General features: G+C 65.9%; 54 protein-coding genes (1 of these 54 only partly in view). 33 read left to right on the top strand and 21 right to left on the bottom strand.

What is annotated here, in order from left to right:
* Positions 1–175: 175 nt before the first annotated feature.
* From WOC76_RS14180 to glcF, 3 genes are read left to right on the top strand one after another with little or no spacing between them, the layout of a single operon-like run.
* Entirely contained in the window at positions 176–1669 is a 1494-nt protein-coding gene (locus tag WOC76_RS14180; protein WP_341105999.1) for an FAD-linked oxidase C-terminal domain-containing protein, read from the top strand.
* Between the two features lie 4 nt (positions 1670–1673).
* Positions 1674–2894: a glycolate oxidase subunit GlcE gene (glcE, locus tag WOC76_RS14175; protein WP_341106002.1), complete on the top strand. Its 1221-nt coding sequence runs from the start codon at positions 1674–1676 to the stop codon at positions 2892–2894.
* A gap of 1 nt (position 2895) precedes the next feature.
* On the top strand, positions 2896–4185 hold the full coding sequence (gene glcF, locus WOC76_RS14170) for a glycolate oxidase subunit GlcF (RefSeq protein WP_341106004.1): 1290 nt from the start codon (positions 2896–2898) through the stop codon (positions 4183–4185).
* 36 nt (positions 4186–4221) lie between these two features.
* On the opposite strand, the gene trpS is transcribed toward glcF, so the two are convergent.
* The 3 genes from trpS to hslV all read right to left on the bottom strand — a co-directional run bounded on the left by trpS (position 4222) and on the right by hslV (position 7276).
* A complete protein-coding gene (trpS, locus tag WOC76_RS14165) occupies positions 4222–5256 on the bottom strand; it encodes a tryptophan--tRNA ligase (protein ID WP_341106006.1) in 1035 nt (344 codons plus the stop codon).
* 148 nt (positions 5257–5404) lie between these two features.
* Complete coding sequence (gene hslU, locus WOC76_RS14160) at positions 5405–6712, bottom strand: ATP-dependent protease ATPase subunit HslU (protein WP_341106008.1); 1308 nt, start codon at positions 6710–6712, stop codon at positions 5405–5407.
* A complete protein-coding gene (gene hslV / locus WOC76_RS14155) occupies positions 6713–7276 on the bottom strand; it encodes an ATP-dependent protease subunit HslV (protein ID WP_341106010.1) in 564 nt (187 codons plus the stop codon).
* A 265-nt stretch (positions 7277–7541) separates the two neighbouring features.
* On the opposite strand from hslV, the gene hisB reads away from it, so the two are divergent.
* The 7 genes from hisB to coaA all read left to right on the top strand — a co-directional run bounded on the left by hisB (position 7542) and on the right by coaA (position 12217).
* Positions 7542–8138, top strand: coding sequence for an imidazoleglycerol-phosphate dehydratase HisB (hisB, locus tag WOC76_RS14150; RefSeq protein WP_341106012.1), 597 nt, complete (start codon positions 7542–7544; stop codon positions 8136–8138).
* 42 nt (positions 8139–8180) lie between these two features.
* Complete coding sequence (locus tag WOC76_RS14145; RefSeq protein WP_341106013.1) at positions 8181–8600, top strand: DUF2628 domain-containing protein; 420 nt, start codon at positions 8181–8183, stop codon at positions 8598–8600.
* The gene (hisH, locus tag WOC76_RS14140) at positions 8597–9247 is read left to right on the top strand and encodes an imidazole glycerol phosphate synthase subunit HisH (protein WP_341106014.1); all 651 of its coding nucleotides are present in this window, start codon (positions 8597–8599) and stop codon (positions 9245–9247) included. The genes WOC76_RS14145 and hisH overlap by 4 nt, the downstream gene beginning before the upstream one ends.
* The gene (gene hisA, locus WOC76_RS14135) at positions 9244–9981 is read left to right on the top strand and encodes a 1-(5-phosphoribosyl)-5-[(5-phosphoribosylamino)methylideneamino]imidazole-4-carboxamide isomerase (protein WP_341106017.1); all 738 of its coding nucleotides are present in this window, start codon (positions 9244–9246) and stop codon (positions 9979–9981) included. The genes hisH and hisA overlap by 4 nt, the downstream gene beginning before the upstream one ends.
* 103 nt (positions 9982–10084) lie before the next feature.
* On the top strand, positions 10085–10858 hold the full coding sequence (hisF, locus tag WOC76_RS14130; protein WP_341106018.1) for an imidazole glycerol phosphate synthase subunit HisF: 774 nt from the start codon (positions 10085–10087) through the stop codon (positions 10856–10858).
* 76 nt (positions 10859–10934) lie between these two features.
* Positions 10935–11258 (top strand): phosphoribosyl-ATP diphosphatase, encoded by a 324-nt coding sequence (locus tag WOC76_RS14125; RefSeq protein WP_341106020.1) that lies wholly within the window; start codon positions 10935–10937, stop codon positions 11256–11258.
* Positions 11255–12217 (top strand): type I pantothenate kinase, encoded by a 963-nt coding sequence (gene coaA, locus WOC76_RS14120; RefSeq protein WP_341388739.1) that lies wholly within the window; start codon positions 11255–11257, stop codon positions 12215–12217. Before WOC76_RS14125 ends, coaA begins: the two co-directional genes overlap by 4 nt.
* 78 nt (positions 12218–12295) lie before the next feature.
* Here the strand turns inward: coaA and clpB are convergent, their stop codons facing one another.
* Positions 12296–14923, bottom strand: a complete 2628-nt coding sequence (clpB, locus tag WOC76_RS14115; RefSeq protein ID WP_341106024.1) for an ATP-dependent chaperone ClpB — start codon at positions 14921–14923, stop codon at positions 12296–12298.
* A gap of 246 nt (positions 14924–15169) precedes the next feature.
* Between clpB and WOC76_RS14110 the strand changes: the two genes are divergently transcribed.
* Positions 15170–15925 (top strand): MOSC domain-containing protein, encoded by a 756-nt coding sequence (locus tag WOC76_RS14110; RefSeq protein ID WP_341106026.1) that lies wholly within the window; start codon positions 15170–15172, stop codon positions 15923–15925.
* Between the two features lie 47 nt (positions 15926–15972).
* On the opposite strand, the gene WOC76_RS14105 is transcribed toward WOC76_RS14110, so the two are convergent.
* The 3 genes from WOC76_RS14105 to htpG form a co-directional block, all read right to left on the bottom strand.
* A complete protein-coding gene (locus WOC76_RS14105; protein WP_341106028.1) occupies positions 15973–16890 on the bottom strand; it encodes a DUF4167 domain-containing protein in 918 nt (305 codons plus the stop codon).
* Positions 16891–17391: 501 nt separating this feature from the next.
* The gene (prmC, locus tag WOC76_RS14100; RefSeq protein WP_341106029.1) at positions 17392–18297 is read right to left on the bottom strand and encodes a peptide chain release factor N(5)-glutamine methyltransferase; all 906 of its coding nucleotides are present in this window, start codon (positions 18295–18297) and stop codon (positions 17392–17394) included.
* Positions 18298–18303: 6 nt separating this feature from the next.
* A complete protein-coding gene (gene htpG, locus WOC76_RS14095; protein WP_341106031.1) occupies positions 18304–20202 on the bottom strand; it encodes a molecular chaperone HtpG in 1899 nt (632 codons plus the stop codon).
* Positions 20203–20651: 449 nt separating this feature from the next.
* Between htpG and WOC76_RS14090 the strand changes: the two genes are divergently transcribed.
* Positions 20652–21068, top strand: a complete 417-nt coding sequence (locus WOC76_RS14090) for a DUF2794 domain-containing protein (protein WP_341106032.1) — start codon at positions 20652–20654, stop codon at positions 21066–21068.
* Between the two features lie 57 nt (positions 21069–21125).
* On the opposite strand, the gene WOC76_RS14085 is transcribed toward WOC76_RS14090, so the two are convergent.
* The gene (locus WOC76_RS14085) at positions 21126–21896 is read right to left on the bottom strand and encodes a Bax inhibitor-1/YccA family protein (protein ID WP_341108768.1); all 771 of its coding nucleotides are present in this window, start codon (positions 21894–21896) and stop codon (positions 21126–21128) included.
* A gap of 512 nt (positions 21897–22408) precedes the next feature.
* On the opposite strand from WOC76_RS14085, the gene WOC76_RS14080 reads away from it, so the two are divergent.
* The gene (locus tag WOC76_RS14080; RefSeq protein WP_341388736.1) at positions 22409–23206 is read left to right on the top strand and encodes a hypothetical protein; all 798 of its coding nucleotides are present in this window, start codon (positions 22409–22411) and stop codon (positions 23204–23206) included.
* A gap of 63 nt (positions 23207–23269) precedes the next feature.
* Here the strand turns inward: WOC76_RS14080 and WOC76_RS14075 are convergent, their stop codons facing one another.
* Positions 23270–24067 carry a lytic murein transglycosylase gene (locus WOC76_RS14075; protein WP_341106039.1) on the bottom strand — a complete coding sequence of 266 codons (798 nt, stop codon included), beginning with the start codon at positions 24065–24067 and terminating at the stop codon, positions 23270–23272.
* A gap of 176 nt (positions 24068–24243) precedes the next feature.
* Between WOC76_RS14075 and WOC76_RS14070 the strand changes: the two genes are divergently transcribed.
* Positions 24244–25782 (top strand): YifB family Mg chelatase-like AAA ATPase, encoded by a 1539-nt coding sequence (locus WOC76_RS14070; protein ID WP_341106041.1) that lies wholly within the window; start codon positions 24244–24246, stop codon positions 25780–25782.
* A gap of 5 nt (positions 25783–25787) precedes the next feature.
* On the top strand, positions 25788–27518 hold the full coding sequence (locus WOC76_RS14065; protein ID WP_341431556.1) for an ATP-binding protein: 1731 nt from the start codon (positions 25788–25790) through the stop codon (positions 27516–27518).
* Here WOC76_RS14065 and WOC76_RS14060 read toward each other — a convergent pair.
* A complete protein-coding gene (locus tag WOC76_RS14060) occupies positions 27473–28351 on the bottom strand; it encodes a pirin family protein (protein ID WP_341106042.1) in 879 nt (292 codons plus the stop codon). The genes WOC76_RS14065 and WOC76_RS14060 overlap by 46 nt on opposite strands.
* Positions 28352–28494: 143 nt before the next feature.
* On the opposite strand from WOC76_RS14060, the gene WOC76_RS14055 reads away from it, so the two are divergent.
* Positions 28495–28815 carry a DMT family transporter gene (locus WOC76_RS14055; RefSeq protein WP_341106044.1) on the top strand — a complete coding sequence of 107 codons (321 nt, stop codon included), beginning with the start codon at positions 28495–28497 and terminating at the stop codon, positions 28813–28815.
* Here WOC76_RS14055 and WOC76_RS14050 read toward each other — a convergent pair.
* Positions 28812–29924, bottom strand: coding sequence for an amidinotransferase (locus WOC76_RS14050; RefSeq protein WP_341106046.1), 1113 nt, complete (start codon positions 29922–29924; stop codon positions 28812–28814). The two genes, WOC76_RS14055 and WOC76_RS14050, sit on opposite strands and share 4 nt — an antisense overlap.
* Before the next feature lie 256 nt (positions 29925–30180).
* Here WOC76_RS14050 and rpmI point away from each other — a divergent pair, with 256 nt between their 5' ends.
* The 6 genes from rpmI (at position 30181) to WOC76_RS14020 (ending at position 34965) form a co-directional block, all read left to right on the top strand.
* Entirely contained in the window at positions 30181–30381 is a 201-nt protein-coding gene (gene rpmI, locus WOC76_RS14045; RefSeq protein ID WP_341106048.1) for a 50S ribosomal protein L35, read from the top strand.
* A gap of 39 nt (positions 30382–30420) precedes the next feature.
* Entirely contained in the window at positions 30421–30786 is a 366-nt protein-coding gene (gene rplT / locus WOC76_RS14040; RefSeq protein ID WP_341106050.1) for a 50S ribosomal protein L20, read from the top strand.
* Between the two features lie 139 nt (positions 30787–30925).
* Positions 30926–31069: a hypothetical protein gene (locus tag WOC76_RS14035; RefSeq protein WP_341106052.1), complete on the top strand. Its 144-nt coding sequence runs from the start codon at positions 30926–30928 to the stop codon at positions 31067–31069.
* Positions 31070–31262: 193 nt separating this feature from the next.
* The gene (lpdA, locus tag WOC76_RS14030; RefSeq protein WP_341431459.1) at positions 31263–32699 is read left to right on the top strand and encodes a dihydrolipoyl dehydrogenase; all 1437 of its coding nucleotides are present in this window, start codon (positions 31263–31265) and stop codon (positions 32697–32699) included.
* Positions 32700–32992: 293 nt separating this feature from the next.
* On the top strand, positions 32993–34291 hold the full coding sequence (locus tag WOC76_RS14025; RefSeq protein ID WP_341388732.1) for a cation:proton antiporter: 1299 nt from the start codon (positions 32993–32995) through the stop codon (positions 34289–34291).
* A gap of 128 nt (positions 34292–34419) precedes the next feature.
* Positions 34420–34965: a peroxiredoxin gene (locus tag WOC76_RS14020; protein WP_341106057.1), complete on the top strand. Its 546-nt coding sequence runs from the start codon at positions 34420–34422 to the stop codon at positions 34963–34965.
* Positions 34966–35031: 66 nt separating this feature from the next.
* On the opposite strand, the gene aspS is transcribed toward WOC76_RS14020, so the two are convergent.
* Entirely contained in the window at positions 35032–36813 is a 1782-nt protein-coding gene (gene aspS / locus WOC76_RS14015) for an aspartate--tRNA ligase (RefSeq protein WP_341388730.1), read from the bottom strand.
* A gap of 126 nt (positions 36814–36939) precedes the next feature.
* Entirely contained in the window at positions 36940–37125 is a 186-nt protein-coding gene (locus tag WOC76_RS14010) for a DUF1192 family protein (protein ID WP_445730620.1), read from the bottom strand.
* 209 nt (positions 37126–37334) lie between these two features.
* Here WOC76_RS14010 and ppdK point away from each other — a divergent pair, with 209 nt between their 5' ends.
* Positions 37335–40013 (top strand): pyruvate, phosphate dikinase, encoded by a 2679-nt coding sequence (gene ppdK / locus WOC76_RS14005; RefSeq protein ID WP_341106059.1) that lies wholly within the window; start codon positions 37335–37337, stop codon positions 40011–40013.
* 9 nt (positions 40014–40022) lie between these two features.
* Here ppdK and WOC76_RS14000 read toward each other — a convergent pair whose 3' ends face one another.
* A complete protein-coding gene (locus WOC76_RS14000; protein WP_341106061.1) occupies positions 40023–40697 on the bottom strand; it encodes a Crp/Fnr family transcriptional regulator in 675 nt (224 codons plus the stop codon).
* Between the two features lie 111 nt (positions 40698–40808).
* Here WOC76_RS14000 and WOC76_RS13995 point away from each other — a divergent pair, with 111 nt between their 5' ends.
* From WOC76_RS13995 to WOC76_RS13985, 3 genes are all read left to right on the top strand, one after another.
* Entirely contained in the window at positions 40809–41225 is a 417-nt protein-coding gene (locus tag WOC76_RS13995) for a secondary thiamine-phosphate synthase enzyme YjbQ (protein ID WP_341106062.1), read from the top strand.
* Positions 41226–41392: 167 nt separating this feature from the next.
* Positions 41393–42745, top strand: coding sequence for a cell wall hydrolase (locus tag WOC76_RS13990; RefSeq protein ID WP_445730621.1), 1353 nt, complete (start codon positions 41393–41395; stop codon positions 42743–42745).
* A 37-nt stretch (positions 42746–42782) separates the two neighbouring features.
* Positions 42783–43292 (top strand): phospholipase D-like domain-containing protein, encoded by a 510-nt coding sequence (locus WOC76_RS13985; RefSeq protein ID WP_341106064.1) that lies wholly within the window; start codon positions 42783–42785, stop codon positions 43290–43292.
* A 10-nt stretch (positions 43293–43302) separates the two neighbouring features.
* Here WOC76_RS13985 and WOC76_RS13980 read toward each other — a convergent pair whose 3' ends face one another.
* Both WOC76_RS13980 and WOC76_RS13975 read right to left on the bottom strand, forming a co-directional pair.
* Positions 43303–44007: an aminotransferase class IV gene (locus WOC76_RS13980; RefSeq protein ID WP_341106065.1), complete on the bottom strand. Its 705-nt coding sequence runs from the start codon at positions 44005–44007 to the stop codon at positions 43303–43305.
* Positions 43956–45140, bottom strand: a complete 1185-nt coding sequence (locus WOC76_RS13975; RefSeq protein ID WP_341106066.1) for an aminodeoxychorismate synthase component I — start codon at positions 45138–45140, stop codon at positions 43956–43958. Before WOC76_RS13975 ends, WOC76_RS13980 begins: the two co-directional genes overlap by 52 nt.
* Positions 45141–45308: 168 nt before the next feature.
* Here WOC76_RS13975 and WOC76_RS13970 point away from each other — a divergent pair, with 168 nt between their 5' ends.
* Both WOC76_RS13970 and ypfJ read left to right on the top strand, forming a co-directional pair.
* A complete protein-coding gene (locus WOC76_RS13970; protein ID WP_341108770.1) occupies positions 45309–46133 on the top strand; it encodes a TIGR00282 family metallophosphoesterase in 825 nt (274 codons plus the stop codon).
* Positions 46134–46206: 73 nt separating this feature from the next.
* Positions 46207–47097, top strand: a complete 891-nt coding sequence (ypfJ, locus tag WOC76_RS13965; protein ID WP_341106067.1) for a KPN_02809 family neutral zinc metallopeptidase — start codon at positions 46207–46209, stop codon at positions 47095–47097.
* A gap of 3 nt (positions 47098–47100) precedes the next feature.
* Here the strand turns inward: ypfJ and WOC76_RS13960 are convergent, their stop codons facing one another.
* Positions 47101–47616, bottom strand: coding sequence for a transposase (locus tag WOC76_RS13960; RefSeq protein ID WP_341106068.1), 516 nt, complete (start codon positions 47614–47616; stop codon positions 47101–47103).
* Between the two features lie 123 nt (positions 47617–47739).
* Between WOC76_RS13960 and WOC76_RS13955 the strand changes: the two genes are divergently transcribed.
* The 3 genes from WOC76_RS13955 (at position 47740) to WOC76_RS13945 (ending at position 51706) form a co-directional block, all read left to right on the top strand.
* Positions 47740–49278: an NAD(P)H-hydrate dehydratase gene (locus WOC76_RS13955; protein WP_341106069.1), complete on the top strand. Its 1539-nt coding sequence runs from the start codon at positions 47740–47742 to the stop codon at positions 49276–49278.
* A gap of 198 nt (positions 49279–49476) precedes the next feature.
* Positions 49477–50112, top strand: a complete 636-nt coding sequence (locus WOC76_RS13950) for a carbonic anhydrase (RefSeq protein ID WP_341106070.1) — start codon at positions 49477–49479, stop codon at positions 50110–50112.
* 34 nt (positions 50113–50146) lie between these two features.
* Entirely contained in the window at positions 50147–51706 is a 1560-nt protein-coding gene (locus WOC76_RS13945) for a SulP family inorganic anion transporter (RefSeq protein WP_341106071.1), read from the top strand.
* 55 nt (positions 51707–51761) lie between these two features.
* Here the strand turns inward: WOC76_RS13945 and WOC76_RS13940 are convergent, their stop codons facing one another.
* A complete protein-coding gene (locus WOC76_RS13940; protein ID WP_341388724.1) occupies positions 51762–52532 on the bottom strand; it encodes a glycerophosphodiester phosphodiesterase family protein in 771 nt (256 codons plus the stop codon).
* Positions 52532–53011, bottom strand: coding sequence for a RidA family protein (locus WOC76_RS13935; protein ID WP_341106072.1), 480 nt, complete (start codon positions 53009–53011; stop codon positions 52532–52534). Before WOC76_RS13935 ends, WOC76_RS13940 begins: the two co-directional genes overlap by 1 nt.
* Before the next feature lie 105 nt (positions 53012–53116).
* Here WOC76_RS13935 and WOC76_RS13930 point away from each other — a divergent pair, with 105 nt between their 5' ends.
* Positions 53117–53932, top strand: coding sequence for a cell envelope integrity EipB family protein (locus WOC76_RS13930; RefSeq protein WP_341106073.1), 816 nt, complete (start codon positions 53117–53119; stop codon positions 53930–53932).
* A 114-nt stretch (positions 53933–54046) separates the two neighbouring features.
* Entirely contained in the window at positions 54047–54847 is an 801-nt protein-coding gene (locus WOC76_RS13925; RefSeq protein ID WP_341106074.1) for a DUF1217 domain-containing protein, read from the top strand.
* Between the two features lie 2 nt (positions 54848–54849).
* Here the strand turns inward: WOC76_RS13925 and WOC76_RS13920 are convergent, their stop codons facing one another.
* Positions 54850–55086 carry a hypothetical protein gene (locus WOC76_RS13920; RefSeq protein ID WP_341106075.1) on the bottom strand — a complete coding sequence of 79 codons (237 nt, stop codon included), beginning with the start codon at positions 55084–55086 and terminating at the stop codon, positions 54850–54852.
* Positions 55087–55160: 74 nt separating this feature from the next.
* Positions 55161–55280 carry the 3' portion of a DUF1614 domain-containing protein gene (locus tag WOC76_RS13915; RefSeq protein WP_341106077.1) on the bottom strand. The gene runs 618 nt beyond the window's last position, so only the last 120 of its 738 coding nucleotides appear in the window; the start codon falls outside the window, past its right edge; its stop codon occupies positions 55161–55163.

The raw sequence follows: 55280 nt of genomic DNA, 5'->3' as shown, positions 1-55280 counted from the left end.
GAGTTCTCCTTCTGGCATCCCTACCTAGCGTCGGTCAGGCTTGCGCTCGGCTGGGCGATTTCCAAAGCCAAACAAAATCCTTTAGGAAATCCCACGGCAGGGCGGCGGGCGCAATGGCCCGGCGGCCAGCGGGCTGCGCCTATGCCGGAAGACGACGCGCAAGGAGGCGCCCGCCATGACGCTCATCATGCCCGCGCCGGAGCCCGAGATTCTCGCGCGCCGCGAGGAACTCGTCGAGCGGCTCTCCGCCATCCTTCCCGAGTCCGGCCTCATCGTCGACGAGACCGCGCGCCGGGCCTATGAATGCGATGGTTTCACCATGTATCGGGCGCTGCCGCTCGTGGTGGCGCTGCCCGAGACGGTGGCGCAGGTGAGCGCGATCATGGCGCTCGCCGCCGAGATGAACGTCAAGATCGTGCCGCGCGGCGCGGGAACCTCGCTCTCCGGCGGCTCCATGCCGCTCGAGGACGGCATTCTTCTCGGCCTGTCGAAGTTCAACCGCGTCCTCGAGATAGATTACGAAAACCGTTGCGCCCGCGTGCAGCCCGGCGTGCAGAACCTCGCGATCACGCGCGCCGTGGAGGGCAGGAGCTTCTATTATGCGCCCGATCCGTCCTCCCAGATCGCCTGCTCCATCGGCGGCAATGTCGCGGAAAACGCCGGCGGCGTTCACTGTCTCAAATACGGGCTGACCACCAACAATATCCTCGGGCTCGAAGTCGTGCTGATGGGCGGCGAGATCGTGCGGCTCGGCGGCAAGCATCTCGACAGCGAGGCCTATGATCTGCTCGGCCTCATGACCGGTTCGGAGGGATTGCTCGGCGTCGTGACGGAAGTCACCGTCCGTATCCTGCCAAAGCCCGCCGTCGCACGTTGTCTTCTCGTCGGCTTCCCGAGCGTGACGGCCGGCGCGCACTTCGTCGGCGCCGTGATCGCGCGCGGGATCATTCCGGGCGGCATGGAAATGATGGACAAGGCGACGATCCACGCGGTCGAGCGTTTCCAGCCCTGCGGCTATCCGCTCGACGCGGAAGCCCTCGTGCTCGTCGAGCTCGACGGCACGCAGGCGGAAGTGGACCTTCTCGTCGGCGTCGTCGAGGCGATCGCGCGCGACGAGGGCGCGACCACGACGAAGATTTCGACGAGCGAGACGGAGCGCCTGCAATTCTGGGCGGGCCGCAAGAACGCCTTTCCCGCCGTTTCCTGCATCAAGCCCGATTATCTGTGCATGGACGGCACGATCCCGCGCGGGCGCCTGCCGGAGGTGCTCGCGGGGATGGACGAGATCGCAAAGGCCCAAGGCCTGCAGGTCGCCAATGTCTTTCACGCCGGCGACGGCAATCTGCATCCGCTGATTCTCTATGACGCGTCCATCGAGGGCGACGTGGCGCGCGCCGAGAAAGTCGGCTTCGACATTTTGCGCCTCTGCGTTTCCGTGGGCGGCGTGCTCAGCGGGGAACATGGCGTCGGCGTCGAGAAGCGCGATCTGATGGGCGAGATGTTCACCGAAACGGATCTCGAACAGCAGATGAGCGTCAAATGCGCATTCGACTCGATGAACCGCCTCAACCCCGGCAAGGTGTTTCCGACCCTGCATCGTTGCGCGGAATTCGGCATGATGCATGTCTCGGGCGGCAAGACGCCTTTCCCTGATCTGCCGAGGTTCTGACCGCATGGACGCCGCCGCGCTCGACACGCTTGAAATTCGCGACGCCGCCGATGCGGTGGAGGCGCTGCGCGCCGCCAATGCGCGCAACCAGCCGCTCGGCGTCATCGGCGCCGGGTCCAAGAGGCGACTTGGGCGCCATGCGCCGGCGCCGCGCGCGCTCTCGACGCGCGCGCTCGCGGGCGTGACGCTTTACGAGCCCGAGGAGCTCGTGATTTCGGCTGGCGCCGGCACGCCCCTCGCCGAGATCGAGTCGCTTCTCGACGCCCATCGCCAGCAGCTCGCCTTCGAGCCGATGGATCACGCGCCGCTTCTCGGCGGCGCGACGCGCAGCGCCACCATCGGCGGCGCGATCGCCGTGAACGCCTCGGGGCCGCGCCGCATCAAGGCGGGCGCCGCGCGCGATCATGTTCTCGGCTTTCACTGTGTGACGGGGCGCGGCGAGAAAGTGAAATCCGGCGGCCGCGTCATGAAGAACGTCACCGGCTACGATCTCTCCAAGCTCGTCTGCGGCTCCTATGGAACGCTCGCGCTTCTCACGGAAGTGACGCTGAAGGTTCTGCCCAAAGCGGAAACGGAGCAGACTTTGCTCGTCGTCGGTCTCGACGAGGCGCAGAGCCTCGCACAATTGCGTCGCGCGGCCGGATCGCCGCATGAGGCGTCGTCATTCGCCATGCTGCCCGCCGGCGCCGGCCCCTTGGGGCGAGACCGCAATGTTGCGGCGCTGCGTCTCGAAGGCCCCGAGATATCCGTGGCGACGCGGCGCGATGCGCTCGTCGCCGATCTTGCCGACAGCGGCGCCGAGTTCGAGACGCTGGCGCAGGACGCCTCCGCCGCGCTTTGGGCGTCGGTGCGCGACGCCGCGCCCATCGCCGGGCATTCCGGCCAGGTTTGGCGCCTGTCGCTCGCGCCGACCGATGGCGCCGAGGCGGTCGCGGCGCTGCGGCGCGGCGGCGCGCCGATCCTCGCGCATTTCTACGACTGGTGCGGCGGGCTCGTCTGGCTCTGTCTCGAAGCCGCGTCGGACGCCCATGCGCGCGCCGTGCGCGCCGCCGTCGACCGTTTCGGGGGCCATGCGACGCTCATTCGCGCTGCGGACGAGACGCGCGCGAAGGTCGATGTCTTTCACCCCCAGCCCGCGCCGCTCGCGGCTCTTACGCGACGCGTAAAAGAAAGTTTCGATCCGGCGCATGTTCTGGAGCGCGGACGGATGCGGGCGGAGTATTGAGATGCAGACGCACTTCTCGCTTGCGGCGCTCGCCGATCCCGACATGGCGCAATCGGAGAAAATCCTGCGCGCCTGCGTGCATTGCGGCTTTTGCACCGCGACCTGTCCGACCTATCTGCTCACCGGGGACGAGCTCGATTCCCCGCGCGGGCGCATCTATCTCATCAAGGAAATGCTGGAGAACGCGCATCCGGCCGATGCGCGCACGGCGCGGCACGTGGATCGGTGCCTGTCCTGTCTGTCCTGCATGACGACCTGTCCCTCGAGCGTGCATTACATGCATCTCGTCGATCATGCGCGCGCCCATATCGAGAAGACTTATCGCCGTGCCGTCGCGGACCGGGCGCTGCGCGCATTGCTCGCTGTTGTGCTGACGCGGCCCGCGCTGTTCAGGGTCGCGCTGCGCGCGGCGGCGCGACTCAAGCCCTTCGCCGGGCGGTTGCCCGCGCCCCTGCGCCCGCTTCTGGCGCTCGCGCCCGACAAGGTCTCGCCGCCCTCGCAGGTCGACCGCCCGCAAATTTTACCCGCCCTTGGCGTCCGCAGATTGCGAGTCGCCTTGCTGAATGGCTGCGCGCAGACCGTCCTCGACACGCGCATCAATGAAGCGACCGTGCGGCTGCTGACGCGCCATGGCGTCGAAGTCGTGGTGGCGCAGGGCGCGGGCTGTTGCGGCGCGCTCCCGCACCATCTGGGCAAGACCGGCCAGTCGCACGCGCTGGCGCGCCGCAATATCGAGGCCTGGACGCGCGAGATCGAAAATGGCGGCCTCGACCATATCGTCGTCAATACGTCGGGCTGCGGGACCAGCGTGAAGGACTATGGCTTCATGTTCCGCAACGATGCGAGGCTCGCCGAGAAAGCCGGACGTATTTCGGCGCTCGCCTGCGACGTGAGCGAACTCGTCGAGCGACTGGAGCTGACCCCGACCGGCGCCGCGCCGCGCCTGCGCGTCGCCTATCATTCCGCCTGCTCGCTTCAGCACGGCCAGAAGATCACGCGCGCGCCCGCGGCGGTTCTGGAGCGCGCGGGATTCGAGGTTCTGGCTGTTCCTGAGGGCCACATCTGCTGCGGCTCGGCGGGAACCTACAATCTTTTGCAGCCCGAGATGGCCGGGAAGCTTCGCGCGCGGAAGGTGGCCAATATCGAAAGCCTCGCGCCGGACGTCATTGCCGCCGGCAATCTTGGCTGCATGACGCAGATCGGCGCCGGAACGACGTTTCCGATCGTGCACACTGTGGAGCTTCTGGATTGGGCGATCGGCGGGCCGAGGCCAGAGAGTTTGGGACAATAGCCCCCTCCCTGAGTGGCGAGGGGGCTTCGTGGCCGTTTATCTCAGAAACCCGACGATATCCTTCACCGCGTTCATATTCTCGCGGGCGATGGCGCGGGCGCGTTCGGAGCCGTCGCGCAGCACCGTGTCGATATAGGTTTCGTCCTCGCGGATGCGGCGCATCTGCGCCGTGATGGGCGAGAGCTTCGCCACCGCGAGGTCGACGAGCGCGCTCTTGAAGGTCGAGAAATTGGCGCCGCCGAATTCCGCGAGCACGTCCGTCTTGGAGCGGCCGGAGAGCGCCGCGTAAATCCCAACCAGATTCTCCGCCTCGGGGCGCCCTTCGAGCCCTTTCTCCTCCGAGGGCAAAGGCTCGGGATCGGTCTTCGCCTTCTTTACCTTTTGCGCAATCTGATCGGCGTCGTCCGAGAGATTGATGCGCGAATATTCCGAGGCGTCGGACTTCGACATTTTCTTCGTGCCGTCGCGCAGGCTCATCACGCGCGTCGCGGGGCCGGAGATCAGCGGCTCGGGCAGGGGGAAGAAGGCGCCTCCGAAGCCATTGCGCTCGATCGACGGCCCGAAGTCATTGTTGAACTTTTGCGCAATGTCGCGCGCAAGCTCCAGATGCTGCTTCTGGTCGTCGCCGACCGGCACATGGGTGGCGCGATAGATCAGAATGTCGGCCGCCATCAGCACGGGATAGTCGAGGAGGCCGACGGAGGCGTTCTCGCGGTCCTTGCCGGCCTTGTCCTTGAACTGGGTCATGCGATTGAGCCAGCCGATGCGGGCGACGCAGTTCAGCACCCAGGCGAGTTCGGCGTGCTCGGGCACCTGGCTTTGATTGAAGACGATGTTCTTCTTGGGGTCGATCCCGCAGGCGAGGAAGGCCGCCGCGATTTCGCGCGTATTGTTGCGCAGTTCGATCGGGTCCTGCGGAACGGTGATCGCGTGCAGGTCGACGACGCAGTAAAGGCATTCGAAGCTTTTCTGCAGCTCCACGAACTTGACGATGGCGCCGAGATAGTTGCCGAGATGGAGGTTGCCGGTGGATTGCACGCCGGAGAAGACGCGCTGGGGGAAGCTGGACATGGGCTGCGCCGAAGGTTGAGGAACTTTGGCGGGTCTTATGGCAATGCCGGGGCGCTGGCGCAAGTGCGCGGCGCCGACCGGGCGGGTCGTGACTCCCGTCCCCGGCCGAGGGACGTCAGGCGCGGGGCTTTCGCCCCGCATCCTCGCATCACAAAATGAACCGGCTCAAATCCCGGTTCTTGGCCAGATCGCCGATGTGCTTCTCGACAAACTCCCCGTCGATCGCAATCTTCTCGCCGGCGCGGTCCGAGGCCGAGAAGCTGATGTCGTCGAGCACCCGCTCCATGACCGTTTGCAGGCGGCGGGCGCCGATGTTCTCGACCGAGGTGTTGACCGCGACGGCGACCTTGGCGATGGCGTCGATGGCGGAGGGCGAAAATTCCAGCGTCACCCCTTCCGTGCCCATGAGCGCCACATATTGCTTGGTCAGGCAGGCTTCCGTCTCGGTGAGGATGCGGCGGAAATCCTCCTCGTTGAGCGAGGCGAGCTCCACGCGGATCGGCAGGCGGCCCTGAAGTTCGGGAAGCAGGTCCGACGGCTTGGCGACATGGAAGGCGCCCGAGGCGATGAAGAGCACATGGTCGGTCTTGACCGGGCCGTGTTTCGTCGCGACGGTCGTGCCCTCGATCAGCGGCAGCAGGTCGCGCTGCACGCCCTCGCGCGAGACATCGGCGCCGCCGCGGCCCTCGCGGGCGCAGATCTTGTCCATTTCGTCGATGAACACGATGCCATTGTTCTCGACCTCGTGGATCGCTTCGCGGACGCTCGCCTCCTGGTCGATGAGCTTGTCGCTCTCTTCGGCGAGCAGCGGCCCGCGCGCCTCCTGCACCGTGAGCTTGCGCGGCTTGCCGCGCTGCATCGCCTTGCCGAAGAGATCGCCGAGCGAAAAGGCCGAGACGCTACCGCCGCCCGGCGTGTTCGGCAATTCGAACATCGGCATGCCGCCGCCGCTCTGCTGCAACTCGACTTCGATTTCCTTGTCGTCGATCTCGCCGTCGCGCAGCCTCTTGCGGAAAGTCTCGCGCGTCGCGGGCGAGGAGGCGGGGCCGACGAGCGCGTCGAGGATGCGTTCTTCGGTCGCCTTTTCGGCGCGCGCCTGCACTTCCTTGCGGCGGCGCTCCTTCACCATGACGATCGCGACCTCCATCAGGTCGCGCACGATCTGCTCCACGTCGCGGCCGACATAGCCGACTTCCGTGAATTTCGTCGCTTCGACCTTGAGAAAGGGCGCATTGGCGAGGCGGGCGAGGCGGCGCGCGATCTCTGTCTTGCCGCAACCCGTCGGGCCGATCATGAGAATGTTCTTGGGCATCACCTCTTCGCGCATCTGCCCTTGCAGTTGCAGGCGGCGCCAGCGATTGCGCAGGGCGATGGCGACGGCGCGCTTGGCGTCGCTCTGGCCCACGATATAGCGATCGAGCTCGGAGACGATCTCGCGCGGCGAGAAATCGGCCATTTAGATTTTCTCCACCACGATATTGTGATTTGTGTAGACGCAAATGTCGGCGGCGATGTTCATCGCGCGCCGCGCTATGGCCTCTGCGTCGGCCTCCGTGTCGATCAGCGCGCGGCCGGCGGCCAGCGCATAATTGCCGCCCGAGCCGATCGCCGCGACGGCGCCGCCCTCCGACGTCTCGGGCTCCAGCACATCGCCCGAGCCCGTGAGAACGAGCCCCACATTCCTGTCGGCGACCAGCATCATGGCCTCGAGCCGGCGCAGATAGCGGTCCATGCGCCAGTCCTTGGCGAGCTCCACGCAGGCGCGCATCAATTGGCCGGGATATTGTTCGAGCTTGGTCTCGAGCCGTTCGAAGAGGGTGAAGGCGTCGGCGGTCGCGCCGGCGAAGCCCGCGATCACGTCGCCCTTGCCGAGCCGGCGAACCTTGCGGGCGTTGCCTTTCATGATGGTCTGGCCGAGGCTCACCTGGCCATCGCCGGCGATGACCGTCTCGCCCTTTTTCTTCACCAATATGATCGTCGTCGCATGCATCGATCGCGACTTCTCTTGTTCGCTTTCCATTCCCGAGCCATCCCGCGCAACATGTTAGGCGCATGTAGGGGCTTCTCACGGCCCGAGCAAGGGCGCGGCCGCTCCCCATCGGCAAGAGGGTTAAGGCGCGGAGAGGTTTTTTTTAAAGGTAACGGACAAGCTTGTCGCGCCCGCCCGCGGGCCAGATGGATTCGGGCGTTCACGGGTGGCGGAAAGGCGATGAAATTGCTACAAGCTGGCCGCTCGCGGCCGGCGGCTCTTTCGGCGGCGGCTTTCCGGAAGGGCCTATTCTCAGATGCGCAGCGCCACCATCGAGCGCAAAACCAAGGAAACGACGATTACCGTCGCCGTCGATCTCGACGGCGCGGGCAAATCCGACATTTCGACGGGAATCGGCTTTTTCGACCATATGCTCGACCAGATCGCCCGCCATGCGCCGCTCGATCTGACGGTGCTCGCCAAGGGCGACCTGCATATCGACGGCCATCATACCGTCGAGGACGTGGGCCTGGCGCTGGGGCAGGCGGTGGACCGCGCTCTCGGCGACCGCAAGGGAATCGCCCGCTATGGGGACGCCCATGTTCCACTCGACGAGGCGCTGACCCGCGTGGTGGTGGATGTCTCCGGGCGGCCCTTTCTCGTCTATGACGTTGCCTTTCCGGCCGAGCGCATCGGCGCTTTCGACACGGAGCTGATGCGGGAGTTCTTCCAGGCTTTCGCCGTGCAGGCCCGCATCGGGCTCCACATCGACAGCCTGAAGGGCGTCAACAGCCACCATATTGCCGAAAGCGCCTTCAAGGGTTTCGCCCGCGCCTTCGGCAAGGCGGTGGCGATGGATCCGCGGCGGACGCAGGGCGAGGCGCCTTCCACCAAGGGCACGCTGACCGCCTGAGCGGCGGCCGGCGACAGGTCCCTTGAGGAGGAGGGAGGGCCAATGACTTCTTTTACCGTTCATGTCCCGCCGGAGCGGCCGGGCGAGGGGCTGGCCCCGGAGAAGATCGTTTTCCTGCGCGACGGCTTCTCGACATCGGCCTTCGTCTTCGGGCCCTTCTGGTTTCTGTGGAAGCGCGCCTGGCTGCCGGCCTTCCTGTGGGCGGGGCTGCTCGCGCTCGTCGCCGGGGCGGGGGCGCTCGCGCGCATTCCCGCCGACGCCATGAGCCTCGCGGGCCTCGCCGTCTCGCTGTTTCTCGGATTCGAAGCCGGCCGCATCCTCGCATGGTCCCTGGCGCGGCGCGGCTATGTCGAAAGCGACGTCGTGATCGGGGAGAATGAGGAGGAGGCCGAGGCGGTCTATTTCGAGCGGCTGCGGGCGCGCGGCGCGCAACCCGCCCCCGCCGTGGAGACAGGCGCGTGACGACGGCGATCATCGATTATGGCTCGGGCAATCTGCATTCCGCGCAGAAAGCCTTCGAACGCGCGGCGCGCGAGTCGGGCGCTTCCTGCGCCATCAGCGTGACGAACGACCCCGAGACGGTTCGGAGGGCGGCGCGCGTAGTGCTGCCGGGCGTCGGCGCCTTCGCCGATTGCCGCCAGGGGCTTCTCGCGCTCCCCGGCCTCTATGACGCCGTTCACGAAGCGGTGATCGCGCGCGGCGCGCCTTTCCTGGGCATTTGCGTCGGCATGCAGCTCATGGCGGCGCGCGGCCTCGAACATGGCGAGACGCCCGGCCTCGACTGGGTCGGCGGCGACGTCGTCGCCATCGAGCCCGGCGATCCGTCGCTCAAGATTCCGCACATGGGCTGGAACACGCTCGCGCTGACCCGCGCGCATCCGGTCTTTTCCGGCATACCGACGGGCGAGACGGGGCTGCACGCCTATTTTGTCCATTCCTATCATCTGACGCCGGCCGACCCGCGGCATGTGCTCGCGACGACGGATTACGGCGTCCCGCTCACCGCCGCCGTCGCGCGCGACAATCTCGTCGGCGTCCAGTTCCATCCCGAAAAGAGCCAGAGGCTCGGCCTCGCGCTCATCGCCAATTTCCTGAGGTGGCGCCCGTGATTCTGTTTCCGGCAATCGATCTGAAGGAGGGCCAGTGCGTCCGCCTCGCGCAGGGCGACATGGATCGCGCCACCGTCTTCAACGACGATCCGGCCGAGCAGGCGCGGGCCTTCGAGGCGCAGGGCTTCGAATATCTGCATGTCGTCGATCTCGACGGCGCCTTCGCGGGCGCGCCGCGCAACGCCGCAGCCGTCGAGGCGATCCTCTCCGCGCTGACGATTCCGGTCCAGCTCGGCGGCGGCATTCGCGACATGCGCACGCTCGCGGGCTGGCTCGACAAGGGCGTGACGCGCATCATTATCGGCACGGCGGCGGTGAAGGACCCCTCCTTCGTGCGCGAGGCGGCGCGGGTCTATCCGGGCCGCGTGGCGGTCGGCATCGACGCCAAGGACGGCATGGTCGCGGTCGAAGGCTGGGCGCGCACGACGCGCATGTCGGCGCTCGACCTTGCAAGAAGCTTCGAGGACGCGGGCGTCTCCGCCATCATCTACACCGACATTGCGCGCGACGGCATTCTAACGGGCCTCAACATCGAGCAGACGCTGGCGCTCGCCAATGCGCTGACGATTCCGGTGATCGCCTCGGGCGGCCTCGCCTCGCTCGCCGATATCGAGCGCCTCTTGCAGCCCGATTGCGCCCGGCTCGCCGGCGCCATCACCGGCCGCGCGCTCTATGACGGGCGTCTCGATCCGGCAGAGGCGCTGGCGCTGATCAGGCAGGCGAGGGCGTCATGACGCTCGACGCCCGTCGATGCTGCTCGCGAGTCCATATCTCCCCGCAAGGGGGAGGTATGGCGGCCCGTGACGCAGGGTCGAACTCTCTCGCTGGGGGCCTGACATGCTGAAAGCCCGCGTCATTCCCTGCCTCGACGTGAAGGAAGGCCGCGTCGTCAAAGGCGTCAATTTCGTCGATCTGCGCGACGCCGGCGATCCGGTCGAATGCGCCATCGCCTATGACGCCGCCGGCGCGGACGAGCTCTGCTTTCTCGACATCACCGCGAGCCACGAAAACCGCGGCATTCTTCTCGATGTCGTGCAGCGCACGGCGGAAGCCTGTTTCATGCCCCTGACGGTCGGCGGCGGCGTGCGCACGCTCGACGACATTCGCAAGCTGCTGCTCGCGGGCGCGGACAAGGCGTCGATCAACACCGCCGCCGTCGCGAACCGCCAGTTCGTGCGCGAGGCGGCGGAAAAGTTCGGGTCGCAATGCATCGTCGTCGCCATCGACGCCAAGCAGGTCGGCCCGGAAAGATGGGAAATCTTCACCCACGGCGGGCGCCGCCCCACGGGCATAGACGCCGTCGATTTTGCGCGCGAGGTGACGGCGCTCGGCGCGGGCGAAATTCTCCTGACCTCCATGGATCGCGACGGCGCCAAGATCGGCTTCGACATCGCCCTGACCCGCGCCGTGGCCGACGCGGTTTCCGTTCCCGTCATCGCCTCGGGAGGCGTCGGCAATCTGGATCATCTGGTCGCCGGGATTCGTGAAGGCCATGCGACGGCGGTGCTCGCCGCCTCGATCTTCCACTTCGGCGAGTATACGATCCCTCAGGCCAAGCGGCACATGGCCGCGGCGGGCCTGCCGATGCGGCTCGACGGTTTGGAGGCGTGACAATGAGCGAGGCTTTCGCGGCAGCCTTCCTTCTATCGGGAACAGCGGCGGCAATGACGGGGCGGGAGAACCGGCGATGAGCTTCACCCTCGACGATCTCGCAGCGCTCATCAGATCGCGCCGCGCCGACGACGCCTCGACCTCCTACACCAAGAGCCTTTTCGACGCCGGTCCGCCGCGCATCGCCAAGAAGTTCGGGGAAGAAGCGGTGGAGGCGGTCATCGCCGCCATGGAGGGCGACCGCAAGGCGCTGACGAGCGAAGCCGCCGACGTGCTTTATCATCTTCTCGTGCTGCTCGAGGCGCGCGACATTCCGCTCGGCGACGTGCTCGCGGAGCTGGGGCGGCGGACGGCGCAGTCGGGCCTTGCCGAAAAAGCGTCGCGCGGAGCCGGAAAGTGACTCCGCCCAGCGCGCTCGAAAATGACGGGGCGATCTCGCCCTATCGCCATTTTTTGCGCGCCGAATGGGCGTCGCTTCGCGCCGATACGCCGCTGACGCTGACCCTCGACGACCTCACCCGGCTGAAATCGGTCGGCGATCCGATCTCTCTCGAGGAGGTCATCGAGATTTACCTGCCGCTGTCGCGTCTGCTTGCGCTCTATGTCGCGGCGACCCAGGGGCTCTTCAAGGCGACGCAGCGGTTTCTCGGCGCCGAGGACGGCAAGGTTCCCTATATCATCGGCGTCGCCGGCTCGGTCGCCGTGGGAAAATCAACGACCGCGCGAATCCTGCGGGCGCTGCTCTCCCGCTGGCCGAATACGCCGAAGGTCGAACTGATCACGACAGACGGTTTTCTCCTGCCCAACGCCCTGCTCGAGCGCGAAGGGCTGATGGAGAAAAAGGGCTTTCCGGAAAGCTACGACAACAAGACGCTGCTGCGCTTCCTCTCCGCTGTGAAGGCCGGCCAGCGCCATGTCTGCGCGCCGGTCTATTCGCATCTCGTCTATGACGTGGTGCCGGGCGAGACGACCTGCGTCGATGGTCCCGACATTCTCATCGTCGAAGGCGTCAATGTGCTGGCGGCGCGCACCTCCCGGCAGGCGAAGGAAATTCCCTTCGTCTCGGACTTCTTCGATTTCTCTGTCTATCTGGACGCGGGCGAGGATCTGCTGGAGCGCTGGTATGTGGATCGCTTCCTGAGCCTGCGTGAAACCGCGTTCCGTGATCCGCGCTCCTACTTTCGCAAATACGCCGATCTTTCCGACGAGGAGACGGTGCGCGTCGCAAAAGACATCTGGACGCGCATCAATCTCGAAAACCTGCGCCAGAACATCGCCCCCACGCGCCCGCGCGCGAGCCTCATCCTGACGAAAGGCGCCGATCACAAGATCGAGGAAGTCGCGCTGCGGAAGTTGTGACGCGCTGGTTGGGCGCGCATCCCTCCCCGAAAGGGGGAGGGATGCGAGCGGATAGGTTCGGCGGTCACGAGAAAACGCTTACGCGCTTCCCACCGTCCGCAATACCGGCCGCGCCGGGCCATGCGTCGGCGTGCCGTCGATGGTCAGCGACGGACCGTCGGCGGAGATCTCCACCGTCGCGCCGTCGACGATCTCGCCGGCGAGCAGCCGCTCGGCCAAAGCGTCCTGCAACTCCTTCTGGATGACGCGCTTCAGGGGACGCGCGCCATAGGCCGGGTCGTAGCCCTTGTTCGCGAGCCACTCGCGCGCCTTGGCGTCGAGATGCAGCGTGATCTTGCGATCCTCCAGCAATTTCTGAAGCCGCTTGACCTGGATGTCGACGATCGCGCCCATGTCCTCGCGCCGCAGGCGATGGAACAGGATGATTTCATCCACGCGGTTCAGGAACTCCGGCCGGAAGTGCGCGCGCACCACCTGCATCACTTCGTCGTGCACGGCGGACGAGTCCTCGCCCTCGTTCTGCATCACCAGGAATTCCGAGCCGAGATTCGACGTCATGATAATGAGCGTGTTCTTGAAGTCGACCGTGCGGCCCTGGCCGTCCGTCAGACGCCCGTCGTCGAGCACCTGCAACAGCACGTTGAACACGTCCGGATGCGCCTTCTCGATCTCGTCGAAGAGCACGACCTGATAGGGCCGGCGACGAACGGCTTCGGTCAGCGCGCCGCCTTCCTCATAGCCGACATAGCCGGGCGGCGCGCCGATCAGACGGGCGACCGAGTGCTTCTCCATATATTCCGACATGTCGAGCCGGACCATCGCCGTCTCGTCGTCGAAGAGGAAGCTTGCGAGCGCCTTGGTCAGCTCCGTCTTGCCGACGCCCGTGGGGCCGAGGAAGATGAAGCTGCCGATCGGCCGGTTCGGGTCCTGCAGGCCGGCGCGGGCGCGGCGCACGGCGGTCGAGACCGCCTCCACCGCCTCGCGCTGCCCGACGACGCGCTTGGCGAGCTCCTCCTCCATGTGGAGAAGTTTCTCACGCTCGCCTTCGAGCATCTTGTCGACCGGGACGCCGGTCCAGCGCGACACCACCTGCGCAATGTCGTTCGCCGTCACGGCCTCCTCGATCAGCGCGCCCTTCGCCTCGGCGCCCTCCGTGTCGGCGAGCTTCTTTTCGAGGTCGGGGATCAGGCCATAGGCGAGCTCGCCCGCGCGCTGATATTCGCCGCGACGCTGGGCCTGGGCGAGTTCGTTGCGCGCCGCCTCGAGCTGTTCCTTCAGCTTCTGGGCGCTGCCGAGCTTGTCCTTCTCGGCCTTCCAGCGCGCGGTCAGCGCGGCCGACTTCTCTTCGAGATCGGCGAGCTCGCCTTCGAGCTTGGCGAGCCGGTCCTTTGACGCCGCGTCGGTCTCCTTCTTCAGCGCCTCCTGCTCGATCTTGAGCTGGATGATGCGGCGGTCGAGTTCGTCGAGCTCCTCGGGCTTGGAGTCGATCTGCATGCGCAGACGCGACGAAGCTTCGTCGACGAGGTCGATCGCCTTGTCGGGCAGGAAGCGGTCGGCGATGTAGCGGTTCGACAGGGTCGCCGCGGCGACGATCGCCGAGTCGGTGATGCGCACGCCGTGGTGCAGCTCGTATTTTTCCTTGAGACCGCGCAGAATTGAGATCGTGTCCTCGACCGTCGGCTCGTCGACGAAGACCGGCTGGAAACGACGCGCGAGCGCCGCGTCCTTCTCGACGTGCTTGCGATATTCGTCGAGCGTGGTCGCGCCGACGCAATGCAGCTCGCCGCGCGCCAGCGCGGGCTTCAGCAGATTGGACGCGTCCATCGCGCCATCCGCCTTGCCGGCCCCGACCAGCGTGTGCATCTCGTCGATGAAAAGGATGATCTTGCCTTCCGCCGCGGTGATTTCGTTGAGCACCGCCTTGAGGCGCTCCTCGAATTCGCCGCGATATTTCGCGCCGGCGATCAGCGCGCCCATGTCGAGCGCGAGGAGCTTCTTGTCTTCGAGCGATTCGGGAACGTCGCCATTGACGATGCGCAGCGCCAGCCCCTCGACGATCGCCGTCTTGCCGACGCCGGGCTCGCCGATCAGCACGGGATTATTCTTCGTGCGGCGCGACAGCACCTGCACCGTGCGGCGAATTTCTTCGTCACGGCCGATCACCGGATCGAGCTTGCCCTCGCGGGCCGCCTCGGTGAGATCGCGGGCGTATTTCTTGAGGGCGTCATACTGGTTTTCGGCCGACGCCGTGTCGGCGGTGCGGCCCTTGCGCAAATCCTCGATCGCCGCGTTGAGTGTCTGCGGCGTCACGCCGGCGTCGCGCAGGATCTTCGCGGCCTCGCTGTCCTTCTCCAAGGCCAGCGCCAGCAGCAGGCGCTCGACGGTGACGTAGGAATCGCCAGCCTTTTGCGCAATCTGCTCGGCGTTGGCGAAGAGCCGCGCCGTCGCGGGCGCGAGATAAAGCTGCCCCGCGCCGGAGCCGGCGACCTTGGGAAGCTTGGCGAGCGCGGCTTCGGTCTTGGCCAGCGCCTCACGCGAATTGCCGCCCGCGCGGTCGATGAGACCGGCGGAAAGTCCCTGCTCGTCATCGAGCAGAACCTTCAGAACATGCTCGGGCGTGAACTGCTGATGCCCCTCGCGGGTGGCGAGAGACTGCGCGCTCTGCACGAATCCGCGCGCGCGTTCGGTGTATTTTTCGAAATTCATCTTGTTCCCTCTCGACCTCGAGGCGAGCCCTCACAGCAGCGCGCCTCTGTCTTGGATCGTTGGCCCCTTTCGGCGGCCATCGGGTCCGATATGGGGAGGGTTTACGGGGGTTAAAGAGGGGCAGACGCGAAAGCTCAGCTGGAGCGGCCCGCCGCGACAAAGGGGCGCGGCTTCGGGGAAGGCGTGCTTGACAAAGGCGGCCTTCTACCGGTCATCAGGCCCATCCGCCGCCAGCCCGGAGCCGCCATGCGCCTCGCCCGTCTCTATCGCTATCCGGTCAAGGGCCTCTCGCCCGAGCCGCTTTCCTTCGCCGATCTTTCCGCCGGCGGCTATTTCCCGTGCGATCGGCTTTTCGCCCTGGAGCACGGCCCCTCGGGCTTCGATCCCGCAGCCCCGACGCACCAGCCCAAGATCAAATTTCTCATGCTCATGAAACAGGGTGCGCTGGCGGGGCTCGCGACCCGCTATGACGAAGCCTCGGGAGTCCTGACCATTACGCGGGACGGACGTGAGGCCGTGCGGGGCGATGTCCGGCGCCCGGAGGGCCGTGCGGCCATCGAAGCGTTTCTGGTCGACTATCTGGGGGAAGAAATTCGGGGTCCCGTCAGGCTCCTCGAGGCGCCCGCCGGCTTTCGCTTCACCGATTCGGCGTCTGGATTCGTTTCCTTGATCAATCTCGCGAGCGTCGCCGCCGTCGAGGCGGCGCAGGAGGCGCCCGTCGATCCGCTGCGCTTTCGCGGCAATCTGTATATCGAGGGGGTGGAGCCCTGGGCGGAGGCGCAGTGGCCCGGCCGCAGTCTGAAGATCGGCGGCGTCACGCTCGCCGTGCTGAAGATGACCGATCGCTGCGCGGCGACCGGCGTCGAGCCGGGGACGGGTCGGCGCGACATGGATCTCGTCCAGACGATGCGCAAGAGCTTCGGCCACATCGATTGCGGCGTTTACGCCCGGATCGAGAGCAGCGGCCGCATCGCCCAAGGCGACGCGCTCACGCTGCTGTGAATTCGAAAGAGCCGCCTCGAGGGGCGGCTCTTATCATCGGATTTCTATCAGAAGCGGTCCGGCTCGAAAGGAACCTCGGTTGCTTGCGGCGCTTCCTCGCGGACCTCGCCGGCGGCTTCTTCTACCGCCGCGCGCGGGCGGCGGCGGCGGCGGGAGCTCAGGTGGAAATTCACGCCGCCTTCGTGCTCACGGGGCTGCCCGCGCTCGGCGGGCGCGAAGCCGACTTCGACCGTCTCCGTCTCGCCGGGCCCTGCCGGGTTGCGCGCCGGAGGCGCGGTGATGAAGGAGGGCAGCGTCGGCGCCGGTTCGTCGGAAGGCTCCGGCCGTTGAAAACGCCGCTCGCGAAAGCCGCGGCGCGGTTGCTGGTCGCCCTCGGATCCGCGCTCGCGGAAAGGCGGACGGTCCGGCCGCGGCGGGCGTTCGCCACGCTCCATCCGCTCGGGGCGCTCCATACGTTCAGGTCGCTCCATGCGCTCAGGGCGCTCGGCGCGCATCTCGCCCATTGGCCGCTCCTCGAAGGGCTGCGGCTGCGGCTGGGGCTGGGGCTGCGCGAAATGCGGCTGGGGCTGCGGCTGATTATACGGCTGCGCCTGATAGACCGGCTGCGGGAGGCGCTCTGAGAGCGGCGCGAAGCGGTCGGGCAGGGCGGCGAAATCATCGTCCTCGTCGACGTCGATCTCCGCTTCCATGGGCGGGCGGCCATAGCCATTGGCTTGTTGCTGGACCTGCTGGGCCGCAGCGATCAGCCGGAAATAGTGCTCGGCGTGCTGAAGCAGGCTTTCCGCCATGATCGTGTCGCCCGAGGACTGGGCGTCGCGCGCTAGCTGGAGATATTTCTCGGCGATATGTTGCGCCGTGCCGCGAATCTTAACGTCGGGACCATTCGACTCATAAGAACGGGTCAGCGGGTTCGGGCCCTTGCGGCCGCTGCGCCCCCGCATGCGCTTGTTCTGTCCTGGTCTCATCCACTCCCCCGAAAGCTTCGCGCGCTGCGGCGCAAATAACGCTATGACCGCGTCCGCGACGCGCCGTTCCTTCCCGCCGAAGGATAATCATCCGGCCTGCGGCTCAAGCGGCGCGCGCGGACGGATCGCCTACAAGGGCGCCTGGCCGCGCCCGTTTGATCTGCCGTCTTTCGCTGCGCGCATTGGGGCGACGTCGTGGCCGCATCGCCATCGTTCGATCGTTCCAATGCGAGCCGGCGGATTTCATCTGCCGCGCATCTTCAAGGAATGCGCGTGGCGACTCTGGCCGTCGCCCCAATCCACCGGGATCATGCAGCTTACACGCCAGCCCTTGCCGGCCTTGCCGGGGTGTCCGCTTGCGAGGCGGCCCCGCGAATAATCGAGATCCTCATCTCGAATGTCGGTCAGCTGTATTTGCAAAGACTATAGTGGCTTGACCCCCCTGCGCCAAGTGCGGCGGCGCGTCGACGCGGAGAAAAACCGACCGGTGTAGCGAATATGTCACGACCTTGGCCGCACCGGTCGAGCGGCCACGACGCGATCGCGCCCGGCGGCGTCGCGCGCGATACGCTCAACGATGAACCCATGGGCGCCAAGCAGCGCCGCGACGCTCGCCGCCTGGTCGAAGCCGACCTCGAAGGCTGCAAGGCCGCCCGGCGCCAGCAGGCGGCCCAAATCGGCGATGATGTCGCGATAGCAGACGAGCCCATCGGCGCCGCCATCGAGCGCGAGCGCCGGGTCGTGGAGACTCACCTCCGGATCGAGCGCGACGAGGTCGCCTGCCCGCACATAAGGCGGATTTGAAACGACGACGTCGAAAGGCCCTTTCAGCGACGCGCCCCACCGCCCGCGCACGACTTGAGCGCGCCCACTGAGGCCGCAGCGGCGGAGGTTTTCGCGTGTGGCGGCGCAGGCGTCCGGCGAGAGATCGACGGCGAGACCGCGCGCCAGCGGCAATTCGCTCAGCAGGGCGCAGAGGATTGCGCCCGAGCCTGAGCCGAGATCGACAATCGAGAGCGGCGCGTTTCGATCTCCGACCAGCGCAAGCGTCGTCTCGACAAGAGTCTCCGTGTCCGCCCGCGGATCGAGCACATTGGGCATGACGGCGAGATCGAGCGTCCAGAATCCGCGCGCGCCGAGGATGCGCGACACCGGCTCTCGCGCCGCGCGCCGCGCCGCGAAAGCTGATAGCCGGAGCGCCTGTTCCTCCGTCAGGAGCGCATCGGGCGCCATGGCGAGCTCGAGCCGCGTCAGCCCGGCCGCGGCGCGCAGGAGCAGGCGCGCGTCGTCCCGCGCCTGCTCCGGCTCGACGCCGCTGTCGACGAGACAGGCGACGACGCGCGCCACGGCTTCGCCGCGCGAGGGCGCCTGTGACGCCGCCGGAGAGGACGCAAGGTCGCCGCGCACTGTCCCTTACGCGTTTCTGGCGATGAGGGCGCTCAGCCGACGCGCGAAGGCCGCGGGGTCGACGGGCGAGTCGCCATCGGCGATACGCGCCTGATCGAGCAGAAGATGCATAGCATCCGCAGCGCCGTCGCGACCGCTGCCGCGCAAGACGGCGGCAATCGAGACGATGGCCGGATGCTTGGCGTTGATCTCGAGAATGGGCTTGCCGAGCAACCCCTTCTGTCCGCTCTCGGCGAGAAGGCGCGCCAGCTGCCGGTCGAGGCCCTTTTCGGAGGCGACGAGACAGGCGGCGCTCTCGGTGAGGCGCGTCGAGACGCGCACATCCTCCACCTCTTCGCCGAGCGTGTCCTTGAGGGCCGCGACCAGCTCGCCGACGTTCTCAGCTTCGGGCGGGGCTTCTTTGGCCGCGTCTTCGACGAGCGGAACGAGGTCGATGTCGGCCTGTCCCTGGGTCACCGACTTGAAGGGCTTGCCCTCGAAGCCGAGCGCGCTCGTGACCCAGAAGGCGTCCACCGCATCGTCGAGCAGCAGCACTTCCACGCCTCTCGCCCGGAACCCCTCGAGCTGCGGACTCGTCGCGAGCCGTTTCGCATCGTCGCCGGTGATGTAATAGATCGCCGTCTGATTCTCGCGCAGATCGGCGACATAGTCCTTGAGCGTGCGGGTCTTGCCTTCGGACGTCGTCGAGGCGAATCGGGCGATCGCGAAGATGCCGTCGCGGCGGCTCGGATCTTCGTGCAGGCCCTCCTTGATGACGGCGCCGAAATTCTCCCAGACCGTGGCGAATTTCTCAGGCTCGTTCTCGGCGAGCTTGCCGAGCTCCTGCAAAAGCCGGGTCGCAACCGCCTTGCCGATCGCGGCGAGGACAGGGCTCTTTTGCGCCATCTCGCGCGAGACGTTGAGCGGAAGGTCGGCGCTGTCCACCACGAGCCGCACGAAACGCAGCCACGCCGGCAGCAGTTCGACGTCACGCGAGATCAGCACGCGGCGCACATAGAGCTTGGACTTGCTCTTGCGGCTCGGCTCGAAGAGATCGAAGGGGCGCGCGCCCGGGACGAAAGCAAGGACCGTATATTCGGTGCGTCCCTCCGCGCGCCAATGCGCGACCAGCGCCGGCTCGTCGAAGGCCCCCGACAGTTGCCGGTAGAAGTCCGTATATTGCTCGGGCGTAATCTCGGATTTGGGCTTGGTCCACAGCGCCACGCCGTCGGCGATGCGTCGGGGCTCCTTGCCCGGCTCCTCGATGAGGTCGATCGGCGTCGAGACCGCGCCGGAATGCTCGCGCACGATGTTCTCGATTCGCCAGGGCTCGAGGAACTCGTCGCTCTCGGCGTTGAGATGCAGCGTGACGCGGGCGCCGACCTGCGGCGCGTCCGCGAGCGCGAGCGGCGCGATCGAATAGGTTCCCTTGCCCTGGGACGACCAGAGCCAGGCCTCGCTCTCGCCGGCCCGGCGGGTGGCCACCTCGACGAGGTCCGCCACCATGAAGACGGAATAGAAGCCGACGCCGAATCGCCCGATCAGCGACGAGCCCTCGGCGGCAGTTTCCTTGCCGAGTTTTTCGAGAAAGGCGCGGGTGCCGGAGTTGGCGATGGCGCCCAGCGCGCTGATGAGCTCCTCGCGCGACATGCCGACGCCATTGTCCGCGACAATGATCTGGCGCTTCGCCTTGTCCAGCGTGACGGTGATCAGCGGCGCGCCCGCTTCAGCCGCGAGCTTCTCGTCGGAAAGCGACTCGTAGCGCAGCTTTTCGCAGGCGTCGGCCGCGTTCGAGATCAGCTCGCGCAAAAATACCTCGCGCTCCGAATAGACGGAGTGCGTCATCAATTCGAGGAGCTGCGCGACATCCGCTTCAAAGCCATACTGGGCGGCTTGCGGCGCTTCGGTAGCAGCGTCGTTCGTCATGGGGTCTCCAAAATCGCGAATCGGCTCCGTGCGAGAGCCCTCTGGCAAGAACACGAACGCGGCCGCCTCGGGCCGCGCAATTTCAAATTCGTCATTCGGGGCGGAAATACAAGGCGTCGGCCCGAAAAGACAGGGTCGGCGCGGGATTGCTCCCGGCCGACCCGTCCATCGCCACGACGTTTGATGACTTGCGGCCGCACGATCCCGGGGGGCTGGGGGGCTGACGAAAACCGGAAAAGCGCGTCCAAGCCTGTCGCGGCAATGAGAGGAGATATTGTCCAAGTGGTTTGACATGCAAGGGGCTCAATGCAGGCGGAATTGTGAAATTTCTTTTTTACGGATAAGCTTAAGATGATGGTTTGTCGCCCTTGCGACAGTGTTGCGACAAGAGGGCTTGCCCTGAGGTCGTCATCGCGCAAACATGACAGAAGACAGCGGGAGAAGTTCGCATGGCGGAGTCGGAGACGACGGAGCCGAGCCGTTCTCGCCCAGCCTTGGTTGTCGTGGCTGGGTCCGGCCACGCGGGGCGGGGCGATCAATCGGGACCATCGGCTCGGGCGCCCGCCCAGGTGTGTTTCGACCGACGCGAGTTGAACCTGCTCTTCAATCTTTACGGCGCGAAGGTCGCGGCCGGCGAGTGGCGGGACTACGCGCTGGACTTCACCCCCGCCAAAGCCGTCTTTTCCATTTTCCGCCGTTCGAGCGAGGCGCCGCTCTACCGGATCGAGAAAAATCCAGAGCTTGCCCGCAAGCAGGGAGCCTATGCCGTCATCGCGGCCTCCGGCCTGGTGATGCGCCGGGGACACGATCTATCCCGCGTGTTGCGCGCGCTCGACCGCGGCCTGCGACTGGTCGGCGCGGAATAGCCAATAAAAAAGCCCCGCGCTTGGGCGGGGCTTTCGGTTTCGTCTGACGTCACTCCGTCAGTCGTTGCGCTGGCCGAAGAGGAACAGCAGCGACTGGAACATGTTGATGAAGTCGAGGTAGAGCGACAACGCGCCGAAGACGCTCTTCTTCTGGGCCACCTCGTAGCCGTCGCCCTCGTAATACATGTCCTTGATGTTCTGCGTATCCCAGGCGGTGAGGCCCGAGAAGATCAGAACGGACAGGATCGAAAGGGCAAACTGAAGGCCGCTCGACTGGAGGAACAGATTGACCAGTCCCGCGATGACGAGACCCCAGACGCCCATCACCAGGAAGGAGCCGAAGGCCGACAGATCGCGCTTCGTCATGTAGCCGTAGATGCTCAAACCGCCGAAGGCCGCCGCCGTGATGAAGAACACGCGGGCGACGGATGCGCCGGTGAAGACCAGCAGCAGCGAGGACATGGACAGGCCCATGACCGCGGAAAAGGCCAGAAACAGGTTCCTCGCCGTGGCGGCCGACATGACGTTGGCGCGCGCGCCCATGATGAAGACGAAGGCGAGCGGCGACAGAATCACGACCCAGCGCAGCGGCGTCGTGAAGAGCATCTGGCCGAAGGGCGACAGCGCCACCAGCTTGCCGCCGACGAACTGCGGGTTCGCCAGCATGAACGTGCCGAGGGCGACGAGGCCCGTCACGGCGAGGCCAAGCGTCATGTAATTATAGACGCCGAGCATATAAGCCCGCAGGCCCTCGTCGATCTCGGCCGTGGTCGACCGGGCGACCCCGCGGCCGTAGCCGAAGCTCGAGTTGCGGTCGTAGTGAGACATAGCGATCCTCTCGATCTCCGAGGCCCAACGGGCGTGCGGATTTTCGCCCTCGCCCGTGGCCTCAACCATTATGGCTTCCAGCAATATGGCTTGGCCCGAATTGGGTGGCAAGGCGGGTGCGGATGAACTCTTGTTAAGGTGGCGCCTTGCTTAACGGCTGGAGTGGCCGGCCCTCGGGCGAATTTGCGCCGCGTTTCGAAAGGCCGCGTCATATCGCTGAGTTCGCACGTGCGAAGGGCCGCTCGCTTGCTCCCGAGACGCTCTGCGGCCCGGCCGGGTCATATGGCGCGCGCCGTCCCATGGGCCGAGGTCAGGGCCCGAGATCCCGACTGCGCGGCATGTTGCAAAGCCGCATAGACGACCGATTGTCGCACCCTTGCTGTACGGGTGGAATACGCTAACATCGAGGAAATGGCGTCGCCCGGTCTCGCCAGGGCGGGGAATTGCGCGGCGCGTGAACCTTTAATCCTGAGAGTCGCGTGTCTTTGTCACACGAAGGCCAGGAGGAGAACATGAGTGGCGACGCTTCCAGTTCGTTTCACATCTACATGAGGCCGTTTGCGCGCCTGGCAATCGCCGCGGCGCTCGCCGCCGCGGCAGGCTTCTCGGCCGCTCCCGCGCAGGCGCATGGGAGGCTCGGGGCCGCCGAGGGGCGTTGCCGTCTGTTCATCGGCCCGGATATCATGCACTTCACCGGCTATCTGCCGGAAGCGTCGAAGAACGAGTTCTGCGAGGACATCCCCTCGACCGGCCCCATGATCATGGTGCTCGACGCGGAGCAGGACGAGCTTCGCGACATGAAGATCGAGCTGCGAATCATCAAGGATGTCGGCGGCGAGGATAGGGAGAACGATAATCTCGACGCGGTGACGGTGGCCTACCAGCCGCCCAAGGTCTATCCGACCGGCACCGTGAATTTCGAGCACACCTTCAACGAGGGCGGCTATTTCGTCGGAATCGTGACTGTCACCGGCGATCATGGCGAGCGCTGGGTGTCGCGCTTCCCCTTCTCTGTCGACCGCACCTTCATGCGTGACCTGCCGGTCTATCTGACGCTCGGCCTCGGCGTCGTCGCGGCCTTCGCAATCTATCTCATCCATCGTCGCCGCAATCCGCCCCCGCAGATTTCTACCGCTGCCGCAGCCTTTAGGCCGCCGGAACGGACTTTCGACCTGCCGGAGGAAACGGATGCGGCGGGTGGCGCGCCGGAGGGGCAAGGATCGTCGGGCGAGGCGAAAAATGAACCGGCCGCGGACAAGCGCGACGACGATCACGACGACTCGGACAATTACAAAACTGCGGCGGAGTAGGCGGGCGCTCTCTCCGCGTCCCCATGAATTTGGAGGCGGCCGGCGCGGCCGCCTCTTTATCTTTTACTCATCGCCGCCGTCGATCTGGCGCCCGATAATGGCGATGGCGCGCTGATAGACAGAAGCCGCGTTCCAAGCCTGAATCGCGCCAAAATTGGGTTCGCCCGGTTGATACCCGGCGCCAGCGCGCCAGCCATGGGCGTGCAGGAAATTCGCCGTCGCCATCAGCGCGGCCGCCGCATTGTCGAGATTGCCGCCCCCGCCATAATTCAGAATGTTTTTCGGCAGGAACTGCGTCTGGCCGATTTCACCGTGCATGGAGCCTCTCGCGCTGGGCGAGAGCGTTCCGTTGTCGATCAACTTGAGCGCGGCGTAGAGCTGGTCTGTAAAATAGTCGGAACGGCGGCAATCATAGGCGAGAGTGGCGACTGCCGAGAGCGCGTGCTGATTCCCGTGCACCGCGCCGAAGCCGGTCTCCATGCCCCAAATGGCGATGAGCGGTCCAGGCGGCACGCCGTAACGCTGCTGAATGGAGGCGAAGAGCGCCGCCTGCGAGCGTTTGAGCTGCCGGCCCCGCGCGACAATGATTGACGCGCCGCGCTTCGCCATGAACTGGTCGAGCGATAGGCGGAAACTTTTCTGACCCCGATCGGCGGAAATGGTGGCCGCATTGTAATGCGTGTTCATCAGCGCGGCGATGCCGGCCTGACCCACGCGCTCCTGCGCCTCTTCCGCGAAATTCTGCTTCCAGTTCTCGAAGCCGCCCGGCCCGTTGCCGCATTGGGCGGCCCCTGCAGGAACCGCGCCCGTCAGGCCCGCTGCAAAAGTGAGCGCCGCCGCGCTCAGGCAAATCTTCCTCATCGGGCCTCCTCCTCGGGCTCGGCGGGCCGAGCCGCGCCAATCTCGCGAGCCTATCTAATTTTGTCTTCGCGGCAACCGTTTGGCGTCGGGTCTTTCATGTTCGCATATTGTTCTTGCGAGAGCGGGCGAGGCCCGTTATTGTCAAGTTACAGGTTTGATTTTGGGAGCGTCGCGGGATGGCGGTCAGGGTGGCGACGGTCGCTTTCGAGGGCGTCGAGGCGCGGCCCGTCGACGTGCAGGTTCAGATTTCTCCAGGCACGGTCGTTTTCAATGTCGTGGGACTCGGCGACAAGGCGGTCGCCGAGTCGCGCGAGCGCGTGAGGGCCGCGCTCATCGCGTCGGGCCTGGCGCTGCCCGCCAAGCGCATCACCGTCAATCTGGCGCCTGCGGACATGCCTAAGGAGGGCAGTCACTACGATCTGCCCATTGCGCTCGGCGTCATGGCTGCGATCGGCGCGATTCCCTCTGATTCGCTGGAAGGCTTCGTCGTTCTCGGCGAGCTTGCGCTCGACGGCGCGCTCACCCCCGTCGCGGGCGTGTTGCCTGCCGCCGTGGCGGCGAATGCGCGGGGGCAGGGACTTATCTGTCCGAAAGAATGTGGTCCGGAGGCGGCCTGGGCCTCGCGAGACATGGACGTCCTCGCCCCGCGCTCGCTCATCCAACTCGTCAACCACATCAAGGGCGCCCAAGCCCTGGCGCGCCCGGAGCCCGCCATTCGAGCCCGAGCCGTCGAAATGCCCGACCTCGTCGACATCAAGGGCCAGGAGAGCGCCAAGCGCGCTTTGGAGATTGCGGCTGCTGGCGGACATAATCTCTTGATGAGCGGCCCGCCGGGGGCGGGCAAATCCATGCTGGCGGCGCGGCTTCCCTCGATCCTGCCGCCACTCACGCCCCGCGAGCTGCTGGAAGTCTCCATGATCCATTCGGTTGCGGGGCAGATCGCGGGCGGCGAACTGACGGACCGTCGGCCGTTCCGCGCGCCGCACCATTCGGCGTCCATGGCGGCGCTCGTCGGCGGCGGGACCCACGCCCGGCCCGGCGAAATTTCGCTCGCGCATCACGGCGTTCTGTTCCTCGACGAATTGCCCGAGTTCCAGCCGCAAGTTCTCGACAGCTTGCGCCAGCCGCTCGAGACAGGGGAAGTGGCCATCTCGCGCGTCAATCATCGGGCCGTCTATCCCGCCCGCTTCCAGCTCGTCGCGGCGATGAATCCCTGCCGATGCGGTCATGCGCGCGATCCCGGCCACGCCTGCCGCCGACAGCCGAACGAACGCTGCGTCGCGCAGTATCAGGCGCGCCTCTCCGGTCCGCTCCTCGACCGCTTCGATCTTCAGATCGAAGTGCCGGCCGTTACCGCCGCCGACCTTGTTCTTCCTCCTCCCGCCGAGGGATCGCGCGAGGTGGCCGGCCGTGTCGCCGACGCGCGCGCAATCCAGCGCGACCGCTATGAGGCGCTGGGCCTTTCGGGCGTCACGGCCAACGCGGCCGCGCCGGCGGCGGTCATTGAGCGCGCCGCCATGCTCGACGCGCCAGGCACGGCGCTCATTCGAGAAGCCTCCGAGCGTTTCGCGCTCAGTGCGCGCGGCTTCCATCGAGTTCTGAAACTGGCGCGCACAATCGCCGATCTCGACGGCGCCAAGGAGGTGTCGCGCCCCCACCTCGCCGAGGCGCTCGCCTATCGCGCCGGCCTCTCGGCGGGACGCATCGCAGCGTGACCACGATGGACGCCGTCCCCCTCCTGTCCCTGGGAGCCGCGCTGGCGGTCGCATTGCTCATCCTCTCTCGCGCGCAGAAGCAGGTCGCGGCTCTCCGGCGGGATGTCGCTGAAATGCGCGCCACGGCCGCGGCCCGCGAAAAGACGGAAGCGGCGACTCGGGCCAGGTCACGCTTTCTCGCTGTCGTGAGCCATGAAATTCGCACGCCGCTCAACGGCGTCATGGGGCTTGCGCAGCTCTTGGGGACGACCCGGCTGGACCCGGAGCAATCGAGCTATATTGCGGCGATCTGCGACTCATGCCGCGCCCTGGGCCAGCTCATCGACGACATCCTCGATTTTTCGAAAATCGAGGCCGACAAGCTGGAATTGCGCTGCGAGAGCTTTGCTCCCGCGGCTTTGGTCGAGAGCGTCATCGAATTGCTCGCGCCGCGCGCGCAGGCGAAGGGGCTCGAAATCGCATGTTTCGTGGCGCCCGATTGCCCGCGCGAGATCCTGGGCGACGCGGCGAGGCTGAGGCAAGTTCTGATCAATCTGGTGGGCAACGCAGTGAATTTCACCGAGCGCGGCGGCGTCGGCCTGCGGCTCTGGCGCGAGGGAGAAACCCTTCGCATCGACGTGCGCGATACGGGCGCCGGTGTGCCGGAGCAAGCGCGGGAAGCCATCTTCGAGGATTTCACGCAGGTTGACGCCTCGGCGACGCGCCGGCAGGGGGGAACGGGCCTCGGGCTCGCCATCTCGCGGCGGCTGGTGCGGCTCATGGGCGGCGCGCTTGTCCTTGCGCAGACTTCCGCCGAGGGATCGACCTTCTCTCTCGCCTTGCCGGCGACGCTCTCCCATGTTCAGAGGCCGGCGTCGCGCCCCCTCGATGGGCGGCGCGTGATGATCGTGGGGGAGAGTGTGATGGAGGCGCCCTATCTCGCTCAGACCCTCGAGGCGGCGGGGGCCTCGGTCGTCGTTGCGCCGGCCAGGGATGCGCCGGCGCGCCTATCAGATGAAGAAGCTTTCGACACCGTCATCCTCGACTGCGCGCTCGGCGCGGAACCGGTCGCAAATCTGGCAAGCCGGGCAAGGTCCGCGCAAGCAGGACGGCTGTTTCTCCTTTTCTCGCCGCTGGAGCGGCGTGCTTTCGGCGAAACGGCCCTGCGCGATTTTGACGGCTGGCTGGTGAAGCCCGTCCGCAGCGCCTCGCTCGTGGCGTTGCTGGCGCGCGCGCCTCTCGACGCCCATGCGTCCTCATTCGCCGCCAGGCCTGTTCCTGCTCTGGAGGATATCGACGTCCTGGTCGCGGAGGATAATGACATCAACGCGCTGATCCTGATGCGTTGGTTCGGCAAGCTCGGCGCGCGAGTCGCGCGCGCCCATAATGGCGCGCAAGCTCTCGACATGGCCGGCCGCGCGAGGGAATGCGGCGCGGCTTACGATTTGATCGTCATGGATCTGTTCATGCCCGAGATGGACGGCCGAGAGGCCGTGCGCCGCATTCGGGACGGCGAGTTCCGAGCCGGCGCGCGCCGGACGCCGGTTATCATGCTCACAGCGAGCGGTGGAGAAGGAGATTTGCGCGAAGCGAGCGACGCGGGAATCGACGCCTTTCTCAGAAAGCCTGTGGAACTCGCCGTCTTGTCGGCGACGATCGAGTCGTTGCCGCTCGTTCGGCGCCTGCACGGCTGCGACGCGCATGCCGTCGGTCATGCACCGGTTGGCTTTATCGTTCCGAACTCGCCCGAACGATAATCCTCGACCGCCTGCCGAAGTTCTTCCTTCGTATTCATCACAAAGGGGCCTTGCTGCTCAACAGCTTCGTCGATCGGCTCGCCGCTGAGCAGGAGCGCCTTGCAATCCGCCTGCGCCGAAAGGATGATATCGCCTCCGTAGCGTTCGAAGACGACCGTCTCGCCCGAGCGCGCGTGGCCTTCGCCGTTGATGACGACCGGACCATCGAAGACGGCGAGGACGAGATTGTGTCCTTCTGGCAGGGAGAAGGCGGCTGTCTTTCCCTCATCGAGTCGTACGTCCCAGATATTGATTGGCGTCGACGTTTGCGCCGGTCCTCTGGCGCCTTCAAACTCTCCGGCGATCACGCGCAGCAGCCCGCTGTCGTTGCGCAAATCGATGCGGGGGATATCTGCGTCGAGAAGAGTCTGGTAGCGGGGCGCGACCATTTTCAACCGGGCCGGCAGATTGACCCACAGCTGCGCGATTTCCAGGCGCCCGCCCTGACGCGAAAAAACCTCCGAGTGATATTCCTCGTGGAGGACGCCAGAGCCCGCCGTCATCCACTGCACATCGCCTGGACCGATGAGGCCGCCAGCGCCGGTGGAATCGCGATGCGCCAGCTCTCCGTCGAAGACGATGGTCACGGTTTCGAAACCGCGGTGCGGGTGCTGGCCGACGCCTCTGCGGTGATCCGAGGGCGGGAAATCCATAGGCCCGGCGTAATCCAGGAGAAGGAAAGGGCTGACGCGCTCGCCATGTTCCGCATGCGAGAACAGCTGGCGCACGGGGAAGCCATCCCCAACCCAGCGCATCGTTTCCGGCGGTGGATAAACGCCAATGATTTTTCTCATGTCGGACAATTCCTCCTGGGTTCTATTTCGGTTCCCTCAGGCGCGAAATCAAACGCTGCGTCTGCGTCCGACGCCGGCGAGCCTTGACGGCGGGCGCAGGAACACGAACAAGGCCTTAGAGCGACATCATCGGGATTTTCAAAATGGCCTGGGTCATTCTTCTCATTGGCAGCCTGTGCGAGGTCGGCTGGCTCGTCGGCATGAAATATGCCGAAGGCTTCACGCGGGTATGGCCGACCGTCATCATGCTGTTCTTCATGATCGCCAGCGTGGGCTGTCTGGGCGTCGCGGTGAAATATATTCCCGCCGGCACGGCCTATGCCGTCTGGACCGGCGGCAGCGTCGCCGCCGTGACCGTCGTGGGCGTCTATCTTTTCAACGAGCCGGCCACGCCGATGCGTCTGGCGTCGATCGCCTTGATCATCATCGGTATGGTCGGCCTCCGCTTGAGCGGCGTGAACTAGAAATAGCTTTCGAGAGTTCCCCGGCGGCGAACGTCGAGCGTCGCGCAATGGAAGGCGCCGCCGAAGGCGGCGTAATGCAGGAAGGGCACGGGGATCGGCTCGAAGCCCCACTTCTCGACCTGCCGCATCATGTTGGCGTGATGCGGATCGACGATCATGCGCTTCTCGTCGATCATCAGAATGTTCATGCTCAGCCATTTGCCGCACATGGACGTGATCTTGAGGATGCGATCCTCGATGGGGTCGGGCTCGGGCGCGACGAGAATGTCCCATTTCTTGAGAATGTCGGGAAGCTCGTCGGGATTGATGTATTCGGGGTTGATCAGGATCTTGCCGGGTCCGAGCGGCAGGATGGTCGTATCGATATGCATTGGGTTGGGGCAACGGCTCTTGATCTCATGGATGCGATAGCCTTCGCCCAGATGGCGCCGAAGCCAGTCGATCCCCATGGCGTTCGTCACGTTGGAGCGCGTGACGAAAATGTCCCGCCCGCAGCGAAAGAAGTCGGCGGCGTCGAAGACCGGCTCGAATTCCGTAAGGATGTAACGGATGGGCTCGCCTTTTTCTGGCAATTTGAAATTGGGGTCGAAAAGCTCGTCCGTGAGCTGCGGCTTGGGAGCCGAGGTCCAGCGCGCGCCGCGGCGGAAATAGTCCTTGAGAACCGGTCGATAGGAATGGGTTTCGAAATAGCGGCAGGGCCAGGCCATGGGCGTTTCGAGAATCTCCTGGCCGATCACGAGCATCGAATCGCGCGGGCAGGAATTGCAAAAGCCCCGCGACGACCAATCGGGCGTGGAAAACTTGGCCTTGTGATTGAAGGGCTCGGGCCGGGTGACCGTCACGCCCAGCGATTCGAGAACCTCGATGAAATTGTCGAGCTCCTCTTGCGCCGGCTCGATCATGAATTTCGGGAAGCGGAATCCGGCCGCCAGCGCCTGCGCGCGCGCCGCCATGCCGGGGATATTGCAGGTCACGACGGGATGATCGGAGGGGATCGTGGAGCCTTCGAGCCGGCCGACGATGATCTCCTCGAGCGGGTCCCATTCATTGTGGGAGTTGACCGGACATTCGTCCGTGACGGAATCATGCAATGGCGCGTGAACATTCATGCAAAAGCCCTCGGTCGTGCCCCTTTTTGCCCAGCTCAAGGCTGCCGGACAGCGTTGAATATGGCTCGTGAACGGCGTATGTCCACCGCCTCTTGCAATTCCTTCGGCTTTCACTCTATATGCGGCACTCCTGAACCGCCCGGCAAGTAGATGGGCTGCCGTGGCGGTTCTTTTCGCTCGCGCGAAACGCGCCAACAAGGTCCAGGACGGGCTCGGCGCGCCAGAAACAACGGGGCCAGTGGCCCAGGAGAGCAAAATGCCCAAGCTGAAGACGAAATCCGGCGCCAAGAAGCGCTTCAAGATCACCGGGACGGGTAAGGTGGTCTATGCCCATCAGGGCAAGCGCCATGGCATGATCAAGCGCACCAACAAGCAGATCAGGAATCTGCGCGGGACGAATGTTCTGTTCAAGACGGATGGCGACAACGTCAAGAAATACTTCCTGCCGAACGGCTGACCGTCCCTTTAACGCAGAATTCTTCCCAGGAGTTTCGTCATGGCTCGCGTGAAACGGGGCGTCACGTCCCACGCCAAGCACAAGAAAACGCTGAAGGCCGCCAAGGGCTTCTATGGCCGCCGCAAGAATACGATTCGCACCGCCAAGGCTGCGGTCGATCGGTCGATGCAATACGCCACGCGCGACCGCAAGGCCAAGAAGCGCACCTTCCGCGCATTGTGGATTCAGCGCCTGAACGCCGCCGTGCGCGAACATGGCCTGACCTATTCGCGCTTCATCGACGGCCTCGCCAAGGCGGGGGTCGGCGTCGACCGCAAGGTTTTGTCCCAGCTCGCCATCGAGCAGCCCGAGGCCTTCGCGGCGATCGTGGCTCAGGCGAAGGCGGCTTTGCCGGCTGCTGCGTAACCGTCTGAAAAGACTGGTTTTTGAAAGGCGTCCACCGGTCTCCGGCGGGCGCTTTTTTGATTTATTCCAATTTTTCGCGGATCAAAAGAAGCGGCTCGATTGTTGCACCTGTCAGAGGAGGTAGACAGGAGTAACGCTCATGAAAGGCAAACAGAAGAGCGGCATTGTCGCCGCTGCGCTCGGCAAGGTGCTCGACGCCGTGCGCGCTCTCCCCGGACCCGCCCCGGTTTTGAGGCCGGTTCCGATTCCGGTGCGGCGGCCGACCGCTCCACGCCGGTATTAGGATATGTGCATTTCTTCGCAGCCCTCGCGCCTGCGCCGGACATAACTGTCTTCACACGCATTGCGGAGACCAACCGACGCAGGCGCCTCCGCGCCTTTTCTCCTCCCCAGCGGGCCTGCCGCGCCGTCTCGACGCGAGGACCGCGCGCGGCTAACACTGTCGAACATGGCGGCGCAGGAGGAGGCGGGCATCGATGAGCCAATATGACGTGATGGTCATCGGCGGCGGACCCGGCGGATATGTGGCCGCGATTCGGGCCGCGCAGCTCGGCCTGAAAACCGCGGTGGCCGAGCGCGAACATCTTGGCGGCATCTGCCTCAACTGGGGCTGCATCCCGACAAAGGCGCTCCTGCGGTCCGCGGAAATTTACAGGCTCGCAAATGAAGCCGCACAGTTCGGCGTGACGGGCGCGAGAGCGGGGTACGATGCGTCGCGCATTGTAGCGCGCTCGCGCGAGGCGGCGGCTCGTCTCAACGCCGGGGTCGGCTTTCTGCTGAAAAAGAACAAGGTCGATGTGATCTGGGGCGAGGCGCGGCTCTCCGGCAAAGGCGAGGTCAAAATCGGCGCGCCGACCAAGCCTCCCGTGACGCCGCAGCTTCCCGCCCCGAAGACCATCCTGGGGGAGGGCGACTATCGGGCCAGTCACATCATTATCGCGACCGGCGCGCGGCCGCGCGTTCTGCCAGGCCTCGAGCCCGACGGGCGGTTGGTCTGGACCTATTTCGAGGCGCTGAAGCCGGAGCGCTTCCCCAAGTCCCTGCTCGTCGTCGGCGCCGGCGCGATCGGCGTCGAATTTGCATCATTTTTCCGCACATTCGGCGTCGAGGTCACCCTCGTCGAGGCGCTGCCGCACATCCTGCCCGCCGAGGACGCCGAGATAGCCGCCTTTGCGCGTAAGAGCTTCGAGAAGCAAGGCATTGTCATCCGCACGGCGACAACGGTCGCGGGGCTGGAAAAAAAGGCGGACAGCGTCGTTGCGAGGCTGAAAGGCGCGGACGGCGCCGCCGATACGCTCGAGGTCGAGCGTGTGCTGTCGGCGGCGGGCGTCGTGGCCAATGTGGAAAATCTGGGCCTCGAGGCGCTCGGCGTCGCGCTGGAGAAGGGCGTCATCAAGACGGACGGGCTCGGCCGGACGAGTGCGCCGGGCATTTACGCCATTGGCGATGTCGCTGGCGGACCGATGCTCGCCCACAAGGCGGAGCATGAGGGCGTCTCCTGCGTCGAGGCGATCGCCGGCCTGCCAGCGCATCCGCTCGACAAGACGCTTGTCCCCGGCTGCACCTATTGCCATCCGCAGGTGGCGTCGGTGGGGCTGACGGAGGAGCGGGCGAAGGCGGAAGGCTTCGAGATCAGGGTGGGGCGTTTTCCCTATCTCGCCAATGGCAAGGCAATTGCCCTCGGCGAGCCGGAGGGGCTGGTCAAGACGATCTTCGACAGGAAGACGGGGCGCCTGCTTGGCGCGCATCTCGTCGGCGCCGAGGCGACGGAGCTCGTTCAGGGTTTCGTGATCGCCATGAATCTGGAGACGACGGAGGAGGAGCTGATGAAAACCATCTTCCCCCACCCGACGCTCTCCGAGACGATGCACGAGAGCGTGCTCGACGCCTATGGCCGGGCGGTTCATGTCTGACTGCTGCGCCTTCTGATCCTGTTGAGCAGACACGGCAGGACATCCACTCAGGCACGCGGCGCGCCGGAGATGAAGCGCATGCTGTCCGCGCGCCGCGCGGCGCCGGCGGGCGAAGTCGCCTGACCGGGCCGCCGCAGGGCGGGCAGGGCGCCGGCGCGTGTCTCTCCGGCGCTTTCGTACAAGTGGCCAAAAACGGTTATGTTTTCTAATCGAACCGCTTTTCGGCGATTCGCGCCGCGCCGACGCTTTTTCGCCGTCGGCGCCCGTGAAAGCCGCATGAATGGGTGAGCGCCGTGACGACCGAATTTCAGGGAATATTCCTCATCCTGGGCATTGCGGTTCTGGCGCCCCTCGCCAGCCGTCTTCCGCTTTTCGCAACCGTTCCGGTCGTCGCGATCGAATTGATGCTCGGCGTTCTCGCCGGCCCGAGCGTCACGGGCCTCGTCGTCAACGACGCCGCGATCGAGTTTCTCGGCAGGTTCGGCCTAGTCTTCCTCTTTTTTCAGGCCGGCTTCGAATTCAAGATGAAGGAGCTGGGGCCGGGGCCGTTGCGGATCGGTCTCCTCGCCTGGCTCGTCTCCATGCTCGTCTCCGCGCTGTTCGTGGCCGCGCTCTATCTTGTGGGGCTCGTGCGCGCGCCGGCGCTCGTCGCCATCATTCTGCCGACGACGGCCTTCGGCATTCTTCTGCCCATTCTGCGGCAGGCGGGCGAGCTGACCACGGATTTCGGCCGCTATGTCATGGGCGCCGCGGCGATCGGCGAGCTCGGCCCGCTTCTCCTCGCCTCCATCGCGCTGGCGCAGGAGAAGCACCACTTCCACCAGACGCTTTTGAGTCTGCTCTTTCTGCTCATCGCCGTCGTGAGCGTCTTTCTGCTGGCGACGCTGCGCTCTGACCGTCTCTCGGCGATCATCCTGCGATGGCTCGGCGACAGCGAGCTTCTCCCCGTGCGCGTCTCGCTGCTCGTCCTTCTGGGCTTCGTGTCGCTTGCCGGCGTCATGGGCATGGAAGCGGTTGTCGGCGCCTATGCGGCCGGAATGGCCGTGGCCACGCTCGTCGACGGCACCAGAGCGCAGGCGCTCGAAGGCCGGCTGAAGACGATCGGGGCGGGTTTTTTCGTTCCGGTTTTTTTCATCGCCAGCGGGATCGAATTCGACCTTTCCGCACTGTTCGCCAGCCCGGCCAGCATCGCCCGCCTGGTCCTGTTCTCCTTCGCCTTTGCTTTCGTTCGCATGGCGCCGCTCGCGCTGTATCGCCGCGTGCTCGGGCCGAGGGACATGCCGGCGCTTGCGCTGCTTTCTGCAACGACCTTGCCCCTCGTCGTCGCAATCAGCTATCTCGGCGCGCGCTCGGGGCAAATATCGGGTGAAAACGCCTCCGCGCTTATCGGCGCAGCCGTCGTCACGGTGACGGTTTTCCCCACTCTCGCCCTGTCGTTTCGCAGTGCGAGCAAGGCGTCGAGGCCCGCAGGCCCAATCGAGGCCGCCGCCACTCGGCTCGCGGGCTGGATGTCCGCCGAGGGCGAGAAGCTCTTCGAGCTCGTGGCGCAGAACTGGGCGCGCTTCAACGAGCGCCGCCCGTGGAGCGGCTGAACAGCTCCACTCCGGGGAGACGAAGAAACGCCCTCGATCCCCTTCGGCGCGCGGGAGAGCGGAACGGTGACTTGAACGCCGCCGTGAATCCTCTACCTCCACTTTGAGAAATGAAAAAGGGTTCTTCCATGCGCCTCGGCATCGCTGCGTCAATCGCTTTCCTGATCTCCGCCACAGCCGCGTTCGCCGCGCTGAAACCGGGCGATCCCGCGCCGGACTTCGCGGTGCTGGCGGCGCAGGGCGGGAAGGAGTTCACTTTCTCGTTGAAGGAGGCGCTGAAGAACGGTCCGGTGGTCGTCTATTTCTATCCGAAGTCCTTCACCAGCGTCTGCACCGAGGAGGCGCATGAGTTCGCCGAAGCGATGGATCAGTTCGCAGCGATGAAGGCGTCCGTCATCGGCATATCGGGCGACGGGATCGAGACGCAGCGCGAGTTCTCGACCAAGGAATGCCGCGACAAGTTTCCTGTGGGCGCGGACCCGCAGTTCAACGTCATCAAGGCCTATGACGCTTCGTTCAGCCTGCCTGTCGCGGGGCCGGTCTTCGCCAATCGCATTTCCTATGTGATTTCGCCCGAGGGGAAAATCCTGTCAGCCGTTTCCGACTCGGGCGCGACGAAGCATATCGAGAATGCGCTGGAGACGGTGAAAAAGTGGACGGGCGCTCAAAAATAGGCCGGGAGTCGCTTTTCGCCCTCGTGGCCGGGACAAGCCGGGCCACGAGGGCTGAGTGAGGGTTTTTTACGCGCTCTTCTCCGGCAGGTTCAGCCGGATATGCAGCTCGCGCAGCTGCTTCATCGTCGCTTCCGAGGGTGCGCCCATCAGCAGGTCCTCGGCACGCTGGTTCATCGGGAAGAGCGTGACCTCGCGAAGATTCTCTTCCTCCGCCAGCAGCATCACGATGCGGTCGACGCCCGGCGCGATGCCCCCATGCGGCGGCGCGCCATATTGGAAGGCGCGATACATGCCGCCGAATTTTTCGATCAGCACCTCTTCGCCATAGCCGGCGATTTCGAAGGCCTTCTTCATGATTTCGGGGCGATGGTTGCGGATCGCGCCCGAAGAGAGCTCCACGCCGTTGCAGACGATGTCATATTGATAGGCGAGGATGTCGAGCGGGTCTTTCGTCTCGAGCGCCTCCATGCCGCCCTGCGGCATCGAGAACGGATTGTGCGAGAAGTCGATCTTCTTGTCCTCCTCGTTCCACTCGTACATCGGGAAATCGACGATCCAGCAGAATTCGAAGACGTTGGTCCTGGAGAGGCCGAGTTCATTGCCGACGCGAATCCGCGCCATGCCCGCGAGCTTGGCGGCGGCCAGCTCCTCCCCGGCCGAGAAGAAGACGGCGTCGCCGGCCTTCACGCCCGCCTTGGCGGCGATGGTCGCCTGCACGTCGGCGGGGATGAATTTGGCGATCGGCCCCTTGCCGACGAGCGCGCCATTCTCCTCCTCGAAGATGATGTAGCCCAATCCCGGCGCGCCTTCGGAGCGCGCCCAGTCGTTGAGCTTGTCGAAGAAGCTTCTCGGCTGGCTCGCGGCGCCCGGCGCCGGAATCGCGCGCACGGTCTTGCCGCGGAACGCCTTGAACGAGACGCTCTCGCTCTCGAACTCCGCCGAGAGATCGACGATGACGAGCGGGTTGCGCAAATCCGGCTTGTCCGAGCCATATTTCAGCATGGCCTCGCGATAGGGGATGCGCGGGAACTTCTGCGTCACCGGCTTGCCGTTCGAGAATTCCTCGAATACGCCGCGCAGCACCGGCTCCATCGCCTCGAATACGTCTTCCTGCGTGACGAAGCTCATCTCCACGTCGAGCTGGTAGAACTCGCCGGGCGAACGGTCGGCGCGGGCGTCCTCGTCGCGGAAGCAGGGCGCGATCTGGAAATAGCGGTCGAAGCCCGCGACCATGAGCAATTGCTTGAACTGCTGGGGCGCCTGCGGCAACGCGTAGAACTTGCCGGGATGCAGACGCGAGGGCACCAGAAAGTCGCGCGCGCCTTCAGGGCTGGAGGCGGTGAGGATCGGCGTCTGAAATTCGAAGAAGCCGCCCTGCTTCATGCGCGTGCGAATCGAGTCGATGATCCGCCCGCGCAGCATGATGTTCTCGTGCAGCTTCTCGCGGCGGAGATCGAGGAAGCGATATTTGAGGCGCGTGTCCTCGGGATAGTTCTGATCGCCGAAGACGGGCAGGGGCAATTCGCCCGCAGGCCCGAGCACCTCGATCTCGGCCACGTAAATCTCGACCTGGCCCGTGGGCATGTCGGGATTCTCCGTGCCGGCCGGGCGGCGGCGTACCTCGCCGTCGAGGCGGACGACCCATTCGGAGCGCAGCTTCTCGGCCTGGGCGAAGGCCGGCGAATCGGGGTCCACGACGCATTGGGTCAGGCCGTAATGGTCGCGCAGGTCGATGAACAGCACGCCGCCATGGTCACGGATGCGGTGGCACCAGCCGGAGAGGCGGATTTTCTGACCCGCGAGCGCCTCATTGGGCTCTCCGCAGTTATGCGAACGGTAGCGATGCATGGGCCGCTTTCGGTTTGGAAAAATCGAGGAATTGCCGGGAGGGCCGGCGGCTGGGCGCCAAGAAGCGCAATGGCCTCGCCGCTGTCAAGCCGAGCGGGCGGGCGGGGGGAGCGCAGGCGGGGCCGCTCACTTCCTGAAAAACGCCTCTGCGGCGGCGGTCGCGGCGCGTTTGGCCTGCGCGGCTTCTTCCAGCCGGGCGACTTCCGCTTTCAGCGCGGCTATCCGCTCGTCGAGCTCGCCGAGCGAGAGAAGGTCGAGCGGCTGGCCCATCTCATGGGCAGGGCGGGGGCGGGGCGCTTCGTCTTCCATCATCATCCGCCTTCAGATGGTCGGTCGGGGCGTCCAGTCTAGCTTGGCTTGGCGGAATTGCGAGCGGATCGGGGCGCGGGCGGGCAGGCAGACGCCTGAAAAAAGAGCCCTCGCCGCCACAATTCATCCGCCTATCTGCTATTGTGCGCCCGCGAACCCGAACCGGGTTCGGCCGGAGAGGGCTCACCCGGCGTGGCGGGAAGACAAAAGCAATGACGAAATGGGTTTATCGTTTCAGCGCCGGCCAGTCCGAAGGGTCGGCCGCCATGCGGGATCTTCTCGGCGGCAAGGGCGCCAATCTTGCTGAGATGGCCGCGCTGGGCCTTCCCGTGCCGCCGGGCTTCACCATCACCACCGAGGTTTGCGCCTATTTCTACGCCAACGGCCACGCCTTTCCGGCGGACCTCGAAGGCCAGGTCGAGGCCGCGATGGCGGAGGTCGGCCAGGTGGCGGGCCACGCTTTCGGCGACTCGAAATGGCCGCTTCTCGTCTCCGTCCGCTCCGGCGCCCGCGCCTCCATGCCCGGCATGATGGACACCGTGCTCAATCTCGGCCTCAACGACGAGACGGTCGAAGCGCTTGCGAGCTATTGCGGGGACGCCCGCTTCGCCTGGGACTGCTACCGCCGCTTCATCGAAATGTATTCGTCGGTGGTGCTCGGCGTGGAGCATCACATCTTCGAGGACGCGCTCGAGGAGATGAAGGACGCCAAGGGCTTCACGCTCGACACGCAGCTTTCCGCCGCCGACTGGCGCGAGGCGGTCGCGCGGTTCAAGGCCATCGTCGAGGCCAATGCCGGCGTGACCTTCCCGCAGGACCCACATGCGCAGCTCTGGGGCGCGATCCGCGCCGTCTTCGCCTCATGGATGAACCACCGCGCCATCGTCTACCGGCATCTGCACAATATCCCCGAGAGCTGGGGCACGGCGGTCAATGTGCAGGCGATGGTCTTCGGCAATATGGACGCCAATTCCGCGACCGGCGTCGCCTTCACCCGCAATCCCTCGACCGGCGTGAAGGAGCTTTACGGCGAATATCTCATCAACGCGCAGGGCGAGGACGTGGTCGCCGGCCTGCGCACGCCGCAGCCTTTGACCGAAGTCGCGAGCCGCGCCTCGCCCGGCGAGAAGATTTCGCTCGAAGCCGCCATGCCGAAGATTTTCGCGGAATTCACGAAGGTCGCCGACAGGCTCGAGCGCCATTACCGCGACATGCAGGACATGGAGTTCACGGTCGAACGCGGCAAATTGTGGATGCTCCAGACCCGCAACGGCAAGCGCACGGCCCGCGCGGCGCTGAAGCTTGCCGTCGACATGGCGAATGAGGGGCTCATCACGCGCGAGGAGGCGATCCTGCGCGTCGAGCCGACCTCGCTCGATCAACTGCTGCACCCGACCATCGACCCGGCGGCGCGGCGCGACATTCTGGCCACGGGCCTGCCGGCGTCGCCCGGCGCGGCCTTCGGCGAGATCGTCTTCAGTCCGGAAGAGGCGGAGACGCTCGCGGCGTCGGGGCGCAAGGTCATTCTCGTGCGCACCGAGACGAGCCCCGAGGACATTCACGGCATGCACGCCGCGGAAGGCATCCTCACGGCGCGCGGCGGCATGACCTCTCATGCGGCAGTCGTCGCGCGCGGCATGGGCAAGCCCTGCGTCACCGGCGCCGGCGCGCTGCGCATCGACTACGAGGACCAGAGCTTCACCGTCGCCGGCAAGCGTTTCGTGAAGGGCGACAAGCTGACGATCGACGGCTCGGCGGGCCATGTGATCGCCGGCGAAGTGAAGATGCAGCGCCCCGAGCTCACGGGCGAGTTCGCCGTGCTGATGGGGTGGGCGGACGAGATCAGGCGGCTCAAGGTGCGCGCCAACGCCGAGACGCCCTCCGACGCGCGCGCCGCGCGCCGCTTCGGCGCCGAGGGCATCGGGCTCGCGCGCACGGAGCATATGTTCTTCGAGGGCGAGCGCATCGTCGCCGTGCGCGAGATGATTCTCGCCGACGACGCCGAAGGGCGCCGGACGGCGCTCGCCAAGCTGCTGCCCATCCAGCGCGAGGATTTCAAGCACCTCTTCGAGATCATGGCGGGCCTGCCGGTGACGATCCGCCTGCTCGATCCGCCGCTGCACGAATTCCTGCCCCATACCGATACGGAGCTCGCCACGGTCGCCCGCGCCATGGGCGCCGATCCGGTGAAGCTTCGCCGCCGCGCGCTGCAACTCTCCGAATTCAACCCCATGCTCGGTTTTCGCGGCGTGCGCCTCGCGGTGGTCTTTCCCGAAATCGTCGACATGCAGGCGCGCGCCATCTTCGAGGCGGCGATCGAGGCCAGCATTGCGACGGGCGAACCCGCCCGCATCGAGATCATGGCCCCGCTCGTCTTCACGCGCGCCGAACTCGATCTCGTGAAGGCGCGCGTCGAGGCGATGGCGTCGCTCGTCGAGAAGGAGACAGGCATTCGGCCGGGCTATGAGATCGGCACGATGATCGAATTGCCGCGCGCCGCGCTCCGCGCCGGCGAGATTGCGCCGTCGGCCGATTTCTTCTCTTTCGGCACCAACGACTTGACCCAGACGACGCTCGGCATCTCGCGCGACGACTCGGCCTCCTTCCTCAACGCCTATGTCGAAAAGGGGCTCTTGCCGCACGATCCTTTCGTCTCGATCGATCAGGAGGGCGTGGGCGAACTCGTCGCGCTCGGCTGCCAGCGCGCCCGCGCCGCGCGCCCGGACATTGCGCTCGGGGTCTGCGGCGAACATGGCGGCGATCCGGCGTCGGTGGCTTTCTTCGAAAAAATCGGAATCGACTACGTCTCCTGTTCGCCTTTCCGCGTTCCGATTGCGCGCCTCGCGGCGGCGCAGGCGGCGCTGGGGCGCAAGGCCGAGGGAACGGCCTGAGCCGCCCCCTTACGCGCTCTCCAGCTCTTCTCCAAGATGATTGGATTCGAAGCGCCGAACCATCAGGCGGACGAGGTAGAGGCCGAATTCCGGGTTCTGGAAATAGAGCTGCTCGAACTGCTCATAGGTGATGGCGAGGAGCGTGGCGTCGGTGAGGCACTTCGCCGAGGCCGTGCGTTTGCCGGTCCTGGTGAACAGCGCCATCTCGCCAAAGATCGCACCCGGCTCGAGGATGACGCCGCGCTCCGAGATTTCGATCTTTCCCTCGACCACGAGAAAGGCCTGCGTGGCAAGCGCCCCTTTCTCGAAGACGTAATCGGTCGCGCGGAAGCTTTCTGGATGCATGAAGGGCTTCAGCCATTCGAGATTGAGGTCGGTGGCGCTCGCCTGGCGCACGCTGGCGATGAGCCGGCGCATTTCCCGCAGGCGCGTGAAATTGAGGGGGAAATTGATCGCGTGCTTGGTGATCGTCGGCAGGTTGCCGGTCGCCAGGCCGAGGGTCACGCCGAGCACATTGGCGATCATCGCCGCGGCGCGCAGCGGGATCATGCGCTTGAAATAGGTGGAGCCGACAATGGCCGCGGCCTCAGACCAGGCCAGCATGGTCAGGGCAGTTACCCCCACATATTTGCCGGTTTCAGACGCGGCCCAGCTCGTTACGGCGTCGATCAGGCTCTCGGTCATTATCCCTCCGCATTCTCGAAAAAGTCCGGCTCTCCCTTAATACGGGAGCCGGCGTTTTTATAAGGCCTATCGGGGCTCGACATTCATGTGCGCCTGCGCACATCTGAACCCATGCGACAGGCGACCCGAATCATCAGGATCGAGACCAGCGGGCGCGGTTTCTACGAGGTCACCGCCACGCTCGCCGACTTCCTGCGCGGCGCCCGCATGGGCGAGGGTCTGCTCACGGCGTTCTGCCGGCATACCTCGGCTTCGCTGCTCATCCAGGAGAACGCCGATCCGAGCGTCCTGCGCGATCTCGAAGCCGTATTTTCGCGCCTTGCCCCGGAAGGCGCCGCCTATTCGCATGACACGGAAGGCCCGGACGACATGCCGGCGCACATCCGCGCCGCGCTGACGCAGACTCAGTTGTCCATTCCCGTCATCGGCGGCGCCCTGGCGCTCGGGACGTGGCAGGGCGTCTATATTGTCGAACATCGCCGCCGCCCGCATCGCCGCGAGATTGCGCTGCATCTCATCGGAGAGTGAGGCGAGGCGGCGAGGGGGCGGCGCCTCATTCTGACACGCAGGCTTGGCCTGAGCCGAAACGCTTCTGCAAGCATAACGGGTTGATAATCACGATCGGGAAAAGTGATTGCGTGTGCGTCGGCGGCCACGCCGCCGTCTTTCAGCGCAGTTGGATGTTGGGCCAGCTTATGCGTCGACAGTCGAAAGGGCGTCGGAGTGCGGACGTCAGGACCCCCTGGGCGCTCGGCGTCATGGCGCCCTGGGCGCTGGGCGTCGGGGTCCTCGTCTCCTTCACCGCAAGCGCCGGGCAGGACGCGGCCGGCGACTGGAATGTCGCGCCGCTCACCGCCCGCGCCCGCGCCGCCGCCAAACCGGCAACCTTTCAGCTCGCTTCCTTCGGCGAGGCGGCGTCGGGCGAATTGGGGCTTTCCGGCCAGAGCCGCGCGCTGGTGCAGAGCGCCCGGCTGATGGTCGGCGCGCCGGACGATCTGCGCGCCATTCCCGACGAGAGCGAACCGCACGTCGATTTGAAGCCGGATGTGAAGAATTTCCCCGAGGTCGACCGCACGCACAAGGGCGACCCCATCATCGCCATGCGGCCCGGCTTCGAGACGCGCGTCATCGATCCTGCCGCGCTGGGCCTCGCCGAGCCGGCGCGTCTGACCTTCCGTATCGAGGGGAAGCGCGCCGCGCGCACGAGCCTCGCGCTTGCGCCGCGCGGGCCCGTGCCCGGCGACGATGCGCTCTACGAGGCGGAAGCCGCGCGCGCCGAGGCGCTGACGACGACGCAGACGCAGAAATCCACCGCCGCCGCCTCGCCGGCGCAGACCGCCTCGACCGCCACCCCGCCGGCCCTCTCGAACGACGGCGCCGCATCGCCACCAGAGGGAGCCAAGCCGGTTGCGAAAGCCGCCGTCGAGGCGCCGCGCGACACAGGCTCCAAGGATATCGCCGAGCGCGTCCTGCATGGCGCGACGCCCGCCGTTGCGCGCGCCGTGGCGCTCGGCTCGTCAACGCCGGCCCAGCCTGACGCACTGCCGATCGAAGTCTCTTCCTTCCCGCGCGCGACGCTGGCGCTCGGGGCTCCCGGCAAGGCGCGTCCCGATTACGCGTCGCTCGTCGACCGCGACAACATGGACCGCGAAAGACGCTGCCTCGCGGAGGCGGTCTATTTCGAGTCGCGCAGCGAGCCGGAGGCGGGGCAGGCCGCGGTGGCGCAGGTCGTTCTGAACCGCGTGCAGAGCGGGCTTTATCCCGCGAGCATCTGCGGCGTCGTGTATCAGAACCGCAATCACTACAAGGCGTGCCAGTTCTCCTTCGCCTGCGAAGGAAAGTCGCTGCGCATCACCGAACAGGAGTCCTGGGCGACGGCGGTTCGCATCGCCAATGAGGTGATGGACGGCCGCACCTACATCACCGACGTCGGCCGCTCGACGCATTACCACGCCACTTACGTCAAACCGCGCTGGGCGCGGGCGCTGACGCGCATGGACATGATCGGGCGTCATATCTTTTACCGGCTCAAGCCCGGCCAGACGTAATGCCGGCGCCAGCTTGTCGTGCGACGAGATCAGCCGCATGAAACGGCTTCTCCTGATCGCCCTCTGTCTCGCGCTCTCGACGCCCGCGCTCGCGGGGCGCTGCCGCCTGGAGCGGCAGGCCTATGCGCCGGCCGAGGATCTCGAGGCGATCGATGTCGAGCTGATCGGCCAGGCGAAAAAGCGCATTGACTTCGCCGCCTATGTGCTGACGGACCTGCGCATCGTGAAGGCGCTGGACGACGCCGCCGCGCGCGGGGTTCGCATCCGCCTCTATCGCGACGGCGCGGACGTGCACATGCCGAAGGCGCTCGCGGAGGTCTATGACAGTCTGGCCGCGCGGCCGAATGTCGAGATCAGATACAAAAGCGAGCCCGCGCCGCTGATGCATCTGAAAGCCTATTCCGTCGACGGCAAATTCGTGCGCGACGGGGCGGGGAATTTTTCGCACTCGGGCCTGACGCGGCAGGACAATTCGCTCATCGTCCTGCGCTGCCGCGCGGCGGTAAAGCGATTCAAGCGCGCGTTCGAAGATATGTGGCGGCGGTAGCGCGCCGGTCTCACTCGATCAGCCGCGCGCGCACGAGCCCGCGCACCGAATTGCCGAGAAAGAAATCGCGCGGCAAGTCGGGGAGATGCAGAACAGCCTCCTTCGCCCGGCCGCTGGCGATGAGATTGGCGCGCAGGGTTCCGGGCAACAATCCACAGGAAAGCGGCGGCGTCAGCAGCAGACCGCTCTGCGGCGCGAAGAGATTGCAGCGCGCGCTCTCGCAAAGTTCGTCCCGCTCGTTGAGGAAGAGAACCTCGTCCGCGCCCCGGTCCTTCATGGCTTGGGCGAGTTCGTCCTCGTAAAGGGCGCGGCGCGTCGTCTTGTGACGGAGCAACGGATCATCGGAGGAAAAGCGGCGCTGCGCGACGACGACGCGCCAGACGGTTTCAGGCGGGATGGGCTCGACGGGCGTCGCGCTGGTTTCGATGGAGCCGCCGCGGGAGAGGACGAGCCGCACCCGCAGCCGTTCGGGCGGAGGCGCGTTCTGCTCCTTCTCCCGTGCAGAGCGGGGCTGGGGAGGCGGCGCGACAGCGGCGTCGAGCGCCGCCCGGACTTTCCCCTCGTCATAGGCGAAGCCGAGCGCGGCGCTCGATGCGGCGAGGCGCGCGAGATGTTCGGGCAGCAGATCGAAACCGCCCGCGCGCGTCCACAGCAGCGTCTCGATCAGCCCGAAGTCGTCGGCGCGCCGGTCAGGAACCGGGCCTTGATCAGACATTCCTCATACTCTTCGCGGGCGCGCGAGTCGGCGACGACCGCCGAGCCGACATTGCAGACGAGTTCATGGTCGGTGAAAATGGTGAGCGTGCGGATCGCGACATTGAAGCGGATGTCGCCGTTGGGCGCGATGACGCCGAGCGAGCCGCAATAGACGCCGCGCGGCGCGCATTCGAGGTCGCGGATGATCTCCATGGCGCGAATCTTGGGCGCGCCGGTGACGGAGCCGCAGGGGAAAAGACCCGTGAAAAGCTCGGCGAGCGAAATGTCGTCGCGCAGCCGCGCCTCGATCCCCGAGGTCATCTGATGCAGCGTCGGATAGGTCTCGATGGTGAAGAGGTCCGTGACCTTGACCGAGCCGACTTCCGAAAGACGCGAAAGATCGTTGCGCAGAAGATCGACGATCATGAGATTTTCGGCGCGCGACTTCTCGTCCTCGACGAGATATTGGGCGCGCGCCATGTCCTCGGTCGGCATGACGCCGCGCTGCGCGGTGCCCTTCATCGGCCGGGCGCGGATGGCGCGGCCCTGCGCCTCGAAGAAGACCTCGGGCGACAGAGAGACGACCGTCTCCTCGCCGAGCGCCACGACGCCCCCATAGGCGACAGGCTGGCGCTTGCGCAGGGCGCCGTAGAGCGCCAGCGGGTCGCCGTCGAAACGGCCATAGAGCGGGAAGGTGAGGTTGATCTGATAGACGTCGCCGGCGAAGATGAAATCCCGGCAGGCGCGGAAACGCTCGGCGTAGTCGCTCTCGCTCCAGGCCGGCGTCAGAGCCACGCGCGGGGCGGGGCCTTCGGCGGGCGGCAGCGTCCAGGGCCGGGGCGCGCGGAAGGCGCCGAAGAGCAGCAGCGGGGTGCGCGAGCGCGGCGTCGTCTGGGTCGAAAACTTCGGCTCGAGCGCATAGCCGAGTTCATAGCTGGCGTAACCCGCGAGATAGAGGCCCCTTTTCGCGGCGGCCTCCATGCGGGCGAAGGCGTCCTGGACCTCGGCGGCCTCGCGGGCGACGATGATCTCCTCGGGCGCGTCGAAGAGCTGCGCCCGGCCGCCGTCGCGTCCGTCCTCGAAGACGATGTAAGGCCGCGCCGGCGCGTCGGTCTGCGTCGGGGCGTCGGTGCGGGCGGCGGCGTCAGGCATCTGGGGCGAAGCTCGTTTCACTCTGAATGTTACAACGATCGCCCTCACCTATGAAAGGCGGGGCGTTTGCGCAATCTCGATTTCCGGCGGGCCCGACACAGGTTTTGATCTTGGGGGCGGCGCGGGCTATGGAGAACCATGTCAACCGCCTCGCAACCCGCGCAGCCGCTGCGCCTCCTTTTCATCGGCGACGTGCTCGGCCGCTCCGGCCGCGCGGCGGTGACCCGCTACGTTCCGCGCCTGCGCGAGAAGTGGGCGCTCGATTTCGTGGTGTGCAACGGCGAGAACGCGGCCGGGGGCTTCGGCATCACCGAGGCCATTTGCGAGGAAATGCTCGCCGCCGGAGTCGATTGCGTCACGCTCGGCAATCACGCCTTCGACCAGCGGGAGACGCTGGTTTTCATCGAGCGCCAGCCGCGCCTTTTGCGGCCCATCAATTATCCGCCCGGCACGCCGGGCCGGGGCGCCAATCTCTTCGCCGCCGCGCGCGGCCAGCAGGTCCTGGTGATTAATCCCATGGGCCGCGTGTTCATGGACGCGATCGACGACCCTTTTGCCGCTATGGAGCGCGAGCTCGGCGCCTGCCCACTTGGGGTGGGCTGCGACGCCATCGTGGTCGACATGCACGCCGAGACCTCGAGCGAAAAGATGGCCATGGGCCATTTCGTCGATGGAAGGGCGTCGCTCGTCGTCGGCACCCATACGCATGTGCCGACCGCGGACGCACAGATCCTGCCCGGCGGCACAGCCTATCTCACCGACGCCGGCATGACCGGCGACTATGATTCCGTCATTGGCATGGACAAGGAGGAGCCGCTGCGCCGCTTCATCCGCAAGACGCCGGGCGCGCGCTACGAGCCGGCCAATGGCGAGGCGACGCTCTGCGGCGTGGCGATCGAGGTGGGGCGGGACGGGCTCGCGGGCATGATTTCGCCCGTGCGGCTCGGCGGCCGGCTGCGAGCCGAATGGCCGCAGGAATGGGGCGCGCCCTGATTTCCGGCCTGTTCAGCCGCGCTTGCGTCCATTAAATTATCGGGCCGGATGACGGCGCGGCGGAGCCAGCAAGATGAAGTGGGAAGATCTCCAGACCTCCGAAAATATCGAGGACCGCCGGGGCGAGGGCGGTGGCATGTTCGGCGGCCCGTCAGGGGGCGGCGGCGGCATCGGGCTCGGCACCATCGTCATTCTCGGCATCCTCGGCTGGGCGCTCGGCATCAATCCTTCGCTCCTGATCGGCGGGGCCGACATGCTGAGCCGCATGGGCGGCGGCCACCGCGTGGAGCGGGAGGACCGCACCCGCGAGGCGTCGCAGCCGGCCGATCAGATGGGGCAATTCGTCTCCAAGGTCGTGGGCTCCAATGAGCAGGTCTGGTCGCAAATCCTGCCGCAGCAGGAGGGCGTTGCGTTCCGCGCGCCCCGGCTCGTGCTCTTCGACGGCGCGACCAGTTCGCGATGCGGGACTGCGCAATCGGCGATGGGTCCGTTCTACTGCCCCCTCGACCAGCGCATCTATCTCGACACCTCCTTCTTCCGCGACATGAAGCAGCGCTTCGGCGGGGGCGGCGATTTCGCCTATGCCTATGTCATTTCTCACGAGATGGGGCACCACATCCAGAATCTGCTCGGCATTCTGCCCAAGGTGCAGCGCGCCCAGGCGCGCGCCGGCAGCCGCGGCGAGGCCAACGCCCTCTCGGTTCGCGTCGAGCTGATGGCGGATTGCCTCGCGGGCGTGTGGGCCAACAATGGCAATGCGCGCCAGCACTTCCTGGAGGAGGGCGACATCGAGAAGGCCGTCGCCTCGGCCCAGGCCATCGGCGACGATCGTCTCCAGCGCGCGCAGCGCGGCTATGTGGTGCCCGACAGCTTCACCCACGGCTCTTCGGCGCAGCGTACCGAATGGCTGCTGCGCGGCCTGAAGAGCGGCCGGATCGACGACTGCAACACCTTCAATCGGTGAGAGCTAATAGGTTCGGCGCGCGCGGCAGGAAAGTTCCGCGCAGCCGAGCTTTCTGGCGAGCCTCCCGAGATCGGCGGAGGCTGCGGCGCGCAGCGCGCTTTTCGGGGCGATGACGCCCACCGGCTCGGACAGGCGCGGCGCGAGACGCGTCAGCAAGGAATGCGGCGCGAGACGCAGCACCAGGACAGTGTCCGGCGCGCCATGGACGAAAACATCGTCGATCTCGTCAATGAAGCCGCGCTCAACGGCATTGCCGGCGCAAAGCAGAAGAATGCGGTCGCGGCGCGCGGCGTCCAGGCCGCGCGCGAGACCTTCTTCGGCCGTGGCGGTTTCGACGAGCGCGCAGCCGGCTTCGTCGGCAATGGCCTCGAGTCCGCGCTCGGGCGCGCCGACCAGCACGGCGTCCGCCACGAGGCCCTGCACGCATGATTCGACGAGAGAGGCGAGGCTGCGCGCAATGGCGTCGCGGCGCAGCGGGGCGGCGGGCTTTCCATGGGCGAGGATAACGGCGGTCAGCATCGCCTTTTCCATAGCTGAAAGCGCGGCACGGCGAAATGTGGCGCCAAATATTGAGGCGCAAGCGTCACGGATTGGGCGCCGCCCATTGCGCGGACCGCCGCCATCGGTCACCATCCGCGCATCATGCCGCTCAGTCCCTTCCCACTCGAACTTCTGACGACCCAGCAAATGGCCCGCGCCGATCGCCTCACGATCGACAGCGGCGTGCCGAGCATGGATCTGATGGAGAACGCCGCCGTCGCGATTGCGCGCGTCGCGAGCCGCATTCTCCAGCGCACCAGCGGGCGCCGCGTGCTGGTGCTGTGCGGGCCGGGAAACAATGGCGGCGACGGCTATGTCGCGGCGCGGCTGCTGCGCGCGCAACGCTACAAGGTGCGCGTCGCGTCGCTCGTGCCGCCCGATCAGCTTCGCGGCGATGCGGCGCGGGCGGCGGCGGGATGGACGGGCACGCTGCTTCCGGCGCAGGAATGCGATTTTCACGGCGTCGATCTCGTCATCGACGCGCTGTTTGGAACCGGCCTGGCGCGCGATCTCGATCCGGCCGCGCAGGCTCTGGTGAATCGCCTCAATCAATGGCGGCGCGAAACGAAGCAGAACGTCATCAGCGTCGATATTCCCAGCGGCGTCGATGGCACAACGGGCGCGATTCGTGGCGCGGCGGTCGAGGCCGACGAGACGGTCACCTTCTTTCGCGTCAAGACCGGCCATCTGCTGCTGCCGGGGCGCTCCCGCTGCGGCCGGCTGACCTGCGCCCATATCGGCATCCGGTCGAGCACGCTCGAATCGATGGAGGTGAAGACCTTCGTCAACGCCCCGGCGCTGTGGCTGTCCGCGCTGCCGAGGCCCAAGGTGGACGGCCACAAATATACGCGCGGCCATGCGCTGGTCGTTTCCGGCGGCGCGTCCTTCACCGGCGCGGCGCGGCTCTCGGCGGCGGCGGCGCTGCGCTCGGGCGCCGGCCTCGTCACGCTTGCAAGTCCGAGCGACGCGCTGCTCGTCAACGCCAGCGCGCTCACTTCGGTGATGGTGCGGCCCGCGGACGGCGCCAGGGGCCTCGCCGCCGTGCTCGCCGACGAGCGCAAGAACGCCGTGGCGCTCGGTCCGGGCCTCGGGGTGAGCGAGGCGAGCTGCGAGCAGGTCGAGGCGGCGCTGACGCCGCAGGCCTACCGCCGGGCCGCCGTGCTCGACGCCGATGCGCTGACGAGTTTCGAGAGCGACCCCTTCCGGCTGTGGCGGGCGACCCGCGCCGCGCCGGGGCCAGTCGTGATGACGCCGCACGCGGGCGAATTCGTACGGCTCTTCGCCGAATGCGACAATGATCGCGCCAACCGCTCAAAGCTGGACAAGGCGCGCGACGCGGCGCGGGTGAGCGGCGCCGTCGTGCTTTACAAAGGCCCGGACACGGTCGTCGCGGCGCCGGACGGCCGCGCCTCGATCCAGAGCTGGGCGAGCCCCTGGCTCGCGACTGCGGGCTCGGGAGACGTGTTGACCGGCGTCGTCGCGGGACTTCTCGCGCAACGCATGGACGGATTTCTCGCAGCCTCCTGCGCAGTTTGGATGCATGCGCGCGCCGCGGAAATTTTCGGGCCCGGCCTTATCGCCGACGACATTATCGCGACCTTGCCGCAGGTATGGCGCGACCTCTGCGGTGAGATTGTCTGATCCGATGATCGCCCGTCACGAAATAGTAATGCTGCTGGCGTCAGAAAAGAAAATTGCTGTGGCACTATTACTTGCATCTTGTGCGCCTTGTGCTGGCAGTCACGCGTGACTAGACTGAGCTTCTGGTCTGCGAGGGTCGCAGGCAAAAAGGCGAATTCGTCCTCGCGCCAGATACGGGACGACAATGACGGGCGTCGAATGCGGTCACACGAAAAACTGCTGCTCGAAAACAAGGCCTGGGCCGAAGAGAAGAAACAACGGGAGCCCGATTACTTCGAGCGTCTCGCCCATGGCCAGCAGCCGGAGTTCCTGTGGATCGGCTGCGCCGACAGCCGCGTGCCCGCGGACATCATCGTCAATGCGGAGCCGGGGCTGATCTTCGCGCATCGCAATATCGCCAATCAGGTCATCGCGACGGATTTCAACTGTCTCAGCGTCGTGCAATACGCTGTCCAGGTTCTGAAGGTGAAGCACATCATCGTCTGCGGCCATTACAACTGTGGCGGCGTCAAGGCGGCGCTGTCGCATCAGCGGTCGGAATTCACGCTGCTCAACAAATGGCTGCTGCACGTGAAGGATGTCTATCGCCTTCACCGCGAAGAACTCGACGCGATCAATTCCTTCGACGACAAGGCGAACCGGCTCGTCGAGCTCAATGTCATCGAACAGGTCAATTCTCTGTCCTATACGTCCATCGTGCAGAACGCCTGGAAAAGCGAACAACGGCCGGCGCTGCATGGTTGGGTCTACGCCCTCGATGATGGGCTTTTGAAGCAGCTCATCACGCTGGGGCCGGAAAGCAAGATCGACCGTATCTACGAGTGGGACGAGTAAGTCCTAAAGCTCAGCGAACAGGAGACGTCAAGCCGTGTTGCGCAAGCATCTCGACTATTACATGCGCTATCTTGATCACGACATCCCCGCTGGCGTGGTCGTATTTCTGGTGGCGCTTCCGCTCTGCCTCGGCATCGCCGTGGCTTCTGGCGCGCCGCCCTTTTCCGGCGTCATCGCGGGCATCGTCGGCGGGCTGGTGATCTCCGTCTTCAGCGGATCCCAGCTCAGCGTGTCCGGCCCCGCAGCCGGCCTTACCGTCATTGTGGCGGGGGCGGTGGACAAATTCGGTCTCGGCGGCATGTTGCTCGCCGTCGCGCTCGCCGGCCTCATCCAGATCGGCATGGGATATGCGCGCGCCGGCGTCATCGGCGCCTATTTCCCCTCGGCCGTCATCAAGGGCATGCTCGCCGCGATCGGCCTCATCCTCATCATGAAGCAGCTTCCGCACGCCGTCGGTTACGATGCGGACAGCGAGAGCGATCTGTCGTTTCTCGAGGACGACGCCAATGCGACATTCTCCTTTGTCTGGTCGTCGCTGAATTCGATCTCGGCCGGCGCCACGATCGTGGCGCTGGCGTCGCTCGCCATTCTTTTGTTCTGGGAGACGTCCAAAATCAGGGACCACCGGATTCTCTCTCTGGTTCCGGGTCCCCTCGTCGCTGTCGTCTTCGGCGTCGTCTTCAATCTTCTGGCGCAGACAGTCTTGCCTGTCCTCGCCATCGCGCCCCAGCATCTCGTCACGCTGCCGCAGATCTTCGGACTTGCACAGTTCGCAGGTGAAATCCGTTTCCCGGATTTCAAAATGCTCACGGACTACCATGTCTATGTCACGGCTGCGACGCTCGCCCTCGTCGGCAGTCTCGAAACATTGCTCAGCCTCGAGGCCGTGGACAAGCTCGATCCGCTCAAGCGCACGGCGCCGACAGATCAGGAACTCAAGGCGCAGGGCGTAGGCAATTTCATCAGCGGCATGATCGGCGGCCTGCCGATCACGGCGGTGATCGTCCGCAGCTCCGCCAATATCGACGCCGGCGCGCATACCAAGGTCGCCTGCATCGTTCATGGCGTATTGCTGCTGCTAAGCGTCATGTTCCTCACGACCGTGCTGAACATGATCCCGCTCGCCTGTCTCGCTGCCGTGCTGCTGCTCACCGGCTACAAGCTGGCGAAGCCGAAGCTCGTCATAGAGCAATTCGAGAAGGGCTTCGCCCAGTTCGCGCCTTTCGCCGTCACCATCGCGGCGATACTCTTGACCGATCTCCTCAAGGGCATGGCGATCGGCATGGCGGTGGGCCTGTTCTTCGTGCTCTACGGCAATTACCATTCGGCTTTCACGCTCACGCGCGACGGCAAGAACTATCTGCTCCGGCTCCAGAAGGACGTGTCTTTCCTCAACCGGGCGCCGCTGCGCAACCTTCTCGCCGACATCGAAGACGACAGCTATGTCGTCATCGACGGCACGCGCGCGAATTTCATCGACCACGACATCATGGAGACGCTCGAAGACTTCATGAAGGCCGCGAGCGACAACAATATTCGCGTCGAGCTGAAAAACGTCCGCGGTCTCGCCGCGCCGGCGATGGTCGCAGCCTGACGAGCTTCCCTGCGAGCGAAGTGAAGCGCCTCGCTCGCAGGGCCAGGCCCCGCCTTCAACCCGGCGTGAATTTCTCGAAGACGATCTGATCCGCCCATTGCGCCGCCATTTCGGCCTGCGCAAGCGAGCGCACCGTCCATGTCGTCACGGGTATCCTGAGCGCCTGCCGCGCGAGGACCGGGATGGCGTGGGGCAGATCGGCCACGCTCCATGACAGGAAGTCCGGGCGCGTGCGCGGATAGTGCAGGAAATGTGTCATCTCCGCGCGCTGCGCGGGAGAGAGCATCGGCCAGTCCTTCTCATCATAGCGGGCTTCGCCGACCATGCCGAGCGGGACATGGGCGACGCCGAGCGCCTCCGCGTTCGCGCGCAGAAAGGCGATGGGCGCCGGATCGAAGCTCTCCACGACGACCCGGCCTCGATAGGCCGAGAGAAGCTCGGCGGCGCGTCTGGCTGCGCGGAGATCGCCGTCGAAATGACTTTTCAGCTCGACGACGAGCGGCGCGCCTCCGGCAATCGCAGCGAGAAAGGCGGCGAAGGTGGGGATGGTTTCGGACGACCCCTTCAGCCGCAGGCGGGAGAGCGCCTGCGCGTCGCGGGTGTCGACGCGCCCGCTGGCGTCTGTGAGGCGCTCCAGCGTGTCGTCGTGAAACACGACGAGGTCGCCGTCCCGCGTCGCCTGCACGTCGCATTCGATGGCGTAGCCCTTGGCGATGGCGGCGCCGGCGGCTCCCAGAGAATTCTCGATGACGCCGGCGGACGCCTTGTGCAGCCCCCGATGGGCGATCGGCCGGGCGATCAGCCAATCGAGCGCCGGGGCCGTCATCACAGAATCTCGAAGACGGCTTCCACCTCGACGGCGGCGTCGAGCGGCAATTGCGCGACGCCCACGGCGAAGCGCGCATGTTTTCCATTCTCGCCCAGCACGGCGGCGAAGAGATCGGAGGCGCCGTTCACCACTTGCGGCACCTGGCCGAAGTCGGGCAGGGCGTTGACATAGCCGCCGATCCGCACCGCCCTGAGCGACGCGAGATCGCCGACGGCGACGCGGGCCTGCGCGAGCACATTGAGCGCCGCCTGCCGCGCCGCTGCCTGGCCATCCTCAAGCGACACCGCGCCGCCGAGCTTGCCCTTGTGGGCGGGATCGATCCCATTCGCGCCCATCGGCAACTGGCCAGAGACGAACAGCAGCCCGCCCGCGCGCGCGTAGGGAACGTAATTCGCCACTGGCGCGGCGGCAGCCGGCAGGGTCAGCCCGAGGGCGGCGAGGCGCGCGTCAGGGGTCTCGTTGGCGGAACTGGTCATGACTATTTTCCCCGAGAAAAGGTTTGCTCCGGCGCCAGCCTGACCCTAATTTCAGCCGACTTGCGACGCAATGGCGACGCTGCTGCACCATGGTGAAATCTTCTCATGAATCGCTCGCACGCGCTTCTCGCCGCCATTTTCGCCGCCGGACTGACGACCGCCGCCGCCTCGGCCGAAGGCGCGCTGCCACTCGCGAGCCATCGGGCGGTTTATGAGTTGACGCTCGACAAGGCGACGGGCTCAAAGGCGCCGGCGCAGGCGCGCGGCCGCATCGTCTTCGAATTCACCGCCTCCTGCGATGGCTATGTCCAGAACTTCCGGCAATTGACCGAGTTGCAGCCAGCCGAGGGAGCGACCAAGCTTTCGGACATGATGTCCGCGACCTTCGAGGCGGTGGACGCGAGCGATCTTCGTTTCAGGGTGGAGACCAAGGTCGACAACCGGCTCAGCGAGGCGACCGACGGCAAGGCCCGCAAGGAGAAGGGCGAGAAGATTTCCGTCGATCTCGTCAAGCCGAAGCGCGAACATCTGTCGCTCGACGGCCCGGCCTTCTTCCCGAGCGAACATCTGGTCCACATCATCGACGCCGCCCGCGCCGGCGAGCAATTGCTGGAGGCGCGCGTTTACGACGGCACCGGCCGCGGCGACAAGACCTTCGACACGCTCACCGTCATCGGCAAGCTCATCGAGGCGCAGGCGCCGGAAAAAGCCGCCGCGCCGCTCGCGGGCATGAAACGCTGGCGCGTCGCGGTCTCTTATTTCGAGACCGGCAAGCGCGACGGCCAGCCGATCTACGTCCTCTCCTTCGATGCTTATGAGAACGGGATTTCCCGCGCCCTGTCGCTCGATTATGGAGATTTCGTCCTGAAAGGCGAGATGAAGGAGCTTGCCGTGCAGCCCGCGACGGTCTGCAAGAAATAGCTTTTTAATGTCGACGCGCGGACGCGTCTGATCGGCAAGCGCGCGGCAAGTTTTGCGCGCCATGCTCGGGTGACGTCCGAGCGCATCCTGCGCCCGTCGCGAAGGGATGTTCCGATGACCACCGCCGGCGCTTATCTTTCGGTCAGCAAGAATCTCGACCGATGGCGCGCCATCGCCGCGAAGACGCCGACGGTTGCGCTGGAGACCAAATATTTCAAGGCGAACATTGGCAAGGCGACCTCCATCGAGGCGCTGCTCAAGAACCGGCGGCTATTCAACTATGCGATGAAAGCCTTCGGGCTCGGCGACAGGACGGACGCCATCGGCATGATGCGCAAGGTGCTGGAGCAGGGCGTCGACAGCAAGAAGGACCTCGCGCGCACGCTCAACAACCCGAATATTCTCGCTTTTGCGGAGGCCTTCGATTACGCCGGCGCCAAGGCCGATGTCGGCTCCGGCGATTTCATCAAGACCGTGACGGGGCGCTATATCGAGCAGGCGATGCAGGCCGAACAGGGCCGGCAGAATCCCGGCGTGGAGCTCGCGCTCTATTTCCGCGACCATGCGCCTCAGCTGACAAGCATCTATAGCGTGCTTGCCGACAAGAAGCTGCTCGAGGTCGTGCAGACGGCGCCCGGCCTTCCCGCCGCCTCCTCGCGCCAGCCCATCGACACGCAAGCGTGGCTGCTTGGCGCGAAAGTCAAGATCGACGATTTCAAGGACGCCAAGAAGCTGGACGCGTTCATCGCGCGCTTCGCCGCGATGTATGATCTCGCCAATCCCGGCGCGGGCTCGGGCGTCTCCACGAACGCCAACGCCATTTTGTACGGCGCGTCGTTCCTGGGCTCCGATCAGCCGGTCGGCGTGGACGTGTCGCTGCTTTTGCGCCGTCAGAACGCCGCGCGCGGCTTCTAGCTTCAGCGGTCGCCGGACGAACTGCCGCCGTTCAGGCCGCCGTAGAAGCCGCCCCAGCCTGCGCGCGGCTTTTCCTCACGCTCTGGCGCGGGCTCGATGGGCTTCTCCAGAAAGGAGCGGCCGCTTTTCCTGGCGTTCTCAGGTTTCGTCCCGACCGACGCGCGATCGCGCGCCGCCGAGGCCGTAGGGGGAACGAGCGCCACAGCGAGGAGGGCGAGGAGCGTGATCCGAAGGCGCATGGCGAAAAAAGCTCGATGGGGCTTGCGCCTTCCTGCCACCGGGCGCAAGAGCGCGCAAGCGCCGCCGTGGCGGCTCAGCCTGCGCTGAGGCTTTCCTGGCCCCGGCGCATCAGGGCTCCGATCAGGCTGGCGAGCAGGACGGACAAGACGCCCGTCATGAAGATGCCGTCGAAGGTTCCCGCGCCGCCGATCGA

Origin of the sequence: Methylocystis sp. IM3 (assembly GCF_038070105.1) — a bacterium.
In the GTDB taxonomy this organism is placed as follows: domain Bacteria; phylum Pseudomonadota; class Alphaproteobacteria; order Rhizobiales; family Beijerinckiaceae; genus Methylocystis.
This window is presented reverse-complemented; position numbering and strand designations above follow the sequence as displayed.

Bases quoted from the DNA above. Each gene is read 5' to 3' on its own strand.
- hslU (WP_341106008.1), bottom strand. From the start codon at position 6,712: ATGGCCGATTTCTCGCCGCGCGAGATCGTCTCCGAGCTCGATCGCTAT.
- WOC76_RS14110 (WP_341106026.1), top strand. From the start codon at position 15,170: ATGCGCCTCGCCCGTCTCTATCGCTATCCGGTCAAGGGCCTCTCGCCC.
- WOC76_RS14000 (WP_341106061.1), bottom strand. From the start codon at position 40,697: ATGACCGAGAGCCTGATCGACGCCGTAACGAGCTGGGCCGCGTCTGAA.
- trpS (WP_341106006.1), bottom strand. From the start codon at position 5,256: ATGTCCAGCTTCCCCCAGCGCGTCTTCTCCGGCGTGCAATCCACCGGC.
- WOC76_RS13990 (WP_445730621.1), top strand. From the start codon at position 41,393: ATGCGTCGACAGTCGAAAGGGCGTCGGAGTGCGGACGTCAGGACCCCC.
- rpmI (WP_341106048.1), top strand. From the start codon at position 30,181: ATGCCCAAGCTGAAGACGAAATCCGGCGCCAAGAAGCGCTTCAAGATC.
- ypfJ (WP_341106067.1), top strand. From the start codon at position 46,207: ATGAAGTGGGAAGATCTCCAGACCTCCGAAAATATCGAGGACCGCCGG.
- WOC76_RS14075 (WP_341106039.1), bottom strand. From the start codon at position 24,067: ATGAGGAAGATTTGCCTGAGCGCGGCGGCGCTCACTTTTGCAGCGGGC.
- ppdK (WP_341106059.1), top strand. From the start codon at position 37,335: ATGACGAAATGGGTTTATCGTTTCAGCGCCGGCCAGTCCGAAGGGTCG.
- WOC76_RS14060 (WP_341106042.1), bottom strand. From the start codon at position 28,351: ATGAGAAAAATCATTGGCGTTTATCCACCGCCGGAAACGATGCGCTGG.
- aspS (WP_341388730.1), bottom strand. From the start codon at position 36,813: ATGCATCGCTACCGTTCGCATAACTGCGGAGAGCCCAATGAGGCGCTC.
- WOC76_RS13930 (WP_341106073.1), top strand. From the start codon at position 53,117: ATGAATCGCTCGCACGCGCTTCTCGCCGCCATTTTCGCCGCCGGACTG.
- WOC76_RS14035 (WP_341106052.1), top strand. From the start codon at position 30,926: ATGAAAGGCAAACAGAAGAGCGGCATTGTCGCCGCTGCGCTCGGCAAG.
- hisF (WP_341106018.1), top strand. From the start codon at position 10,085: ATGCTGAAAGCCCGCGTCATTCCCTGCCTCGACGTGAAGGAAGGCCGC.
- WOC76_RS14020 (WP_341106057.1), top strand. From the start codon at position 34,420: ATGCGCCTCGGCATCGCTGCGTCAATCGCTTTCCTGATCTCCGCCACA.
- WOC76_RS14070 (WP_341106041.1), top strand. From the start codon at position 24,244: ATGGCGGTCAGGGTGGCGACGGTCGCTTTCGAGGGCGTCGAGGCGCGG.
- WOC76_RS13975 (WP_341106066.1), bottom strand. From the start codon at position 45,140: ATGCCTGACGCCGCCGCCCGCACCGACGCCCCGACGCAGACCGACGCG.
- WOC76_RS14065 (WP_341431556.1), top strand. From the start codon at position 25,788: ATGGACGCCGTCCCCCTCCTGTCCCTGGGAGCCGCGCTGGCGGTCGCA.
- rplT (WP_341106050.1), top strand. From the start codon at position 30,421: ATGGCTCGCGTGAAACGGGGCGTCACGTCCCACGCCAAGCACAAGAAA.
- hslV (WP_341106010.1), bottom strand. From the start codon at position 7,276: ATGGAAAGCGAACAAGAGAAGTCGCGATCGATGCATGCGACGACGATC.
- WOC76_RS14010 (WP_445730620.1), bottom strand. From the start codon at position 37,125: ATGATGGAAGACGAAGCGCCCCGCCCCCGCCCTGCCCATGAGATGGGC.
- WOC76_RS13955 (WP_341106069.1), top strand. From the start codon at position 47,740: ATGCCGCTCAGTCCCTTCCCACTCGAACTTCTGACGACCCAGCAAATG.
- WOC76_RS14080 (WP_341388736.1), top strand. From the start codon at position 22,409: ATGAGTGGCGACGCTTCCAGTTCGTTTCACATCTACATGAGGCCGTTT.
- WOC76_RS14145 (WP_341106013.1), top strand. From the start codon at position 8,181: ATGACTTCTTTTACCGTTCATGTCCCGCCGGAGCGGCCGGGCGAGGGG.
- WOC76_RS14180 (WP_341105999.1), top strand. From the start codon at position 176: ATGACGCTCATCATGCCCGCGCCGGAGCCCGAGATTCTCGCGCGCCGC.
- WOC76_RS13920 (WP_341106075.1), bottom strand. From the start codon at position 55,086: ATGCGCCTTCGGATCACGCTCCTCGCCCTCCTCGCTGTGGCGCTCGTT.
- glcF (WP_341106004.1), top strand. From the start codon at position 2,896: ATGCAGACGCACTTCTCGCTTGCGGCGCTCGCCGATCCCGACATGGCG.
- lpdA (WP_341431459.1), top strand. From the start codon at position 31,263: ATGAGCCAATATGACGTGATGGTCATCGGCGGCGGACCCGGCGGATAT.
- WOC76_RS14055 (WP_341106044.1), top strand. From the start codon at position 28,495: ATGGCCTGGGTCATTCTTCTCATTGGCAGCCTGTGCGAGGTCGGCTGG.
- WOC76_RS14125 (WP_341106020.1), top strand. From the start codon at position 10,935: ATGAGCTTCACCCTCGACGATCTCGCAGCGCTCATCAGATCGCGCCGC.
- WOC76_RS13950 (WP_341106070.1), top strand. From the start codon at position 49,477: ATGCGGTCACACGAAAAACTGCTGCTCGAAAACAAGGCCTGGGCCGAA.
- WOC76_RS14105 (WP_341106028.1), bottom strand. From the start codon at position 16,890: ATGAGACCAGGACAGAACAAGCGCATGCGGGGGCGCAGCGGCCGCAAG.
- WOC76_RS13980 (WP_341106065.1), bottom strand. From the start codon at position 44,007: ATGTCTGATCAAGGCCCGGTTCCTGACCGGCGCGCCGACGACTTCGGG.
- WOC76_RS14085 (WP_341108768.1), bottom strand. From the start codon at position 21,896: ATGTCTCACTACGACCGCAACTCGAGCTTCGGCTACGGCCGCGGGGTC.
- WOC76_RS14090 (WP_341106032.1), top strand. From the start codon at position 20,652: ATGGCGGAGTCGGAGACGACGGAGCCGAGCCGTTCTCGCCCAGCCTTG.
- WOC76_RS13940 (WP_341388724.1), bottom strand. From the start codon at position 52,532: ATGACGGCCCCGGCGCTCGATTGGCTGATCGCCCGGCCGATCGCCCAT.
- WOC76_RS13960 (WP_341106068.1), bottom strand. From the start codon at position 47,616: ATGCTGACCGCCGTTATCCTCGCCCATGGAAAGCCCGCCGCCCCGCTG.
- WOC76_RS13985 (WP_341106064.1), top strand. From the start codon at position 42,783: ATGAAACGGCTTCTCCTGATCGCCCTCTGTCTCGCGCTCTCGACGCCC.
- WOC76_RS13995 (WP_341106062.1), top strand. From the start codon at position 40,809: ATGCGACAGGCGACCCGAATCATCAGGATCGAGACCAGCGGGCGCGGT.
- WOC76_RS13925 (WP_341106074.1), top strand. From the start codon at position 54,047: ATGACCACCGCCGGCGCTTATCTTTCGGTCAGCAAGAATCTCGACCGA.
- hisB (WP_341106012.1), top strand. From the start codon at position 7,542: ATGCGCAGCGCCACCATCGAGCGCAAAACCAAGGAAACGACGATTACC.
- htpG (WP_341106031.1), bottom strand. From the start codon at position 20,202: ATGACGAACGACGCTGCTACCGAAGCGCCGCAAGCCGCCCAGTATGGC.
- clpB (WP_341106024.1), bottom strand. From the start codon at position 14,923: ATGAATTTCGAAAAATACACCGAACGCGCGCGCGGATTCGTGCAGAGC.
- WOC76_RS14050 (WP_341106046.1), bottom strand. From the start codon at position 29,924: ATGAATGTTCACGCGCCATTGCATGATTCCGTCACGGACGAATGTCCG.
- WOC76_RS13935 (WP_341106072.1), bottom strand. From the start codon at position 53,011: ATGACCAGTTCCGCCAACGAGACCCCTGACGCGCGCCTCGCCGCCCTC.
- glcE (WP_341106002.1), top strand. From the start codon at position 1,674: ATGGACGCCGCCGCGCTCGACACGCTTGAAATTCGCGACGCCGCCGAT.